Source organism: Rhodococcus sp. NPDC019647, assembly GCF_044389235.1.
Taxonomy (GTDB): domain Bacteria; phylum Actinomycetota; class Actinomycetes; order Mycobacteriales; family Mycobacteriaceae; genus Rhodococcus_F; species Rhodococcus_F oxybenzonivorans.
Genome location: NZ_JBIRXS010000013.1, coordinates 1 through 55,437 on the forward strand (window position 1 = coordinate 1; position 55,437 = coordinate 55,437).

At 65.8% G+C, this 55,437-nt stretch carries 58 protein-coding genes and 1 pseudogene (1 of these 59 only partly in view); 29 read left to right on the forward strand and 30 right to left on the reverse strand.

Annotation, left to right across the window (positions count from 1 at the left end):
- Positions 1–245: 245 nt before the first annotated feature.
- From ACH49N_RS22025 to ACH49N_RS22045, 5 genes are all read right to left on the reverse strand, one after another.
- A complete protein-coding gene (locus tag ACH49N_RS22025; protein ID WP_358274796.1) occupies positions 246–1,271 on the reverse strand; it encodes a zinc-binding dehydrogenase in 1,026 nt (341 codons plus the stop codon).
- On the reverse strand, positions 1,247–2,767 hold the full coding sequence (gene phnE, locus ACH49N_RS22030) for a phosphonate ABC transporter, permease protein PhnE (protein WP_397504774.1): 1,521 nt from the start codon (positions 2,765–2,767) through the stop codon (positions 1,247–1,249). The genes ACH49N_RS22025 and phnE overlap by 25 nt, the downstream gene beginning before the upstream one ends.
- A gap of 68 nt (positions 2,768–2,835) precedes the next feature.
- A complete protein-coding gene (gene phnC / locus ACH49N_RS22035) occupies positions 2,836–3,639 on the reverse strand; it encodes a phosphonate ABC transporter ATP-binding protein (protein ID WP_358274793.1) in 804 nt (267 codons plus the stop codon).
- Positions 3,640–3,641: 2 nt separating this feature from the next.
- Positions 3,642–4,610: a phosphate/phosphite/phosphonate ABC transporter substrate-binding protein gene (locus tag ACH49N_RS22040; RefSeq protein WP_358274792.1), complete on the reverse strand. Its 969-nt coding sequence runs from the start codon at positions 4,608–4,610 to the stop codon at positions 3,642–3,644.
- 64 nt (positions 4,611–4,674) lie between these two features.
- Complete coding sequence (locus tag ACH49N_RS22045) at positions 4,675–5,397, reverse strand: phosphonatase-like hydrolase (RefSeq protein ID WP_358274790.1); 723 nt, start codon at positions 5,395–5,397, stop codon at positions 4,675–4,677.
- A gap of 107 nt (positions 5,398–5,504) precedes the next feature.
- Between ACH49N_RS22045 and ACH49N_RS22050 the strand changes: the two genes are divergently transcribed.
- Both ACH49N_RS22050 and ACH49N_RS22055 read left to right on the forward strand, forming a co-directional pair.
- Positions 5,505–6,218 (forward strand): GntR family transcriptional regulator, encoded by a 714-nt coding sequence (locus ACH49N_RS22050; RefSeq protein ID WP_358274788.1) that lies wholly within the window; start codon positions 5,505–5,507, stop codon positions 6,216–6,218.
- A gap of 74 nt (positions 6,219–6,292) precedes the next feature.
- Entirely contained in the window at positions 6,293–7,420 is a 1,128-nt protein-coding gene (locus ACH49N_RS22055; protein ID WP_358274786.1) for a TIGR03364 family FAD-dependent oxidoreductase, read from the forward strand.
- 32 nt (positions 7,421–7,452) lie between these two features.
- Here ACH49N_RS22055 and ACH49N_RS22060 read toward each other — a convergent pair whose 3' ends face one another.
- From ACH49N_RS22060 to ACH49N_RS22070, 3 genes are all read right to left on the reverse strand, one after another.
- Complete coding sequence (locus ACH49N_RS22060) at positions 7,453–7,656, reverse strand: zinc-ribbon domain-containing protein (protein WP_159926624.1); 204 nt, start codon at positions 7,654–7,656, stop codon at positions 7,453–7,455.
- 93 nt (positions 7,657–7,749) lie between these two features.
- Positions 7,750–8,169, reverse strand: coding sequence for a type II toxin-antitoxin system VapC family toxin (locus ACH49N_RS22065; RefSeq protein ID WP_358274784.1), 420 nt, complete (start codon positions 8,167–8,169; stop codon positions 7,750–7,752).
- Positions 8,166–8,393 carry a FitA-like ribbon-helix-helix domain-containing protein gene (locus ACH49N_RS22070; RefSeq protein WP_358274783.1) on the reverse strand — a complete coding sequence of 76 codons (228 nt, stop codon included), beginning with the start codon at positions 8,391–8,393 and terminating at the stop codon, positions 8,166–8,168. Before ACH49N_RS22070 ends, ACH49N_RS22065 begins: the two co-directional genes overlap by 4 nt.
- 134 nt (positions 8,394–8,527) lie before the next feature.
- Between ACH49N_RS22070 and ACH49N_RS22075 the strand changes: the two genes are divergently transcribed.
- A complete protein-coding gene (locus tag ACH49N_RS22075; RefSeq protein ID WP_358274782.1) occupies positions 8,528–9,064 on the forward strand; it encodes a DUF488 domain-containing protein in 537 nt (178 codons plus the stop codon).
- A 39-nt stretch (positions 9,065–9,103) separates the two neighbouring features.
- On the opposite strand, the gene ACH49N_RS22080 is transcribed toward ACH49N_RS22075, so the two are convergent.
- The 3 genes and pseudogenes from ACH49N_RS22080 to ACH49N_RS22090 all read right to left on the reverse strand — a co-directional run.
- Entirely contained in the window at positions 9,104–10,612 is a 1,509-nt protein-coding gene (locus ACH49N_RS22080) for a protein adenylyltransferase SelO (RefSeq protein WP_358274814.1), read from the reverse strand.
- Between the two features lie 83 nt (positions 10,613–10,695).
- A complete protein-coding gene (locus tag ACH49N_RS22085; protein WP_358274781.1) occupies positions 10,696–10,974 on the reverse strand; it encodes a hypothetical protein in 279 nt (92 codons plus the stop codon).
- A 298-nt stretch (positions 10,975–11,272) separates the two neighbouring features.
- Positions 11,273–11,428: pseudogene (locus ACH49N_RS22090) on the reverse strand (DUF4193 family protein); the annotation flags it as partial.
- 212 nt (positions 11,429–11,640) lie between these two features.
- Here ACH49N_RS22090 and ACH49N_RS22095 point away from each other — a divergent pair.
- Complete coding sequence (locus tag ACH49N_RS22095) at positions 11,641–12,033, forward strand: DUF2267 domain-containing protein (protein ID WP_358274779.1); 393 nt, start codon at positions 11,641–11,643, stop codon at positions 12,031–12,033.
- 11 nt (positions 12,034–12,044) lie between these two features.
- On the opposite strand, the gene ACH49N_RS22100 is transcribed toward ACH49N_RS22095, so the two are convergent.
- Entirely contained in the window at positions 12,045–13,100 is a 1,056-nt protein-coding gene (locus tag ACH49N_RS22100; RefSeq protein WP_358274777.1) for a putative sulfate exporter family transporter, read from the reverse strand.
- Positions 13,101–13,201: 101 nt separating this feature from the next.
- Here ACH49N_RS22100 and ACH49N_RS22105 point away from each other — a divergent pair, with 101 nt between their 5' ends.
- Positions 13,202–14,107: a LysR family transcriptional regulator gene (locus ACH49N_RS22105; RefSeq protein WP_358274776.1), complete on the forward strand. Its 906-nt coding sequence runs from the start codon at positions 13,202–13,204 to the stop codon at positions 14,105–14,107.
- Between the two features lie 10 nt (positions 14,108–14,117).
- Here the strand turns inward: ACH49N_RS22105 and ACH49N_RS22110 are convergent, their stop codons facing one another.
- The 3 genes from ACH49N_RS22110 to ACH49N_RS22120 all read right to left on the reverse strand — a co-directional run bounded on the left by ACH49N_RS22110 (position 14,118) and on the right by ACH49N_RS22120 (position 17,378).
- The gene (locus tag ACH49N_RS22110; protein WP_358274774.1) at positions 14,118–14,849 is read right to left on the reverse strand and encodes a sulfite exporter TauE/SafE family protein; all 732 of its coding nucleotides are present in this window, start codon (positions 14,847–14,849) and stop codon (positions 14,118–14,120) included.
- 40 nt (positions 14,850–14,889) lie between these two features.
- Complete coding sequence (locus ACH49N_RS22115) at positions 14,890–15,918, reverse strand: phosphotransacetylase (protein WP_358274772.1); 1,029 nt, start codon at positions 15,916–15,918, stop codon at positions 14,890–14,892.
- Between the two features lie 89 nt (positions 15,919–16,007).
- Entirely contained in the window at positions 16,008–17,378 is a 1,371-nt protein-coding gene (locus ACH49N_RS22120) for an aspartate aminotransferase family protein (protein WP_358274771.1), read from the reverse strand.
- Between the two features lie 219 nt (positions 17,379–17,597).
- Between ACH49N_RS22120 and ald the strand changes: the two genes are divergently transcribed.
- Positions 17,598–18,719 (forward strand): alanine dehydrogenase, encoded by a 1,122-nt coding sequence (gene ald / locus ACH49N_RS22125; RefSeq protein WP_358274769.1) that lies wholly within the window; start codon positions 17,598–17,600, stop codon positions 18,717–18,719.
- Between the two features lie 105 nt (positions 18,720–18,824).
- Complete coding sequence (locus ACH49N_RS22130; protein WP_358274767.1) at positions 18,825–20,294, forward strand: PLP-dependent aminotransferase family protein; 1,470 nt, start codon at positions 18,825–18,827, stop codon at positions 20,292–20,294.
- 19 nt (positions 20,295–20,313) lie between these two features.
- On the opposite strand, the gene ACH49N_RS22135 is transcribed toward ACH49N_RS22130, so the two are convergent.
- Positions 20,314–21,069, reverse strand: a complete 756-nt coding sequence (locus ACH49N_RS22135; protein ID WP_358274766.1) for a sulfite exporter TauE/SafE family protein — start codon at positions 21,067–21,069, stop codon at positions 20,314–20,316.
- Between the two features lie 157 nt (positions 21,070–21,226).
- The gene (xsc, locus tag ACH49N_RS22140; protein ID WP_358274764.1) at positions 21,227–23,035 is read right to left on the reverse strand and encodes a sulfoacetaldehyde acetyltransferase; all 1,809 of its coding nucleotides are present in this window, start codon (positions 23,033–23,035) and stop codon (positions 21,227–21,229) included.
- Between the two features lie 199 nt (positions 23,036–23,234).
- Here xsc and ACH49N_RS22145 point away from each other — a divergent pair, with 199 nt between their 5' ends.
- From ACH49N_RS22145 to ACH49N_RS22170, 6 genes are all read left to right on the forward strand, one after another.
- Positions 23,235–24,068, forward strand: a complete 834-nt coding sequence (locus ACH49N_RS22145; RefSeq protein WP_109334702.1) for an IclR family transcriptional regulator — start codon at positions 23,235–23,237, stop codon at positions 24,066–24,068.
- A 10-nt stretch (positions 24,069–24,078) separates the two neighbouring features.
- Entirely contained in the window at positions 24,079–25,047 is a 969-nt protein-coding gene (locus ACH49N_RS22150; protein WP_358274762.1) for an AAA family ATPase, read from the forward strand.
- A gap of 10 nt (positions 25,048–25,057) precedes the next feature.
- Positions 25,058–26,764, forward strand: coding sequence for a cobalt chelatase (locus tag ACH49N_RS22155; protein WP_358274761.1), 1,707 nt, complete (start codon positions 25,058–25,060; stop codon positions 26,762–26,764).
- A gap of 42 nt (positions 26,765–26,806) precedes the next feature.
- The gene (locus ACH49N_RS22160) at positions 26,807–27,490 is read left to right on the forward strand and encodes a phosphonatase-like hydrolase (RefSeq protein WP_358274760.1); all 684 of its coding nucleotides are present in this window, start codon (positions 26,807–26,809) and stop codon (positions 27,488–27,490) included.
- Positions 27,491–27,686: 196 nt separating this feature from the next.
- Positions 27,687–28,145: a prevent-host-death protein gene (locus ACH49N_RS22165; protein ID WP_358274759.1), complete on the forward strand. Its 459-nt coding sequence runs from the start codon at positions 27,687–27,689 to the stop codon at positions 28,143–28,145.
- A 2-nt stretch (positions 28,146–28,147) separates the two neighbouring features.
- Positions 28,148–28,498, forward strand: coding sequence for a hypothetical protein (locus tag ACH49N_RS22170; protein WP_358274758.1), 351 nt, complete (start codon positions 28,148–28,150; stop codon positions 28,496–28,498).
- Positions 28,499–28,748: 250 nt separating this feature from the next.
- Here the strand turns inward: ACH49N_RS22170 and pdxS are convergent, their stop codons facing one another.
- Entirely contained in the window at positions 28,749–29,639 is an 891-nt protein-coding gene (gene pdxS / locus ACH49N_RS22175) for a pyridoxal 5'-phosphate synthase lyase subunit PdxS (protein WP_358274756.1), read from the reverse strand.
- A complete protein-coding gene (locus ACH49N_RS22180; RefSeq protein ID WP_358274754.1) occupies positions 29,636–31,183 on the reverse strand; it encodes an amino acid permease in 1,548 nt (515 codons plus the stop codon). The genes pdxS and ACH49N_RS22180 overlap by 4 nt, the downstream gene beginning before the upstream one ends.
- Before the next feature lie 296 nt (positions 31,184–31,479).
- Between ACH49N_RS22180 and ACH49N_RS22185 the strand changes: the two genes are divergently transcribed.
- From ACH49N_RS22185 to ACH49N_RS22195, 3 genes are read left to right on the forward strand one after another with little or no spacing between them, the layout of a single operon-like run.
- Complete coding sequence (locus tag ACH49N_RS22185; RefSeq protein ID WP_358274753.1) at positions 31,480–31,701, forward strand: antitoxin MazE family protein; 222 nt, start codon at positions 31,480–31,482, stop codon at positions 31,699–31,701.
- Complete coding sequence (locus ACH49N_RS22190) at positions 31,698–32,027, forward strand: type II toxin-antitoxin system PemK/MazF family toxin (RefSeq protein ID WP_358274751.1); 330 nt, start codon at positions 31,698–31,700, stop codon at positions 32,025–32,027. The genes ACH49N_RS22185 and ACH49N_RS22190 overlap by 4 nt, the downstream gene beginning before the upstream one ends.
- A gap of 21 nt (positions 32,028–32,048) precedes the next feature.
- Positions 32,049–32,246, forward strand: a complete 198-nt coding sequence (locus ACH49N_RS22195) for a type II toxin-antitoxin system RelE/ParE family toxin (protein ID WP_358274749.1) — start codon at positions 32,049–32,051, stop codon at positions 32,244–32,246.
- A gap of 112 nt (positions 32,247–32,358) precedes the next feature.
- Here the strand turns inward: ACH49N_RS22195 and ACH49N_RS22200 are convergent, their stop codons facing one another.
- Both ACH49N_RS22200 and ACH49N_RS22205 read right to left on the reverse strand, forming a co-directional pair.
- Entirely contained in the window at positions 32,359–33,525 is a 1,167-nt protein-coding gene (locus ACH49N_RS22200; protein ID WP_358274748.1) for a glutamate--cysteine ligase, read from the reverse strand.
- An 88-nt stretch (positions 33,526–33,613) separates the two neighbouring features.
- Entirely contained in the window at positions 33,614–34,867 is a 1,254-nt protein-coding gene (locus ACH49N_RS22205; RefSeq protein ID WP_358274746.1) for a hypothetical protein, read from the reverse strand.
- Between the two features lie 280 nt (positions 34,868–35,147).
- Here ACH49N_RS22205 and ACH49N_RS22210 point away from each other — a divergent pair, with 280 nt between their 5' ends.
- The 5 genes from ACH49N_RS22210 (at position 35,148) to ACH49N_RS22230 (ending at position 42,531) form a co-directional block, all read left to right on the forward strand.
- Positions 35,148–36,074, forward strand: a complete 927-nt coding sequence (locus ACH49N_RS22210) for a hypothetical protein (protein WP_358274744.1) — start codon at positions 35,148–35,150, stop codon at positions 36,072–36,074.
- Between the two features lie 366 nt (positions 36,075–36,440).
- Positions 36,441–37,844 carry an amino acid permease gene (locus tag ACH49N_RS22215; RefSeq protein WP_358274812.1) on the forward strand — a complete coding sequence of 468 codons (1,404 nt, stop codon included), beginning with the start codon at positions 36,441–36,443 and terminating at the stop codon, positions 37,842–37,844.
- Between the two features lie 141 nt (positions 37,845–37,985).
- Positions 37,986–39,317: a hypothetical protein gene (locus ACH49N_RS22220; RefSeq protein ID WP_358274742.1), complete on the forward strand. Its 1,332-nt coding sequence runs from the start codon at positions 37,986–37,988 to the stop codon at positions 39,315–39,317.
- The gene (locus tag ACH49N_RS22225) at positions 39,317–40,339 is read left to right on the forward strand and encodes a glutamate ABC transporter substrate-binding protein (RefSeq protein WP_358274741.1); all 1,023 of its coding nucleotides are present in this window, start codon (positions 39,317–39,319) and stop codon (positions 40,337–40,339) included. Before ACH49N_RS22220 ends, ACH49N_RS22225 begins: the two co-directional genes overlap by 1 nt.
- Before the next feature lie 11 nt (positions 40,340–40,350).
- The gene (locus tag ACH49N_RS22230) at positions 40,351–42,531 is read left to right on the forward strand and encodes a tetratricopeptide repeat protein (protein WP_358274740.1); all 2,181 of its coding nucleotides are present in this window, start codon (positions 40,351–40,353) and stop codon (positions 42,529–42,531) included.
- A gap of 10 nt (positions 42,532–42,541) precedes the next feature.
- Here the strand turns inward: ACH49N_RS22230 and ACH49N_RS22235 are convergent, their stop codons facing one another.
- The gene (locus ACH49N_RS22235) at positions 42,542–42,757 is read right to left on the reverse strand and encodes a hypothetical protein (protein ID WP_358274738.1); all 216 of its coding nucleotides are present in this window, start codon (positions 42,755–42,757) and stop codon (positions 42,542–42,544) included.
- A 199-nt stretch (positions 42,758–42,956) separates the two neighbouring features.
- Here ACH49N_RS22235 and ACH49N_RS22240 point away from each other — a divergent pair, with 199 nt between their 5' ends.
- Positions 42,957–43,757: a thiazole synthase gene (locus ACH49N_RS22240; RefSeq protein WP_397504775.1), complete on the forward strand. Its 801-nt coding sequence runs from the start codon at positions 42,957–42,959 to the stop codon at positions 43,755–43,757.
- On the opposite strand, the gene ACH49N_RS22245 is transcribed toward ACH49N_RS22240, so the two are convergent.
- Together ACH49N_RS22245 and ACH49N_RS22250 are read right to left on the reverse strand one after the other, a co-directional pair.
- Positions 43,708–44,712: a PHP domain-containing protein gene (locus ACH49N_RS22245; RefSeq protein ID WP_358274810.1), complete on the reverse strand. Its 1,005-nt coding sequence runs from the start codon at positions 44,710–44,712 to the stop codon at positions 43,708–43,710. The two genes, ACH49N_RS22240 and ACH49N_RS22245, sit on opposite strands and share 50 nt — an antisense overlap.
- 44 nt (positions 44,713–44,756) lie before the next feature.
- Entirely contained in the window at positions 44,757–45,632 is an 876-nt protein-coding gene (locus ACH49N_RS22250) for a LysR family transcriptional regulator ArgP (RefSeq protein WP_358274735.1), read from the reverse strand.
- A gap of 73 nt (positions 45,633–45,705) precedes the next feature.
- Here ACH49N_RS22250 and ACH49N_RS22255 point away from each other — a divergent pair, with 73 nt between their 5' ends.
- The 4 genes from ACH49N_RS22255 (at position 45,706) to ACH49N_RS22270 (ending at position 48,068) form a co-directional block, all read left to right on the forward strand.
- Positions 45,706–46,326 (forward strand): LysE/ArgO family amino acid transporter, encoded by a 621-nt coding sequence (locus ACH49N_RS22255; protein ID WP_358274733.1) that lies wholly within the window; start codon positions 45,706–45,708, stop codon positions 46,324–46,326.
- Between the two features lie 101 nt (positions 46,327–46,427).
- On the forward strand, positions 46,428–46,841 hold the full coding sequence (locus tag ACH49N_RS22260; protein ID WP_358274732.1) for a TIGR03668 family PPOX class F420-dependent oxidoreductase: 414 nt from the start codon (positions 46,428–46,430) through the stop codon (positions 46,839–46,841).
- Between the two features lie 44 nt (positions 46,842–46,885).
- Complete coding sequence (locus tag ACH49N_RS22265) at positions 46,886–47,554, forward strand: SDR family oxidoreductase (protein WP_358274730.1); 669 nt, start codon at positions 46,886–46,888, stop codon at positions 47,552–47,554.
- 172 nt (positions 47,555–47,726) lie between these two features.
- A complete protein-coding gene (locus ACH49N_RS22270) occupies positions 47,727–48,068 on the forward strand; it encodes a hypothetical protein (RefSeq protein ID WP_213575467.1) in 342 nt (113 codons plus the stop codon).
- 3 nt (positions 48,069–48,071) lie between these two features.
- Here the strand turns inward: ACH49N_RS22270 and ACH49N_RS22275 are convergent, their stop codons facing one another.
- On the reverse strand, positions 48,072–48,722 hold the full coding sequence (locus tag ACH49N_RS22275) for a maleylpyruvate isomerase N-terminal domain-containing protein (RefSeq protein WP_358274728.1): 651 nt from the start codon (positions 48,720–48,722) through the stop codon (positions 48,072–48,074).
- 187 nt (positions 48,723–48,909) lie between these two features.
- Here ACH49N_RS22275 and ACH49N_RS22280 point away from each other — a divergent pair, with 187 nt between their 5' ends.
- A complete protein-coding gene (locus tag ACH49N_RS22280) occupies positions 48,910–49,467 on the forward strand; it encodes a CsbD family protein (RefSeq protein ID WP_159926685.1) in 558 nt (185 codons plus the stop codon).
- A 28-nt stretch (positions 49,468–49,495) separates the two neighbouring features.
- Positions 49,496–50,173, forward strand: coding sequence for an IF2 family translation initiation factor (locus ACH49N_RS22285; RefSeq protein WP_358274727.1), 678 nt, complete (start codon positions 49,496–49,498; stop codon positions 50,171–50,173).
- On the opposite strand, the gene ACH49N_RS22290 is transcribed toward ACH49N_RS22285, so the two are convergent.
- Positions 50,170–50,355, reverse strand: coding sequence for a hypothetical protein (locus tag ACH49N_RS22290; RefSeq protein ID WP_397504771.1), 186 nt, complete (start codon positions 50,353–50,355; stop codon positions 50,170–50,172). The genes ACH49N_RS22285 and ACH49N_RS22290 overlap by 4 nt on opposite strands.
- Before the next feature lie 11 nt (positions 50,356–50,366).
- Positions 50,367–50,969, reverse strand: a complete 603-nt coding sequence (locus tag ACH49N_RS22295; RefSeq protein ID WP_317768327.1) for a TetR/AcrR family transcriptional regulator — start codon at positions 50,967–50,969, stop codon at positions 50,367–50,369.
- Positions 50,970–51,319: 350 nt separating this feature from the next.
- Here ACH49N_RS22295 and ACH49N_RS22300 point away from each other — a divergent pair, with 350 nt between their 5' ends.
- On the forward strand, positions 51,320–52,474 hold the full coding sequence (locus ACH49N_RS22300; protein WP_358274725.1) for a serine hydrolase: 1,155 nt from the start codon (positions 51,320–51,322) through the stop codon (positions 52,472–52,474).
- Between the two features lies 1 nt (position 52,475).
- On the opposite strand, the gene ACH49N_RS22305 is transcribed toward ACH49N_RS22300, so the two are convergent.
- The 3 genes from ACH49N_RS22305 to ACH49N_RS22315 form a co-directional block, all read right to left on the reverse strand.
- On the reverse strand, positions 52,476–53,456 hold the full coding sequence (locus ACH49N_RS22305; protein ID WP_358274724.1) for an alpha/beta hydrolase: 981 nt from the start codon (positions 53,454–53,456) through the stop codon (positions 52,476–52,478).
- Positions 53,456–55,195, reverse strand: coding sequence for a 3-oxosteroid 1-dehydrogenase (gene kstD, locus ACH49N_RS22310; protein ID WP_358274722.1), 1,740 nt, complete (start codon positions 55,193–55,195; stop codon positions 53,456–53,458). Before kstD ends, ACH49N_RS22305 begins: the two co-directional genes overlap by 1 nt.
- A 79-nt stretch (positions 55,196–55,274) precedes the next feature.
- A protein-coding gene (locus ACH49N_RS22315) for a DUF6777 domain-containing protein (protein WP_358274721.1) crosses the window boundary here: on the reverse strand, positions 55,275–55,437 show its final stretch. 908 nt of this gene lie beyond the right edge of the window; 163 of the gene's 1,071 nt are visible here — the last part of the coding sequence; its start codon lies beyond the right edge, outside the window — the gene reads right to left on this strand; the stop codon is at positions 55,275–55,277.

The window sequence follows — 55,437 nt, forward strand, 5'->3', positions numbered from 1 at the left end:
TTACTCATGGCACCACAATCCTTTGCTGACTCAGAAACAGTTCCTATAGATGATCTACAGCAACTGGGTCTTGTGTCAACCATCACTTTCCGCGACCCCCACCCCGGCCCACGGAAACACCTGCTCAACGCCCGGACGGCCGAGACATCTCGTCAGTTGGAAACTCGAGGGGCTGCATGCGCTGCAGTCTCATGTGCGAGAGCCCTTCAGAGGCAGCCCGTCAAGACGCACACCATTGCAGACGGTCAGGCGTTCTGCGGTGCGACAGACGAACGAAGAATGCCCGGCGGCGTCGGCTTCAGGACGCGCCCCAGCTGATCGAGTGGCACTGGTGCGTCGACCAACTTCGCCCACGGGTAGCTCTCGCGGGTGGCGTCGAGAAATGGCACCGCTTGAGCGAGGTGCCGCGGCTCGTAGTTGTGGACGCCTGTGATCGTCAGCCATTGCCGCACTACGGTTTCGGGGTCGATCGCTATCGGTGGCCCGGGCGCAACCGAACCGGTGAGGACGAGTCGACCACCGGTGTCGAGCCGGCTCAGCGCGGCCTGCACCGCGGAGGAGGCGCCGGAGAAGTCGATGGCAACGTCGACGTGATCGCCGTCGTCGTCGACCGCTCCGAAAGCCCGAGCCTGATCTTGGCGTCCGGTGTCGCGATCGATCACCCGGACCGACGCGCCACGTTCGCGGGCAGCCGCGGCCGCGGTGACACCGAGCATGCCGGCGCCGACGATCAACACCCGCCTGTCCTCCAGGGAACCTGCCGCTTCCAAGGTGGCCATCACGGTCGCCGTCGCGCACGCAGCCGGGGCGGCTACCGCGTCCGGCATCGAATCCGGGACGTGAGCGATCGCGGTGCCGAACGGTAGAACGATGTGCTCGGCGTACGACCCGCTCAGCACCCACCGACCCTCCGCACGCTCGTGTCCCACCTTGCGAACGTCGGTGCATTTGGCGGTGAACCCGATCGCGCAACGGGCGCATCGACCGCACGGGACGGTCACCGACCACACGATGCGGTCCCCGACGGATGCCGGGGCGGCACCACCCCCCACGGCGACCACCCGCCCGACTGCTTCGTGCCCGAGTATCGACGGGCAGGGTGCAGAGCGACGACCGGAGACGGTGTGCAGGTCACTGCCGCACACCGTCGCCAGAGTGATCTGCACCAGCAACTCTCCTGGCTCCAGGTTCGGGATTGCCACGTCACGGACGTCGATACCGTCACGGGTCCACACCGCGGCACGCGTCACACCAGCAGTGATCTGATCCATCCGGAGACCCTTTCGACGATGTATACGACTACGAAGATGACCAGCACGATCGCCCCGGCGACCTCGAAGTTCAAAGTCCGGATGGACTCGAAGAGCAGGAAGCCGACACCGCCTGCACCGACGACGCCCAGAATGGTGGAGGTGCGGATGTTCACATCGAGCAGATAGAGGCTCGACCCCACGATCGACGGTATCGCCTGAGGCACCACTGCACTGAACAGCCTCTTCCACCATCCGCCACCGACGGAAGTCACGGCGTCGAGTGGTCCTGGGTCGATTTCTTCGACAGCGTCGGCAACGAGTTTGGCGAGGAATCCGATCGACCCGATCGCCAACGCGCAGGTGCCTGCGACGGGTCCGAGTCCAAGGGCCGCAACGAACACCACAGCGAGGATGAGCTCGGGCACCGCGCGCACGACCAGAATCCACCATCGTGCAACCCAATACACGGCCGGGTGCGGGGTGACGTTGCGTGCGGCCAGGATCCCGACCGGAATCGACAGCACGACGCCGATCGCGGTGGAGACGACACCGATGGCGACGGTCTGAATGGCGGCGTCGAGCAATTCGGTTCCGAGGGAGGAGAAGTCGGGTGGCGCCATGCGGCCGAACACCTCGATCGACGGACCGACCCACGTCACCAGAATTCGCGGGTCGATTTCGAGCACGACGAACGACGCGACAACAGAGAGGCCCAGCGCCATCGACGCACCGATGCGCATGGCTCGATCCCCGTGCGGCCCGGCTTCGGAAGGCACGAGCAACATACGCCGAAGAGCAATCGCCACCAGTTCCATCACCGCGATGATGGCCAGAATGATGAGCACGATCCCGAGCGCCCGCGGATAGATCAGGCCCCGCAATGCGTCCTGCAGCGCGAAACCGATACCTCCCGCGCCGACGAAACCGAGGACGACCGACATGCGCAGGTTGATATCGATGCGATAGATGAAGGCACCGATCCACGCGGGAACCACCTGCGGGAGGACGGCATTGATCATCTCCCGTAGAGGACCGACACCGGTGGCGCGGATGGCCTCGCGCGGCCCGGCATCGGTCTGCTCGATGGCGTCGGCGAACAACTTTCCGAGCATGCCGATCGAGTGCAGCGCCAATGCGAGGACCCCCGGCACGACCCCGATTCCGAGCGCACGCACGAACAACACGGCGAACAGCAGATCGGGCATCGCCCGGCAGAACGTAATCACGGCCCGAGCAACGTTGTACACCAACGGATGCGGGGCGGTGTTCCGCGCGGCGAGGAAGGCCAGCGGAACGGACGCGATCGCCGCGAGGACGGTACCGAGTACGGCCATGAGCAAGGTTTCGAACGCGAGCGAAACGATGCGGCCTGGGTCGTCGACCCGCGGCGGAAGCATGCGCGCAAGCAGACGCTGAACATCTTCGAGACCCTCGACGAGGGTGGTCGGCGCGAAATCGATGTAGCCGGCCGACAGGATCGTCAGGACGAGAGCAGCCACACTCAGCGCGGGCATCAACCACCGTCGACGGGAATCGGCGGCGACAAGAATCGTTTTCGGTGTGGGTGGGCCGAGGGTGGTGGTCATGCCGATGCCGCCGACACGGTGTTCACCTCGGGTGTGATGCGCTGATAGATCGGCATCACCTCCTCGCGCTGCAATCCCGCTGCGGGTCGGTCGAGAACGACTTCACCATCGCGCAAGCCGACAAGGCGGTGCGCCCAGCCGAGCGCGAGATCGACTTGATGCAGCGTGCACACGACAGTCAGTTGTTCTTCGGTGCACACCCGGTGCAACAGGTCCAGGACCACACGCGCGTTCTCGGGATCGAGCGAGGCCACGGGTTCGTCCGCGAGGACGATGCTCGGTCGCTGCATCAGCGTCCGAGCGATGGCGACGCGCTGCTGCTGCCCGCCGGACAGAGTGTCCGCTCGACGCTCGGCGAAATCCGCGAGCCCTACCCGGTCGAGGCACCGCATGGCCTCGGCGCGCATCGCCTTCGGATAGGTCAGCGCACCGTAGCGGGGAAGTGTCAGCCGCCCGAGACCACCCGTGAGTACGTTTTCGAGACAGCTGAGGCGGCCGACGAGATTGAAGTGCTGGAAGATGAAACCGACATTCTTGCGCAGGTCGCGGACCTGCCGACGCGGCGCGGTGTCGACGCGGGTGCCCAGGGCGGTGATGCTGCCGGCAGTGACAGGGTGCAGCCCATTGATGCACCGCAGCAGTGTCGACTTGCCCGAGCCCGACAGGCCCAGCAGTACCAGCATTTCGCTGCGGTGCACGTCGAGGTTGACGTTCCGCAATGCCGTCGTCGAACTGAATCTCTTGGTGACGTCGCGTGCGCTGACGACGACGGTGTCACTGTGATCGATATGCGTGAACATGCTCAGCCCTGGCACTTCTCGGAGCCGGTGACCTCGCATACGTGGCGGACGCCGTCGTAATCGCTGTCCTGCGCCGGTACGACGCCCCAGGCACGCTCGTCGGTGATGCGGCATTCCTCGGAACAGATGCCGTCGGCGATGAACGCGTCGGAGTTCATACCCTCGCTGAACACCTTCTCGAGCGTGTCAATCGCTTCGGTCCCGAGTGCGTTGTTCGCGGCGAACAACGATCCGGCGATCATCTCGGATTCCCACACCGTCTTCAGCTCACCCGGCGCGAGCTCTCCGTTGTCGATCATCGTCTTGTCGACCATCGTGTCGAAGGCGAAGCCGGCGTCGCAGTCTCCCGCCTTGACCGCGAGCGCGGACGCGTCGTGCCCACCGGCGTAGATCGGCGTCACACCGGCGGAGATGTCGGCCTCCGATCCGGACGCCACGACGCCTTCCTCGATGAGGCCGGCCGAGGGGTACAAGAACCCGGACGTCGAACTCGGGTCGACGAAGCACACTTTTTTGCCTGCATAGTCGGCGAGACCTTTGACCGTGGTGTTGTCCGAGCGAGTGATCCCATAGGACTGGTATCCGGGAGGTGTTCCTTCATCCTTGACGACGGCACCGAGCGGGGTCATCTGCGCGCCGTTGAGGCCGGCCACGACGTAGGCGAACGGACCGAAGAATGCAAGGTCGACGTTGCCCGCGATCAGACCTTCGACGACGCCCGCGTAGTCGGATGCCTGTACGAATTCGACGGTGGCTCCGGTCTCACGCTGCAGGCGTTCGATCACCGGGTCGTAGCTGGCTTTCAGGTCGGTCGAGTTCTCAGCGGGAATGGCAGCGAGGGTGAGGGTTTCGGGGAACCCTTGTTCGGTGGTGGCCTCAGCGCCGGAACTGGAGCAGCCGGAGGCGACCAGCGCGGCGACGGAGAGCAGCGCGGCGGTGATACCGGCGCGGCGGGGGGCGATGGCGTTCATGGTTCGTGGTCCGTTCGGTGAATGTGTGCGAATGACGGGGCGTGAAGCGTCAGCGCGGAGAACCTCAGGGCAGTACGAGAGCGGGCAGATCCGCGACACTGTCGAGAACGTGGGTTGCGCCTGCGCCGCGAAGCTCATCCTGCGAATGGGCGCCGGTGAGCACACCGACGAGTACAGAGGCGCCTGCGCGGAGGCCCGACAGAATGTCGCTCGAGGTGTCACCGACGACGATCACGTTCGCGATGTCGCTGACCTGGTTGCGTAGGGCGGCAGTGAGAACGAGGTCGGGGTGCGGGCGTCCGCGGACTCCCGCACCCGGCGCCAGGTAAGCATCTGCGATGCTCTGCCATCCCAGGGCGTCGAGGATGCGGTCTTGTGTGGCTGCGGAGAAACCCGTCGTCAACGCCACTGCGATGCCTGCCTCGCGGAGACAGGTAATGGCCTCGGCGGCACCGGCGATCGGCGTGACACCATCGTCGATGCGTGCGTCGTAGGCGGCTTCGAAGGCGGTGTTGGCGGCCTGGGCGCGGTCTTCGTCGCCGAACAGTGCGCGGAAGACCTCGATCTTGGACTGGCCCATCGTGTCCACTACGTACCGACGGGCGTCGTCTCGCTCGACACCCGTCTCGGCGAGACCGACAGCGGTCGCGGCGGTGTCGAATGCGGCGATGACGAGGCCGTCGTCTGCGACGGTGGTGCCGGCCATGTCGAGGACGACGAGTTCGGTCGCGGCAGTGGACGGAGTGGTCAGTGCGCTGCGCACGGCAGCGGCGGTCGAGTTCGGCATGGCACACACAGTGCCGTTTGGTATAGACCAAAGCGGTGTAGTCGAGTGAAGCTCCGGTGAACGCTCGATGAAGAATTGGTCTAGACCAAAAGTGATAAGGTGATCTCATGGTTGTCGACGCGGAACCTCGGATTCTCAAGCACCAGATCGTGCGCAAGAACCTCGACGCATTGCTCGAGAACCTCGCGCCCGGTGATCCGTTTCCGTCCGAACGCGAACTCGCCGTGCGGTACGACGTCGCTCGGGAGACACTTCGGCAGGCTATTCGCGAACTTCTCGTGGCGGGCCGGATCGAACGGCGCGGACGTGCGACGGTGGTTGCCGATCCAAAAGTAGTGCTTCCCTTGGCCATCGGTTCGTACACCGAAGCCGCACGCGAAAAAGGTCTGTCGGCCACACGTATTCTGGTCGGCTGGAGCGTCGAAGAGGCGGACGACGGGCTCGCCGAACTGCTGCACATCGACACCGGCTCCGCCGTCGTGCAGTTGGAACGCGTCTTCACCACGGGCGACACCCGAGTCGGATTGGAGACCACGCGTATACCGGCTCACCGTGTCCCGGGTCTGATCGAGGAATTCGATCATCGCGCCTCGCTCTATGCTGAACTACGGGCGCGCGGAATCATTTTCGGTCGCGTCGTCGACACCATCGAGACCGTGCTGCCCGATGCGCGAGAGGCTGCGCTGCTGACCGTCGATACCAGGACGCCGATGTTCCTGCTCAATCGTGTGTCCTACGACGACGGCGGCGTACCTATCGAGCAGCGGCGATCGCTCTATCGCGGTGACCGCATGACCTTCACCGCGGTAATGGATGCCTGAAACGACTGCAGTTTTCCGTGCCCCACTCGGCCCGAACCACCGAACCACGTGAGACGAAGAGAGACGAATTCGATATGACAACACCACCGACCTACGACGTCATTGTTGTGGGCGCCGGGATCGTCGGGCTCGCCCACGCGTACCACGCCCGGGAGCGGGGACTGACGGTGGCGGTGGTCGACCAGGCAGACGCTGTCGCGGGGGCCTCCGTCCAGAACTTCGGACATGCCTGCATCACAGCCCAGTCCGGTCCCGCATTTGCCTACGCGGAGGCCGGTCGCCGACACTGGCTCGATCTGTCGAGGAAGGCAGGATTCTGGGCGGCGGAGACGGGAACACACTGCGTTGCCCGCCACGAAGACGAGTTCGCGGTTCTGCGGCAATTCGCAGAGAAGCACGGTCCGGACCGCGCGCAAGAGCTCGACCGCCGCCAGATCCTCGACCGAATACCAATCTCCGGGGAAGACGTCATCGGAGGGATGTACCTGCCGATGGACTTTCAGGTGGATCCACGCCAGGCCGCTCCGTCGATCGCGAAGTGGCTGGAGCAGTCCGGCGTGCGTTTCCACTGGCGCACGGCGGCAACGTCTTTCGACGCCGGTACGGTCTACACCTCCCGCGGGCCGCTCCGGGCGAACACGATCTTCGTGACCGTGAACCACGACATCGACCGGCTTTTCCCCGATCATGCCGAGCGCGGTGGCTTGGTACGGTGCCGGTTGCACATGATTCGCGCCACCCTGCCACTCCGCTTCCCGCTTCCGACGCCGCTGTTCACGGGCTGGTCCCTGCTTCGGTATTCCGGGTTCGACAGCCTCCCGGCGACCGCGCTCGTGGCGGAAAGGCTGCGCACACAGTTTCCCGGCTATGTGGATCTGGACTTGCACCAGATGTACACCCCGCAACCCGACGGCTCGATTCTCATTGGTGATACTCACATTCGTGAGATCACCGCGTCGCCGTTCCAGAGCGAGGCCGGATTCGAGGTTCTGCTCGCCGAAGCCCGGAAGTTGTTCGGAGTGGACGTGATCGACGTCAGCGAGCGATGGCAGGGCGTATACAGTTCCGCGGCCGGTTCGGAGTTCCTTCTCGCGGAACCCATCAGTGGCGTCCACATCGTCACCGTCACCACAGGAATCGGCATGACCACCAGCATGGGTTTGGCCGAATCAAGTGTCACCCGCGTACTCGAACCAGTGTGAGGGCGCGAACTGCGGCTACTCTGCCCGGTGGGTCAGACCTCGACGGCGGTGCCGCAGATGCCACATTCCTCGAATTGCCGGCGATTCCAGCGTGCGACGGGAACGAAAAACAACGTGAACTGCTTGGATTCCCGCATCCGTGCCCACTGTGTGGTGTTGTGACAGCGCGGGCACGTTCGCGTCTGCCCCGAGCCGAGGTGTTGCCGCTTGGTGCCGAAACCGAATAGTAAGAACACCGCACCAGCATAGAGCGGACCTCAGTGACGGTCATCCGCTGGCAGATCAGAAGTTATCGCCCGGTCGACGGATTTTCACACCGAAGTCTGGCCTCAGAATTTCGATTCCCACGGGTTGACGCATCGGACGCCGAGCGGCTCGAAGTCCTTGGTGTTGCGCGTCGCAACGATCATCTCGGCGGCCTGCGCGACGGCGGCGATGAGAGCGTCGTCGAACGGCGCATGCTCGGGCACCCGGTAGGTGGCCAGCACGCGTGCGGCCGGCAGATCGAACGGGAGAACTCGGTCGGCGAAGGCGGGCAGGACCCGCTCGTCGAACCACCGGCGCAGGACCCTTCCTTGCGCCGGGTCGGAACGCTCCTTGGCCACCACGCCCCGCTCGATCTCGGCAATGGTCATGGCCGTCGCGAAAAGGTCGGCCACCGGCACCGATGCCGACCAGGCCTCGACCGACCTGTTGCATCCCCGGACACGCAGCGCGGACACGACATTCGTGTCCAAGACGTACTTCACAACTCTGCAGTTCGGGCGGTCAGACCGAGGCGTCCGGGCTCGAACTCGATCTCGGCACCCTCATCGGTACCCAGCAGGTCGACGAGCGTGACCGGCTCCCGTGCGAGGGCCTCGGCGAGGATCTCGCGTACCTCTGCTTCGACCGACCGGTGATGCTGCTCGGCGCGCGCCCGCAAGGCGGCCTTGGTTCCCGCGGGAAGGTTGCGAATCAGGATCTGTTCCACTGTGACCACCTCCGATATCACACCAACGATATCACCTGAGAGTGTCGGTGGACGGCGACCCGGACCCTGCATTCACCGACTCGTAATATCACCACCAGCGCTCCGAATCCGTTCCCCGCAGAGGAGGCGAGACGATGTTGTTCTCGGTGGGGCACGGCCGACTCGGCCGGGAAGATATGACGACGCTGCTGGAGACGGCAGGCGTGGAAGCGGTAGTCGACATTCGTCGATATCCCGGCAGTCGTCACAACCCCGACGTCAGCAGTGAGGCGCTCACGCAATGGTTACCGCACGCGGGAATCGACTACCGCCACGAACCGCGGCTGGGCGGGCGCCGGCACCTTCCGCCCGGCGAGGAGCGGGAGGACCCCTGGTGGCAGGTCGACCAGTTCGCTGCGTACGCGGCGTATACCCGCACGACCGAGTTCGCTGACGCCTTCGCCGAGTTGGTGGAGCAGGCGAGTCGGCAGCGAACGGCGATGATGTGCAGTGAGAGTGTGTGGTGGCGTTGCCACCGCCGCCTCGTCGCCGACGTCGCCGTCCTCGCCCACGAGGTCGAAGTCGAGCACCTCATGCACGACGGCCGGCTAACTTCTCATCTGCCTGCGGCGGGTGCTCGCGTCCGATCCGACGGACGGGTGGTCTGGGACTGTGCCCGAGCATCGTCGTGAACGACCGCGAACCGCTCGGCGTGGCCATGGGTCCGTAGGTCAGGTGCCGCAGAAGGTTTGGAAGGTATCGCTGAATGCACGCGGTGCGGGCGTGGTGTAGTCGGACCACTCGTCGCGGTGGTCGAACGGATGCGTAACAACCTCGAGCAGCTTCTCGAACGGAGCGAGATCACCGCCGGTCGCGGCGCGCAAAGCAGCATCGACCTGATGGTTGCGCGGGATGTACAGCGGGTTGACGCTGTCCATTGCAGCTGCGGTGTCAGCTGCCCCGAGCCCGTCTGCGGTCAGGACGCCGCGCCAGCGTTCCAACCATGACCCGATGTGCTCGCGCGGTACTTGCTCGCCGAGAGGCGTCGAGTTCCCGCGTAGCTCCTCCGCGAGAGCGCGGAAGGTGCCCGTCCAGTCGGCACCGTGTTCCTCCATCAGCGTCAACAGGTCGTCGATCAACGCACGATCGGTGAGCGTGCCGACTACACCGAGCTTTGCCGCCATACCCGCCGAGTAGTGGCGGTCGTACCGCTCGTCGAAGGTGTCGAGGACCGCCGTGACCGCGGTAATCGCGTCATCCACCGTCGAATCGACAAGCGTCAGCATGGTTTCCGCGAAGCGCGCCAGGTTCCACTTCAGGACGGCGGGCTGGTTGCCGAACGCATAGCGGCCGCCGTGGTCGATCGAACTGAACACTGCAGCCGGATCGAATGCGTCGAGGAAAGCGCACGGACCGTAGTCGATGGTCTCCCCTGAAATGGTCGTGTTGTCGGTGTTCATCACCCCGTGCACGAACCCGGTGAGCATCCACTGCGCCACCAGTGACGCCTGAGCCTCGACCACCGCCTCGAAGAACGCCAGGTAGCGATTGCCGTGACCCGCCTCCGGCAGTTCGGTCAACTCCGGGTAGTGGCGGGCGATCGCGTAGTCGGCGAGGGGCTGCAACACCTCACCCCGCCGCACCGCGAATTCGAAGGTGCCGACCCGCAGGTGACTGGCCGCAACCCGGGCTAGCACGGCACCGGGCTCGGCGCCGTCTCGAAGAACGTGCCGACCGGTCGCCACCACCGACAGCGCGCGCGTCGTCGGGACGCCGATGGCATACATCGCCTCGCTGACCAGGTATTCACGCAGCATCGGGCCCACAACAGCGAAACCGTCGCCGCCCCGCGAGAACGGTGTGCGCCCCGAACCCTTGAGATGTACATCCACGCGGCGGCCGTCACCGTTCTTCACTTCACCGAGCAGTAACGCCCGACCATCCCCCAGGAGGGGTACGTAGCCACCGAACTGATGGCCGGCATACGCCATCGCCACCGGCTTGGCCCCAGCCGGGGCCGTCGACCCGGACAGGACTGCGACCCCTTCCTCGCTTCGCAACGCCTCTATATCCAGCCGCAACGACGCAGCGAGCTGCTCGTTGAGCACGAGCAACTTCGGGTCGGGCGCCGGTGCGCCCTGCCATGGCACCGTCAGGGCGTCCAGCTCGTCGGCAAAGGAGCTCTCGAGGCCGGCCATCGCAGCGGTAGTGCCGACCGTGAAATCCGGGATTGCCATCATTCGAGAATAACCACCGCCCGACTCGGACACCGCTCTTGTCATCGCACCTCCTCATCCACGGCGGTACGGCCGGATCGCGGCGCTCATGTGATCGCGCCGAGTTCAGCCCCGTCGCGGGGCACCAGTTCGAACCAGGCGCTGGTGCCGCCGCGGATATGCGGCTCCGGGTAGCACAGGGCCAGCGACCGCTCCTCGAACGCGGTGAACCACTCGTCCCAGGACAGGCGCTCCAACCCGGTGACGGCCCCGAGGAAGTCGATCCGCAACTGTCCCGCACTGTCCCGCGCAGGAGCCCCGTGATGCGCCTGAACCCACCGGCGAATCTCGTCGTGATCGGTGGTGATGTGCGGTGCGATGGTCATCGCGCTCGTCCTCCTCGCGTCCTGCCTGCGTCTCGCCCCCTGCCTACAGGCGTTGCCGTCGGCGCGGTGAAACGAAACGACGAAGCCGGGAATGTTCCGGGGGCTCGCGCCGCGCCGACGGTGACCGCCGACCGCACCCACGGTGAGGTGGGCTTTTCGCGGCGCCGCCCTCGTCTTCTCGGGGACGGCAGAATCCGATCATAACGACCTTTCATCCCCACTGGCCAGGGCAAAAGGTCACCAGCGCGCACGCCCGGCCGAGGCCGCTGTTCCAGGTCCACTGCGGCGGATAGATCGATCAATCGGCGCAGTCGCGGCAGGTCATCCGTCCCTCGGCACGCTCGGCCAACCGGCTACGGTGATGGACGAGGAAGCAACTGGTGCAGGTGAACTCGTCACTTCGCTTCGGTACCACCTTGACCATGAGCTCTTCACTGGGCAGGTCGGCGCCCGGAGCTCGGCCATGCACGCACCGCAATTCTCGAGGTTTGATGACCAGCTCGGGTGGGTAGGGCGCAAGCATGGCGTCGAAGAGGCTCCCGGCCCGAAACCGCTCCATAGATGAGACTCCACCGGCACGTCCGACCGCTGGTCCCAGGCGAACTCCGGGAACGCCCTTCGAAGACCCACAGAAGAGAAGGCCCACAGAAGAATGGAGGAGCACAGATGAACCAGGAAGAGCTCGTTTCCGCAGTGCGCAGCACCGCAGGAATCGATACCGTCGAGCACGGCGAGGCCGCTATCCGGGCGACATTGCGGGTGCTCGGCCAGCGTCTGTCCGGTGGTGAGACCAAGGATCTCGCCGCACAATTGCCGCCGGCGTTCACCGATACCTTGCCCGCTACCGGGCCCGGCGAGCGGTTCGGAGTCGATGAGTTCTACGGGAAGGTCGCCGAGGACGAAGGCCTGGGGTGCAGTAAAGAACAGGCCCGTCAGCACGCGCGGGCGGTGCTGGCCGCACTGAAGGCGTCCGTGACGGGCGGTGAGTTCGACGACGTGGTGGCCCAGCTTCCCGACGAGTACGCGGATCTCCTCGGTACCGGACCCGTCCAGCACTGATGCCGCGGTAGTCACCCCACCAGAAGAACACCGACCAGCGCGATCGAGGCCACCCAGACGGTGGAGATGCCCGCCAGCACGAAGGGCCGCGCACCGACCTTCTTGATCGTGGCGATCTGGACGCCGGCGCCGAGGGCGAACATCGCGGCGGTGAGCAGGGCGGTCTGCACGATCTTGGCCTCGGCGAGCAGGCCGGCGGGCAGCAGGCCGGACGACCGCAGGCCGACGCAGGCGAGGAACGCGAGGACGAAGAGCGGGACGAGCGGGGGCCGCTTCACGTCGGCGTCGGTGCCGGCGAGTCTGCGCTGGCGCAGGCTGAGAACGGCCATGACCGGGGCGAGCATGAGGACTCGCGCGAGTTTGACCACCGCGGCGACGCCGAGGGCGGCACCGCCGATCGCGCCGCCCGCGGCGACGACCTGCGCAACCTCGTGGATGGAGCCCCCCGCCCACAGGCCGGCGTCGGTGTCGGAGAGTCCCAGCGCCCGCGACAGCAGCGGAATCGCGGGGATCATGAGCGTGCCGAAGATGACGACGAGCGCGACCGCGGTGATCACCTCTTCCTCGTCGGCGTCGACGACTCCGTCGACCGCTGCCACGGCGGCCGCACCGCAGATCGAGAATCCGCAGGCGATGAGCAGACGCTGGGTCCAGCTGAGGCCGAGCAGCTTGCCCACGAACATCGTTCCCACGATGCCGAGACAGACGATCGAGACGACCACGACGATGACGCCCCAACCGAGTCCGAGGATGTCGCTCAGCATCAACTGGAGTCCGAGGAGCGCGATACCCACCCGCAACAATTTCTTGGCGGAGAACTGCAGTCCCGGGCGCAGGCGTCCGGGCAGATGCACGACGTTCGACAGAACGGCGCCGAGAACGATGGCGATGAGCAGCGGGCTCACCGTCGGAAGGAACCGGCCGACACCCATCGCGATGGCGGTCGCGACGGCGCACAGCGCCAGACCCGGCAGGAGAGTGGCCGTAGCGTTGTGCAGTCGCGGCAGCGCGGCGGGGCTCGGGGCGCGCTGTTCCTCGGACTTCGATTCCCTCAGCTGACTACTCATACGTCTACGGTCGATCAGAATCGACATTTGCGGTAGCCGTCAGTTCGGCATGGGCACATATCAGATCGATATGTCTTGCGCGCAGGCCATATACTGAATGCATGTCCCGCAAATGGCCCGACTTCGCCGTGCTCGAGTTACTCGTCGGCGTCGACGACCATGGAAGTCTCGGCGCCGCCAGTAGACTCGCTGGAATGGCCCAGCCGAACGCGAGCCGCGCCGTGAAACAACTCGAGCGCCAGTTCGGCATGACACTGCTGCAGCGCAGTCCGACTGGCTCCACGTTGACCCCTCAAGGCACGGTGATCGCGCACTGGGCTCGCCGGGTTCTCTCCGATACCCGCCGACTGCTCGATGTGGCGGACGGATTGCGCGCCGAACGCACCGCCGAACTGACGGTCGCCGCCAGCATGACGGTGGCAGAGCACCTGATGCCGGCCTGGCTGGGCCAGTTCCGCAGCCAGCACCCGGACGTCACCATCCATCTGCAGGTGCATAATTCGACGCAGGTGTTCGACCGGGTAGCCGGCCGGACGTGCGACGTCGGGTTCGTCGAATCCCCCTCGGTGCCGAGACCCCTGAAAAGCCTCACGGTGGCGCGTGACCGGTTGGTGGTCATCGTTCATCCCACCCATCCGTGGGCGCGCAGGCGTAAAGCACTGTCCGTAGCCGAGTTGGCCATGACGCCCCTACTTGCCCGTGAACCGGGCTCGGGTACTCGCACCACGCTCGATGTGGCCTTACAGGAATACGACAGGGCGGCACCGCTCCTCGAACTCGGCAGCGCCGCCGCCATTCGCACCAGTGTGCTGGCCGGGGTCGGCCCGGCGGTGATGAGCACACTCGCCGTGGCGGAGCAGGTGGAGGCCGGCGAGCTGAAGGTGATCGACGTGGAGGGTCTCGACCTCGACCGCGTACTGCGCGCGGCATGGCGCGGACCCCGTCAACTCGACGATCCCGCAGGGGAACTGGTGCGTCTGGTCCGCCGGGTCGGGATCGATCGCTGAGCCCGCGTGCCTAGCCGACGGTGAGGGTCACCGCGCCTGCGGCGATCACCAACACGATGACGGCAGAGCGGAATACGCCCGGCGGCAATCGCCGGGCAATCGCCAGTCCGATGAGGTTGCCCACCAAGGCAGCGAGCACGAATACCGGAAGGCGTGGCCAGATCATCGACTCCGTCACCTCGTCGCGAAACCAGAGAATTGCCAACGCCATGACATTGGCGACGATGAAGTAGCCCGCGAGATCAGCGATGAAGGACAGTGGCGGCAGCCGCGCCCGCATGAGCAGCAGCACGGGGGGTGGTCCGTTGAGAGATGTGGTGGTTCCGAGATATCCGCCGACGGCCCCGGTGAGCGCCAGCGCCGGGGTCGACGGCGTCCGTGGTGTCTCCGTCCGCACTGGAAGAGCCATGGCGACTCCGCACATCATGACCAACGCTCCCGCAGCCGGTTTCAAAAATTGCTCCGGCAGCATGCTCAGCGTGACGGCACCCAACCACGCCCCTGGCAGGCTGCCGGCTCCCAACAACGCCACTCTGCCCCAATTGATCTGGTTCCGCAGCTGATATGCCGCGCTGAGGCGGGTGACCAGTCCCGCGACGAGGTTCACGAACACCACCTCGGCGACGTCGAATCCGGCCATCAACATGACCGGGGTCGCGATGAGGGCCGTTCCGAATCCGGTGGCGCCACCGATGACCGAGGCAATACCGATACAGAGGGCACCCAGTATCAGCATCGCCATGGTGAATCCCTTCGTTCGGAGGCCTCGGTGACGAGGTCGATCAGGTGGCCAGCGATTGGATCGCACTCACCAGAGACATCAACTCGATGTCGCTGCTGCTGCATCCGCGGGACAGATCGTTCCACGGCGCCGACAGTCCCTGCAGAATCGGTCCCAGCGCTGTTGCGCCACCGAGCCGCTGCGCGATCTTGTATCCGATGTTCCCGGCGTCGAGATTCGGAAAGACCAGGACATTCGCGCGGCCGGCGACCCTCGAATCCGGAGCCTTCGACGCCGCGATCTCGGCGACGAGGGCGGCATCGAACTGAAGATCTCCATCGACGTGCAGGTCCGGGTCACGCAACCGCACCCGCTGCACCGCCTCGCGGACCTTCTCCACCCGCGGGTGGCTGGCACTGCCCTGCGTACTGAACGACAGCATTGCCGCGACGGGCGGCTGCTCGGTGAGCTGGAAGTGGGTGGCGCTTGCGGCCAGGGCTATATCCACCAGTTCATCGACGGTGGGGTCGGGCACAACGGCGCAGTCGGAGAACGTCAGCTGCCTGCCGTCCGGTAGCAGCATCAAGAACGAACTCGACAGGATGCTCGAGCCCGGTGCGAGACCGACGATGCGCAATCCGGCTCGCAGCACGTCGGACGTCGGCCTGCTCGCCCCCGCGACGCAGGCATCGACCATTCCCGCGCGTAAGGCCGCCGCGGCGAGGCACACCGGGTCGGACAGCGCCGACTCGATCCGATCGGGGTATTTGGCGAATCCTGATTCGACGGCGTCGCGGATCATGGGGTCGGCGGCCGCCTCGGCGAGGTCGATGACGAGTTCCTCGGCGAGGGGGATACTCGCAGCCTCGGCGATACGCCGGATGAAATCCCGCCGCCCGAACAACCTGGGGGAGACGACACACTTGTGGTGCAGGTGGTGGGCCGCACGGATTGCGCGTTCGTCTTCTCCGTCCGCGAGACCGACGACGCGATTCGCCCCTCTCAGGGTGGTGATCCAGTGGTCGATCAGCGACGGATCCTGTACTCGTGCAGCGTCAATGAGTGGTACAGCGGTGACGCTCGGGGCCATGGCCTCGCTCTCCCATCACTACGAAGAGGGGTGGCGGTCGTCGAACCCGACGACCGCCACCCGCTGGAACTCGGGGAACGTATCGTTCCCTACGGCTGGATTGCCTTCTCGATGTCGGTGAGCATGCTGTCGATTCCGTGGAGCAGCTCCGAGAGCACCTCGTCGTCGGCGACGAGCGGCGGCGAAATCATCAGCATCGTGGCACCACGGTCGTCGCCGCGGAGAATGACCTTGGTGCGGGCGAACGCCTCCGGCAGCACCTTGCGCAACACCGTCAGCGACTCCTGCTCGGTGAACTCACGGCCGCTGTCGCTGTCGGCCATCAGTTCGATCGCGTAGAAGAAGCCGGTGCCGCGCACGTCCTTGACGCAGCGGTGCGCGTTCATCAGCGAGTCGAGTGCCGACCGCAACTTCGGCCCACGCGCGGTGACGTTGCCCAGCACGTTCTCGTCGCGCATCGCGGTGATGTTGGCGACCGCCACCGCCGTCGACACCGGGTGTCCGCCCCACGTCGCGCCGTGCGTGAATACGCCGCCCTTGGGCGAGTCGTACAGCTCGCGGACCAGCTGCTCGCGGACGATCAGGCCGCCGAGCGGGGCGTATCCGGAGGTGGACCCCTTCGCGAACGTGATCATGTCGGGCACCACACCGGTGAGCCCGTGCCCGAACCAGTGTCCGAGGCGGCCGAACGAGCAGATCACCTCGTCCGAAACGAGCAGGATCCCGTGCCTGTCGCACAGCGCGCGCAGCGCGGGCCAGTACCCGTCCGGCGGAACGAGGGCGCCGCGCCCGTTCTGAACCGGCTCGGCGAACACGGCTGCGATGGTCTCGGCGCCCTCTTCCTCGATGACGGCTTCGATCGCGGCGATGCAGTCGAGCTCGTTCGCCGGGCCGCAGTCGCCGAGGTAACCGAGGGTGTTGGGCACGGAGCGAACCCCGGGCAGCAGCGGTCCGAACGGGTCTTTGATCTTGGGCAGCTGCGTCACCGAGAGCGCGCCGAGAGTGGTTCCGTGATACGCCATCTCGCGACTGATGATCTTGGTTCGCTGGGGGTTGCCCTGGCTGCGGTGGTACTGCCGGGCGAACTTGACGGCCGTTTCCACCGCCTCGGATCCCGAGTTGACGAAGAAGGTCGTCCCGAGATCGCCGGGCGCGAGGTCGGCGATGAGCGCGGACGCCTCGATCGCGGGAATGTGGGCGCTGCCCCAGTTCGAGGCGTACGCCAGCGTCCCGATCTGCTCGCTCGCCGCCTTGGCGATGTCGTCGCGGCCGTGACCGATGTTCACGCAGAACAGGCCTGCCAGACCGTCGAGGAAACGGTCCCCCTCGGTGTCGATCAGATAGCTGCCCTCGCCACGAACGAACACCGGGAAGTCGCTGTCCCAGGTGTCCTTGCGGGTGAAATGAGGTCCGAGGTGCCGGCGGGCCCGTGCTCGCAATTCGGTGACGTCCACGACCATCTCCTTCGTTGTCGAATGGCTGTGATCCACACCATACGGACGGCGCGGACCGCAGGTCAGGGCCAGAAGAGCGGTATTCGATGGGTCCAGACTGGTCCCGATAGCCGACGCAAAACTGGTCCTTCTGGTCCCATGCCAGAGTGATCCAGACTTCGTTATCGCCCCGGCACCACGACTTGTGGACGGAGCAGTGATCAGCCCAGCCAACGGAGGTCTCAGATGAGGATCGGTATCCCCAAGGAAGTCAAGAACCACGAGTACCGGGTAGCGGCCACTCCGGCCGGAGTGCACGAACTCGTCACTCACGGACACGACGTGTTCGTGGAACGTGGTGCGGGAGAGGGATCGTCGATCGGAGACGACGCCTATGGCGCCGCGGGGGCAAAGATCCTCGACACGGCCGACGCCGTCTGGCAGAGCGCCGAACTGGTCCTCAAGGTCAAAGAGCCCATCGCGGAGGAATACCACCGGATGCGTTCGGACCTCACACTGTTCACCTACCTGCACCTCGCTGCGGGTGAAGAGTGCACCCGCGCCCTGCTCTCTGCGCGAACCAATTCCATTGCGTACGAGACCGTTCAACTTCCCGACGGGTCACTGCCCCTGCTGTTCCCGATGAGTGAGGTCGCCGGCCGGCTCGCGCCACTCGTCGGTGCACAGGCACTCATGCGCCCCGAGGGTGGCCGAGGCGTACTCATCGGCGGGGTGTCCGGTGTGCTGCCTGCCCGCGTCGTCGTCATCGGCGCCGGCGTGTCGGGTATGAACGCCGTCGCGGTCGCCGCCGGCACCTGGGCGGACGTCGTCCTGTTCGACAAGAACGTCGACAAGCTCCGCGCCGCCGATCGGATGTACCAGGGCCGGATCCGCACCCTCGCCGCCAACGCGTACTCCATCGAGCAGGAGGTCATGCAGGCCGACCTCGTCATCGGCGCCGTGCTCGTCCCCGGTGCGAAGGCCCCGAAGATCATCTCGAACTCGCTGGTCTCCCGGATGAAGCCAGGCAGCGTTCTCGTCGACATCGCCATCGACCAGGGCGGGTGCTTCGAAGATTCGCGTCCCACCACCCATGCAGACCCCACGTTCCGGGTCCACGACTCGGTGTTCTACTGCGTGGCGAACATGCCCGGAGCGGTGCCGCACACCTCCACGCATGCGCTGACCAACGTCACCCTGCCCTACACGTTGCAGATCGCCGAGAAGGGACTCGCGCGCGCCGCGCGGGAGAACGCCGCTCTCCGCGCGGGCGTCAGCACGGTCGCGGGGCGGCTCACCAACGATGCGGTCGGCGTCGCACTCGGAATCGAGTCGATCGGCGTGGAAGAAGCGCTCGACCTCGTCTGATTCCACCCGCCGGCCCGGCATACTGAGGAGTGCTCACCCGAGAACTTCTCGGCGTGCCGGGCCGGCCTCGTCGTCAGCCCGCCGTTGATGTACAGGAGGCGATGCGTGCCGAGAACACTGATCGAGGTCGACCGCACTTCCACCGAGCCGCTCTACCGTCAGGTTCGGCGGGCGATCGAGCACGGCATCGCCAACGGACTCTTCGATCCACGTCACCGCCTTCCGAGCTCCCGCGAGCTTGCCGTCGACCTGGCGATTTCGCGGAACACGATCAATCTCGCCTATCAGGAGTTGATCGCGGAGGGTCTGGTCCAGAGCCATCAGCGGTCGGGCATGTTCGTGAATCCCGACATGATCGAGACCCTGGCATCCGACGCGCGCGCGACCATCCCACGCATCGACTGGTCCACTCGGATAAGGCGTTACGCCGACGTCGACGTTCCACACATCGAGAAGAATCTCGACTGGCACAGTTATCCCTACCCCTTCCTGGCCGGCCAGATCGACATCCGGAGCTTCCCCGCCCGCGCCTGGGTGCGCTGCCTCCGTGACGCGCTGTATCAACCGCACGCCTACGCGAGCCTTCAGGACAGCGTCGGAGCGGACGACCCGATGCTCATCGACATGATCCGCCAGCACCTGCTGCCGTCCCGCGGAATCGAAGCAAGTGCGGACGAAGTACTCATCACCGTCGGATCACAGCAAGGCCTGGACCTCGTCGGGCGGGTACTGCTCGGCCCGGAACACCGCGTGGCCATCGAGAACCCGGGCTATCTCGATGCCCGGCACATCTTCCTGCGCACCGGCGCCCAGGTGTACGGCATCGACGTCGACGAGCGCGGCCTGCGCCCACCGGACACTCTGCGCGGCACCGATCTGATGTACCTGACGCCCAGTCACCATCATCCGACCAACGCGACCCTCGGAATCGACCGGCGTCAGCACCTGCTACAACTCGCCGCCGAATCCGGCACCGTCATCGTCGAGGACGACTACGACAGCGAATTCCGCTACCACGGCAGTCCCAGCCCGGCACTCAAAGCACTCGACTCCAGCGGCGACGCCGTGTATCTCGGCACCTTCTCGAAATTCCTGGCACCCGGACTGCGCCTCGGTTACCTCGTCGGGCCCGCCGACCTGGTCCGCGAACTGCGCAATGCCCGCCGGTACGTGCTGCGCCACCCACCCGGCCATCAGCAACGCGCCCTGGCCATGCTGATCGACAGCGGCGAGTACCACCGTGCACTGCGACACCACCGCAGCCAGATGAAGCACAAATGGGAACGCCTCTGCGCGGCCGTCGACAAGTACCTTCCCTGGCCGCAGGAGTCGTATCCGCCCGGTGGCGTCAGCCTGTGGATGACCGGGCCCGAGAACCTCGATTGCCGGGTCCTGGTGCGCGAGGCGGAAACCCGCGGAGTCCTCATCGAACGGGGTGACATCTTCTACACACAGCCCGTGCCGCCGCGCAACAACTTTCGAATCGGCTACGGAGCGATTCCCCTACGCTCGATCGAAGAAGGTATCGCGCTCCTCGGCCAGGCGTGCCAGGCGAGTTTCCGCCACTCACGGTAACTGCGCGGCGAAAATCGCCTCAGCGCAACGCCACCTGCACGAGGACGGCGGCGCCGAGGAAGCCGAGTAGCCACAGCACCCGTTGGCGGACCTGCTGGGCGGTGGTGCGGTCGAACAACGATTTTCCCGCGGCGGCGCCGAACATGCAGAGCGGCGTGAACAAGGCGATCTGCGCCAGGACGGGAACCGTGAGGAGACCACCGGCAGCCGAGCCGGCGGCGCCGAACGCGTCGATGACGAGGAAGAACACGACGAGCGAGGCACGCCCGGCCGCCACGTGGGAGGACGCGGAAAAATACATCAGGACGGCGGGTGGACCACCGAGGGCGAAGCCGCCGTTGAGGAGGCCGGACGCCACGCCCGTCACGGTCGTCGCACCGGGGCCGGGCAGTGACTGGCGGTCGGGGGCGGCGGCCATCGCGACGGCGGAGCCGATGATCGCCACACCCAGGAGCACCCGCACCAGGTCACCGGACAGCTGTGTAAGCGCCCACATCCCGAGCGGCATGCCGATCAGGGTGCCGACGAACAACCAGCGCAACGACTTCCAGTGCACTTGCCGCCACACCTGGGGCAGCATCGCGGCGCTCGCGACGACCTCGAGGACGAACACGGTGGGGATCACCGACGTCGGCGGGAGCAGGACGACAAGTCCCGCCACCCACACCATCGCACCACCGAAGCCACCGAAACCGCGGACGACGCCGCCGGCCACCACGATGCCGAGCGCAAGGAGGAGGGCGGGCAGCGACAGATCCCACACCGTTGCCGCCATACCCACACCGCTTCCGTTCGCCGTTGTCTCCGTCCGAAGTGTGGGGGTCGCGGCGGTGAAGCGACAGATCCAGACGGCGCCCGGTCGTCGGTACCAGAAGAGCACGGGACGCAGCCCCCGACATCGGCGCCGGGGGCTACGTGGTGGGAAAAGCGGACTACACGTAATCCTTGTACTTGTCGAGCAGGCGAACCGGCTTCGACAGCGCGTCGCGGCGGAAGGGGTCGCCGAGTTCGCGGGTGCACATGATCTCGATGACCGTCGTCTTGCCCTCGTTCATCTGTGCGGCGACCGCGCGCTGCAGTGCGGGGCCGACCTCTTCGAGCTTGTCGACGACGATGCCTTCGGCGCCCATCGCCTGTGCGATTCCGGCGAAAGATTCGCTCTCGAGTTCACCGGCGACGAAGCGGCGGTTGTAGAAGTCGACCTGGTTCTTCTTCTCCGCACCCCACTGCCGGTTGTGGAATACGACGGCGGTGACCGGGATGTCGTGCCGGACAGCCGTCATGACTTCACCCAGGCTCATCCCCCAGGCGCCGTCGCCCGCGTATGCGATGGCGGGCCGTTCCGGTGCCGCCGCCTTCGCGCCGATGATGGTGGGCAGCGCGTATCCGCAGTTACCGAAGCTCATCGGAGCCAGGAAGCTGCGCGGCTTCTCGAACCGGAGGTAGCTGTTGGCGACGGAGTTGATGTTGCCGATGTCGGTGGAGACCATCACGTCTTCCGGCATCGCCTTCTCCAGCTCACGCAGCACCTGGCGGGGGTGCAGCCAGTTGCCCTCCTCGCCTTCCTGTTCGGCGATCATGTCGAGGCTGAACGGATCGCGCTCATGCGTCCACTCGTCGAGTTCCTTCTCCCACGCGGCTTTCTCGGCGTCGATTTTCTCGCTGCGTGCCGCCCGATTGGCGTCGCACGCGAGGGCTTTGCCCTCGAGGCGTTCGGTGAGTGCGACGGCGGCAGCCTTCGCGTCGCCGCAAATTCCGACCGACACCTTCTTCACCAGGCCGAGCATCTTGTGGTCCGCATCGATCTGGATGATCTTCGCGTTCTTGGGCCAGTAGTCCATGCCGTGCTGCGGCAGCGTGCCGAAGGGGCCGAGACGGGTGCCGAGGGCGAGCACCACGTCGGCCTGGCTGATCAGCTTCATCGCGGCCTTGGAACCCTGGTAGCCCAGCGGTCCGGTCCAGAGCGGGTGGCTGGCGGGGAACGAGTCGTTGTGCAGGTAGCTGTTGACGACGGGGGCGCCGAGACGCTCGGCGAGGGCCTTGCACTCCTCGACGCCGTCGGCCATCACCACACCGCCGCCGGACACGATGACCGGGAATTCGGCCTGGGCGAGCAGTTCTGCAGCCTCGTTCAGGCTCTTTTCGCCGCCGGGACCGCGGTCGAGCCGGGTGGGCTGCGGGATCTCGGTCTCGATCTCGCCGTAGAAGAAGTCGCGCGGGATGTTGAGCTGCGTCGGACCCATCTCGGACATCGCGCGGTCGAAGCACCGGCCGGTGAACTCGGCCATGCGCTTGGGGTTGTTGACGTGGCCCTGGTACTTGGTGAACTCCTGGAACATCGGCAGCTGGTTGGCTTCCTGGAAGCCGCCCAGGCCCGTGCCCATGGTGCCGGCCTCGGGGGTGACGATGACGACGGGGCTGTGCGCCCAGAATGCGGCGGCGATCGCCGTGACACAGTTACTGATTCCCGGCCCGTTCTGGCCGATCACCATGCCGTGCCGCCCGCTGACCCGGGCATATCCATCCGCCATGTGTCCCGCACCCTGCTCGTGCACCACCGGGACGAGCCGGATCCCAGCGGGCGCGAAGATGTCCATCGCATCCATGAAGGCCGAACCCATGATGCCGAACATGTCCGTCACACCGTTCGCGACCATGGTCTCGACGAACGCCTCCGACGGTGTCATCTTCTGTACACCGGAGACAGTGGTGCGATCGGCACCGTTCTTCTTCTTGCTCATGCGTGATCCTCCTTCAGGGGTGCGCCGGAAACGGCAGAGAATGTCAAAAATCGGAACGTTTCGTTCGTGATTTTGTGATGTGTTGGAACAGTAGGCCACGTCACACACTTCGTCAATGAATGTTCCTAAAACTGGAACGGGATGTATGATTTTTCGATACACGACGTGAAGGCGTCGCCGTCTGGGCCTAGGAGGAACCGTGGGTGAGATTCACCGGATCGACGAGTCGAACGGACACCCGACAACGGAGCTACCCGGAGACACGCCGACGCTCCGCCTGTTCGCGCTGCTCGAGATGATCGCGTCCAAGGACCAGCTGTTCACGTTGCAGGGGCTCGTCGAGGAGACGGGCATGGCCAAGCCGACCTTGCACCGGATGCTCCAGCAGCTCGAGGGCGCCGGACTCCTCACCCGGCAGAACAACGGCAGGCATTACGGCACCGGCGTGCGCCTGCGTCGCTTCGCCGAGAATCTGCTGCTCAACGACACCCACCACGGTGCGCGACACGCCATCCTCCGAAACCTGGTCGCGGAACTCGGCGAGAGCTGCAACGTGACCACCCTGTCGGGTAGCGAAGTGGTGTATCTCGACCGAGTGGAAACCTCGGAGCCCCTTCGGTTTACACTCCATGCGGGTTCGCGGGTGCCCGCGCACTGCTCGGCCAGCGGCAAGATGATCCTGTCGCAGCTCAGCCCCGCCCAACGCCGGCGACTCCTCGGGCGGATGCCGCTCGAGCGCTACACCAACAAAACCGTCACCGACATCGAACTGATCGAGACCGAACTCAAGCAGGTCCGCCGCGACGGCTACGCCATCGACGACGAAGAGTTCCTCCCCGGACTCGTCTGCGCCGCAGTGCTCGTCCCCTGCGCCACAGGCAATTCCAATCTCTGCATCGCGGTCCAGGCCCCGGTCATGCGACTCACCCCCGACAAGGCGCTCAAGCTCCTTCCTGCGTTACGGCGGGCAGCCGACGCCATCGGCGAGATCGAGAACGAGGTCACGGAGACCGAAGTGACAGACCTGAACTGAAGGAGGGCACATGCCCGAAATGACCACTGCGGCCCCCAGCCACGTGGTGTCCGCGCGCGAGCTGTTCGGACTCGACACCGACCTGACGGTGCGTGCCTTCCGCGAACCCGTCGACCACGTCCCCGACATCGACCCCGCGTACCGGTTCGATCACGCGGTGACCACGGCCCTGCTCGCCGGGTTCGGCCGCAACCGCCGGGTGATGGTGCAGGGTCTGCACGGTACCGGCAAGTCCACGCACATCGAACAGGTCGCGGCGCGGCTCAACTGGCCGTGCGTGCGGGTCAACCTAGACGGACATCTCAGCCGGCTGGACCTGATAGGCCGGGACGCGGTGGTGCTGCGAGACGGCAAGCAGGTCACCGAATTCCAGGAAGGCATCCTGCCCTGGGCATTGCAGCGACCCGTCGCCCTCATCCTCGACGAATACGACGCCGGCCGCCCCGATGTCATGTTCGTCATCCAGCGTCTCCTCGAACGCGACGGGAAACTCACCCTGCTCGATCAGAACAGGGTCCTGACTCCGCATCCTGCCTTCCGGTTGTTCGCCACCGCCAACACCGTCGGCCTGGGCAATCTGAACGGGTTGTATCACGGTGTGCAGCGGCTCAATCACGCGCAGATCGATCGCTGGAACATCGTCGCGACGCTCGATCACCTGCCCGCGGAACAGGAAATCGAGATCGTGTCCGCACGAGTGCCGTCGCTGAGCCGTGAGCTCATCGGGTCGATGGTCGCCGTGGCCAATCTGACCCGGAGCGGATTTCGCGTCGGCGACCTGTCGACGCTGATGTCGCCGCGCACGGTGATCACCTGGGCCGAGAACATCGAGATCTTCCACGACCCGGCGCTCGCATTCCGGCTGTCGTTCGTCAACAAGTGCGACGAGGCCGAGCGACCCGTCGTCGCCGAGTACTTCCAGCGGTGCTTCGACTCGGAACTGGAGCGGTCGTCGATGCTCGCGGCGAGCACGGCCTGAGCGGGCAGTCATGACAGAACTGTCCGTGCGCCCCACCTCGGTCCGCCGTCAGCAGGAGGTTCACGAACTTTGTGCCGCCGCGATCCGCGCCCTCGCGGGCGAGGGCGAACTGCACTTCCGCGGACCGGAACTCCATCGTGGACATCGGCGGGTGCCGATGCCCGCCCCGCACCTGCACCCGTCGTTCGACGGCGCCGACTTCACGTCCTTCCGCGGCGCGGCGGATGGCATGGCGTCGCGCCTCCTCCACACCGACCCCGTCCTGCATCGCAGCCTGTGCCCGGACGCCACGGCGGGTCGGCTGGTCTTCGAGATCCTGGAACAGTTCCGCGTCGAGTCGCTGGCTGCCGACGCGTGGAGCGGCGTGCGCGCCAACCTCTCCCACCGCTTCACGCAGTGGTCGCAGGACTACGTGACGTCCGGTCTGACCGAGACGGTGCACGGAATGCTGTTGTTCACGGTGACACAGATGTGCCGGGCCCGGATCACCGCCGAGCCGATACCCGAGGCCACCGAGGACCTGATCGAATCGACCCGGTTCGCTCTCGCCTCCGTTCTCGGCGGCCACCTCCCGTGGCTGCGTCGAACCCGGTTCTCGCAAAGCGACTTCGGAATCCACGCGCAGGCCGTCGCCGAGCTGATCGGCCGTCACCTGGAGTCACCCACCGACACGGACGTCTCGGCCGACGACCGGAGCGACGGCCGGACGGCGTTCTCCCTCCTGTTCGACTTCGACCCCGAAGACGACGAGACCTTCCAGGCCGCGGTGTCGGGACGCAGTCGCGCGCTGGGGGAGGGTGGAGACGGATATCGCGTGTTCACCCGCGCCTACGACGAGACCCGGCAGATCGCGTCCCTCGTCCGGCCGGAGTTGCTCCAGGAGTACCGCCGGCGACTCGACCTCGTCATCGACCTGCAGCACCTCAACGTCCGGAAACTCGGACGACAGCTGAAAGCCGTGCTCTCGGAACCGGTCCCCGACGGATGGGACGGCGGCCGGGAAGAGGGATACCTCGACGGTCGGCGGCTCGCCCAGCTCGTCACCTCGCCCACCGAGCGCAGACTCTTCCGGGCCGAACGCACCGAGCCGCACACCGACACGACCGTGACCTTCCTCATCGACTGCTCCGGTTCGATGAAAGAGTTCGGCGAACCGGTCGCGGTCTTGGTCGACGTATTCGCCCGGGCACTCGAACTGGCCGACGCGCGCTGCGAGATCCTGGGTTTCACGACCGCCGCATGGAACGGGGGCCGAGCTCGCCGAGACTGGCTCAGGTCCGGCCGTCCGCGCAACCCGGGACGGCTCAACGAAGTGCGGCAGCTGGTGTTCAAGGACGCCGAAACCTCTTGGCGCCGAGCCCGACCCGAGATCGCGGGGCTGTTGACGAACGATTTGTTCAAAGAGGGCGTCGACGGTGAGGCGGTCGACTGGGCGTGCTCCCGGTTGCGGGGCACCCAGGGCCGGAGGCTCCTGTTCGTGATCTCGGACGGAAGCCCACTGGACGGCGCCACCGCGCTGGCCAACGACGAGTTCTACCTGGATCACCACCTGCAGGACGTGGTCGAGCGACACGAGGACGAGCGGGCGGTGGAGGTGTACGGACTGGGCGTCGGGCTGGACCTGAGCCCGTACTACGACCGTTGCCGGACGCTCGATCTGTCGTGCGGTACCAACAGCGACGTCATTGCCGACGTCCTGTCGATGATCGCCCACTGACAGCCATCACCTGCCGGGGGCGCACAGCGAGGAGTCACACCCATGACCGAACCCGGAGTCTCTCTGGTCACTCTGGACATTGCCGGGACGAGCGTCGACGAAGGCGGCGCCGTGTACGTCGCGCTACGCGACACCGTCGAGAAGCACCTCGGCAAACCGATTCCGGACGATCGGTTCGACCGGTGGAAGGGCACCGGCAAGCGGCAGGCCATCGAGGGACTACTGCGGGAGAGCGGCGTGCCGGCCGAGAAGAAGGTTCTGGACGCCGCCGAATCCGATTTCACCGCAATGCTTCTGGCTACGTACCGCAAGACTTCGCCCACCGCACTGCCCGGGGTTCACGACGCCTTCGATACGTTGCGGCAGCGCGGCATCAAGGTCGTTCTCCAGACCGGCTATTCACGCCAGATCGCGGAACCACTACTGGAGCAGGTCGGGTGGGAGATCGGCCGGGACATCGACGGGGTGATCACGAGCGATCAGGTGCGGATGAGCAGGCCGTCGCCGTATCTCATCTTCCACGCCATGGAACTCGCCGGCGTGCAGAGCGTGGACGAGGTGCTGGTGGGTGGGGACACTCCGAACGATCTCCGGGCCGGGACGAACGTCGGGGCACGATACGTGGTGGGTGTCCTGACCGGCGCGCACGACGCGGCGACTCTGAGCCTGGAGCCCCACACCCACATCCTGGACAGCGCAGCGGACATCCCCGGACTGCTGGGCTGAACGACGACTGCGGGTTCGGTACGTCACCAGCCGCGCTCGGCGAGGCGGTGCGGGACCGGGATGTCGACTCAGAAGCCTGTCGCCGACGGTTGCAGAGTCATGGATGCGCCGACCGGCTGCTCCAAGGAGTCCATCACTTCCTCACTGCGATCGCTCATGCTGGACTTCCGAACACGTTCCGAATAAGATGGACCCCATGCCCATCGCAGCAGGCCTCCCCGCCCGGACCCGGCGCTCCTCGGACTTGAGCAAGCACTCCGCCGAGGTCTTCGCCGAAGCCGAGGACCACCCCGTGACGGTGACCCGGCGCGACGGCGAGTCGCTGGTGCTGATGTCGCAGCGCGAGGCCGAGGGACGTTCGCGGCTGCTGAAGTTCGCCGCACAGCTCATCACCGTCACCCTCGATGACACCGGCTCGCTCGCCGAGCGCATGTCCAAGGCATTCCCCTGGATGCTCGCGCTGTCGCCGGCGGACCGAGAAGCCTGCGCGCAGGACCTTGTGGACGCCGCCCGCGCCTCGTTCTCCACCGACCAGCCCCACCTCGCGATCGCGGAGCTGACGTCCTGGAAGGAGACGGCGACCGCCATTGCTGCCGGGCTCGGCAGCGCCGACCTCGAGTGGCTCGACGACGACGAGACCGTGGAGCGTCCGTAGCCGTGGCGGCCGCCAAGAAGGGCGAGCTGGTCCCCCGCCCTCCGAGAAAGATCGAGTACGAGATCCGCTTCGCCACCGCAGATGCCCAGAAGGGCTGGCGGGACCTCGTCGCGACGATCCGCAACTCCATGACGGAGACGTGGGACTTCCTCACGCGGACGCCCCTGTCCACAACGCCGACGAACTATCCCCTCCGAGGCGAGCTCGGCATGATCTCACGCGGTGGAACGACGCACGAGCGCTGGCAGCACAAGCCGACGGCGAAGGGCACCGCGCGCATCTGGTTCTACGTCCATGAGCGCACGGTCTTCCTGGAGCAGGTCCACACCAGCCACCCGAACGAGACGAAGTAGCCGATCGCCGTGAACATCGAAGTGCGAGCGTCGGCAGCAGTGCTGCCTTTCCGGAGGAGGGCTTCGCTCCGGCTAGCGGCGCAACACGCACTTCGGATCCTCGAGGTTCCGTCTCGCAAGGTGGCACTCCCTGTCTGACGTCGGGCTGGCTCCGCGTCCACGTACCTACACACAAAAGGCGAGTCAAGACATGGCACTGAGTGCCCCACATCGATGGCTTCACAGACGGTGTGACCCCGAATCGCCTCGTTCACCAACCGCGTTCGGCGAGGCGGTGCGGAACCGGGATGTCGTCGACGTTGATCCCGACCATCGCCTCACCCAGCCCACGAGAGACCTTCGCGAGCACGTCCGGGTCGTCGAAGAAGGTGGTGGCCTTCACGATCGCCGCGGCCCGCTCCGCCGGGTTACCAGACTTGAAGATCCCCGACCCGACGAACACACCCTCCGCGCCGAGCTGCATCATCATCGCCGCATCCGCCGGGGTCGCGATGCCACCGGCAGTGAACACGGTGACCGGCAACTTCCCGGCCTTCGCCACCTCGACCACCAGGTCGTACGGCGCCTGCAACTCCTTCGCCGCCACATACAACTCGTCCTCGCTCAGCGACGTCAACCGGCGAATCTCCCCACCGATGGTCCGCATATGCGTGGTGGCATTCGACACGTCCCCGGTACCGGCCTCACCCTTCGACCGAATCATCGCCGCCCCCTCGGTGATCCGGCGCAACGCCTCACCCAGATTCGTCGCACCACACACGAACGGGACGGTGAACTTCCACTTGTCGATGTGGTTCGCGTAGTTGGCCGGGGTCAGGACCTCGGACTCGTCGACATAATCGACCCCCAGGGACTGCAGGATCTGCGCCTCGACGAAGTGCCCGATCCGGGCCTTGGCCATCACCGGGATCGAGACCGCGGAGATGATGCCGTCGATCATGTCCGGATCACTCATCCGCGACACCCCACCCTGCGCGCGGATGTCCGCGGGCACCCGCTCGAGCGCCATCACCGCGACCGCGCCGGCGTCCTCGGCGATCTTCGCCTGCTCGGGGGTGACGACGTCCATGATGACCCCACCCTTGAGCATCTCGGCCATGCCCCGCTTGACGCGCGCAGTGCCGGTGGTGGATGCGCTCATGACTCTCTCCTCTGATGACGGTCGGTGTGTGGATCCTGTTGTGCCGCGGCCAGCAGTTCGAGGTCCGAGCCACCCAACGTTTCGATCGCCTCGATGCGCTTTTCGGCCTCCGCGACCGACTCGTCCTGCGAACCGATAGGAGGAGCACCGGACAGCGCGTCGTCGTCGGTTCCGCCCTTGCCGAGCCACCGCCGCACTTCATAGGTGACCAGGATGGCGATGAGCGTCAGTCCGCTCATGAGGAACTGGGAGCGGGTTGTCGGCAGGAATGCCATCGCGAGGATGACGGTGGCCATCAGGGCGATGGTCGCGTAACTCAGCCACGGGAACAACCACATCCGAAGTTGCAGTGCAGCAGGGTCTTCGCGCTCGAGTCTGCGCCGGAGCACCACCTGGGAGATGGCGATCAGGAGGTACACGAAGAGCGCGACGGCGCCGTACGAGTTGACGAGGAAGCTGAAGACGATGTCACCCCACACATAGGTGCAGGCAACCGACACGTATCCGACGGTGGTGCCGAGCAGGATCGCCCGACGAGGCACACCGTTGTGGGAGAGCTTGGTGAAGAACTTCGGTGCATCGCCGTTTCTGGTCAGCGCGAACAACATTCGCGACGTCGTGTACAGCGCGGAGTTCAGGCAGGAGAGCACCGCGGTGAGGACGATGAAGTTCATGATCGTGGCGACGCCGGGAATGCCGAGCACCTCGAGCACCGCGGCGTACGGGCTCACACCGACGCTTTCGGTGTTCCACGGCTGGATCGCGACGACGACGAGAATGGAGCCGACGTAGAACGTCACGATGCGCACCACGATCGACCGCATGGCATGGGCCACTGCCCGCTTCGGCTCCTCCGACTCCGCGGCCGCAATCGTCACGATCTCGGCACCGGTGTAGAAGGCGACGCACGGGACGACCGCGGCGAGTACTGCGCCCCAGCCGAGCGGGGTGAATCCGCCGTGGTCGACGAGGTTGCCGAGCCCCGGCGTCGAATCGGGCCACAGCCCGGTGATCCACAGGGCACCCATTCCGAGGAAGAGGACGATCGCTACGACCTTGATCGACGAGAACCAGTATTCGAACTCACCGTAGGAGCGGGCGGAGACCATGTTGGTGGCCGTCAGCAGCAGCATCAGTCCGAGGCTCAGCAACCACAGCGGGATCATCGGCAGCCAGAGCTGCAGAATCCGGCCGCCGGCGACGGCCTCGACAGCCACAACGATGACGAAGAAGTACCAGTACATCCACCCCGTCGCGAACCCGGCGCGACGTCCGAGCGCCTGCCGGGCATAGACGTAGAACGACCCGACCACCGGCCTGGCTACCGCCATCTCCGCCAGCATCCGCATGATCAGCAACGTGATGATGCCGGCAATGAGGAAGGAGATGATCGCGGCCGGGCCCGCACCGCCGATGACGACACCGCTGCCGACGAAAAGGCCGGCGCCGATCACGCCACCGAGGGCGATCAGGTTCATGTGCCGGCGTTTGAGCCCCTTGCCCAAACCGGAGTCGTCGGTGTGTTCAGGAACGGTACTGTCCACGTTTCCTCCAAATAGCGGCGGCGAAGTCAGCGCCACCCTGCCTGTCCTGCCGGTGAGCGGCGCGGATCGAACACCCTGGTATGTGTGACTCACATCACCTTTGTGGGAGTCAACTCACCCTACGACTCGGAGATACGGACCGCCCAGAACCAGATCTGAGGGAAGGAGAGGGACCAGGGGCGCTGGTGTAGATCTCGCTGCCAGTGGCATTTTGAGACGTTCGCGATCCCGTAAGCGGATCGGTTAGCGGGCGCGCGACCGTTGTCGCCGGACCTCGTTACATGTAACATTGCCGCATGGCAAGCACACGAGAGCGGGTACGCGAGCACCGCCAGCGTTTGCGCGAGCAGGGTCTGCGGCCTGTTCAGATCTGGGTGCCCGACGTACGGGCTCCGGAGTTTGTCGCGGAAGCTCACCGCCAGTCGGCTGCCATCGCGGCGAGCGAGCATGAAGCCGATGACCAGGCATTCGTTGATGCAATCTCAGTCGATTGGGACGAGGCGGAGCCCGACGGGTGAGGCGGGGCGACATCTATATCGCAGCTGCGCGTGGTGCCTACACCGGCAAGCCGAGACCCGTGGTCATCGTCCAGGACGATCGGTTTGACGCAACCGCTTCGGTCACGGTGTGCCCGCTAACGACCAATCCGGTCGAGGCGCCACTTGTCCGGATCGCTGTGGAGCCGACCGACAGCACCGGGATCGAGAAGCCGAGTCAGATCATGGTCGACAAGGTCACGACGATGCCGCGGGTGAATATGCACGAACGCCTCGGCCAACTCGCCGCTGCCGATCTGGTTCGGCTGGACCGTGCGCTTTTGGTATTTCTCGGACTTGCCGATTGAGCCGACTCTCTCGACGGCGTGATGTCGCAAGTGCAAGCGGCCATCGAACTGCTTGCCACCGAGCCACGGCCGCCGGCAGCGACGCGCCTGGTCGGCGGCAATGGGGAGTGGCGAGTCCGAACTGGTGACTACCGAATCGTCTACGAAATCGTGGACGAGCAGCTCTTGGTGCTCGTCTTGACAGTCGGGCATCGCCGTGAGAACTACCAGCGATACTGAACGACTACGATCCCACCGCGTAGGCAGCGGATCCGCTTCCGGCACGGTCCGATGACCGAGACCCAACAGCTGGGGCGCGGGGAAGCAAGTCTGCTCCCTCGGGCGCGCGGTTTCACAGCGGCAGCGCATTGCCCGGTTCGGGGAGACAACCTTCGAAGGTGCGGCGTGCGCATTCGGAGATCACCTCGGCAACACTGCCCCGGTGGGCAAGGGTCTGGCGTTGCCGGATAGCCCCGTTGCCCTGATCGAGCACCGACGCCAGCGACGTATTCACCTGCCAGTACTCACCGAGCTCCGCCAGAGCCGGCTTGACGTGTGCCAGAAGTTGGTACACCAGGCGGTGGGCGGGCATCCGGTGCGCGGTCACCGGATCGAGACCGTACCCGGCGAGCCCGTCGCGGGCCGCCAACCAGCACGCCCCGCGCAGCACCTGCTGATCGATCGCCGGGGCCGATTCGCCGCGGTGAATCGCCCTGATCGCGGTCATGACCAGAGCGTGCACCAGGGTGGTCAGGGTCATCGTCTCCTTGATGGTGGCGGGGACGTCACTGATCCGGATCTCCACAGTGGGGAGATGATTCGACACCCGCACATCCCAATAGACCATTCCGGTGTCGAGGATGGCGCCGGTCTCGAGCATCAACTGCACCGCGTCGTCGTAGTGCTGCGCGGACTGGAAGTACGGTGGCGGTCCCGCACTGGGCCACCGGCCGAACAGGACGTACCGCCAGCTCGCATAACCGGTGTCGAGGCCGCCGGCGATGGGGGAATTGGCGGTCAGCGCCAGCAGCGCCGGCAACCAGGGCCGCAGATGGTTGCTCACCTGCACCGCTTGCTCGCGGTCCTCGATGCCGACGTGCACGTGACAGCCACACATCACGCCCGTGAAGAGGGCGCCGAATCGCTCGGCCATCTGCTGATACCGCGGTGTGTCGGTAATCGAATTCGAATTCGGTGGCGGGTCGTACATCGGCGTTCCGACTGCCAGGAGCTGGCATCCGGTGCGGGCAGCGGCGTCGGCGGTCACCGCGCGCGATTCACACAACTGATCGCGCAGATCGCGGATGTGGGTGCCGACCGACGTCGACGTTTCGATCTGGCAGCGACAGAACTCGCGCTGAAGGTCGATGCCCAGCTCGTGCCCGGCCTCGCAGACCTCGGTGTTGTACAGACTGGGTCGTCCCGTGTTCGGGTCGACGAGGACGAACTCCTCCTCCACCCCCAGAGTCGGACCCGCCGGGAGAAACGAGCTACTCGACGGCACGGTGGTGGTTGCCATTTTCGTACCTCCAACCCACGAATACCACCAACTTTACGAGCATCCAGGCTGTTCCTGCGCGGGCCCGCTCAGTGCGCAGCGATCAGCCTCAGCACGCGGAATTTCCGGGGAATGCCGGTACACCGAATCGGCATCCGACCTCGGTGACGGCGTGCAGGCGCTCGACCGGCTGCCGGACTTCCAACGCAGGCAGAAGGCCGTCGTGCAGGAGTGCCTTCTTCGTCTCAGGTGCCGTGGCCCGGGCATTCAGAGTTCCGCGGATTCGTGCGAAGTCGACGAGTTCGTCGTAGACCATCGACAGCGCCGCCTCTGTGGTCTGGTCCTCGGGCGCGAGCCCGGTGAAATCCACACCGGTCTCGTACTCGTGACGGACTGCGTGCGGACCCTGGTCACACGTGGGTTTGTTCAGATCGATCCGGAACTCCGGCCGATCCGGCGATGGTGGAGTGATCGTCCCGGCGTCAGTGCAGACATGATGCGAAATGCGGTCACCGAGTGCGTGCAGGTAGATGCCGATCCTCGCGTTCGAAGATTCGCTACCGATCCAGGAATCGAATTGCGACGATCGGATTTCCCCCGAAATGACCTGCTGGCCGGTCACATTGGTGAATGGAATTGCGACCGGGGTCTCGAGGCTGTACACACCGTTGATCTGCACAGGCCGATCGTCTCCGTAACACTCTGTGCCGGTGGCATAGTCACCGTCTGCGGACTGATTGGTGAAGCCTGCCGTGCACAGGGGAGTGCTACTACCCGGGCCTGCCATCGCCCAGCGCCGCACGTGCGTGAGCATGACCTCGTGTCGGGAATCGCCGATATCGGGTCGCGAGCCGTCGGGTTCGGGATCGAGCGGTCCACGCATCGTCGGCAGGAAGTGGAAGAGAAACCCACCGGTGGCGAAGTGAGTGCGCACGAGGCCGCCGATGTCCTTGGTGGTCCACGCGTCCGCGTCGGGAACGAGTCGGCCGTTGATGTCGCGCGGCGCGAAGGTGCCGAGGTCGGTCGCTTCGTCGTATGCCGCGATCCAATAGGCGTCGCGCGCCGAGAAGCCGACGGTGCGGGCGATGATGTACGTGGAGTCGGCGTGCACGAGGCTGCGTCCACCGAGCGGTTGACGCAGGGTGTACCCGTAACGCGCGAAGGCCTCGAGGCCGCAGATCGGTCCGTTGGGGTCGTCGAGCGGACAGCTGGGTGGAAGCGGCGCGCAGTTGTGTGGTGGCGCACCGTCCGGGCTGTAGCAGATGTCTTCGGCGAAGCCATACGCCGACGGTGGGGAGACGATGAACGCGGCAGCGACCAGCGTCAGCGCCACGGTGGCCAATCTCCGAATGGAACCAGTCATCGACAAGCACCTCTCCGGTCGCCCTGTGCGTCCACGTTAACACCGGAGCAGTGACCAGAACTCGAATATCCGCGGAGTCATGTATGCGGCGGTCTCTGGGAGCCGGGACGTATATGACTGTGGCAAAACGGTTTACGACTTCGGCAATCCAAAGGCGTTCAGGGTGACGATTACTAACCCTCAGGTGACTGTTCACACCCGGCCATTTGCCGGACGCTGAGAACGTCAGAACGGAACCCTCAGAGGAAGAAGTACCCTCGATCGAAAGGAACTCACCCCTGTGTCGCACAACCTCGGCACCACTGCACCCGCCGCGCACGATCACGAGTTGGCGCGAACCGCCGTGCCCACCGTCGAATCCGGCCCGAAGCGAGTCCGCCACCACTGGACCCTCACCCGGACAGGCCTCTACCTTCTGCTCGCCGCCCTACCGCTACTGGCGATCTCGGCGCAGGTGTTCGGTGTCGTGCCGATGAACACCACCGGCGCGCTGGTGATCATTCCACTCGCGGCCGCTCTCGCGGTGTTGTGCGTATTCGCTCCGCACCCGATCGACCGCATCGTCGGCCATGGCCTCGGCTGGGGGATGTTCGCGTGTCTGGTATACGACATCTTCCGCCTCGACACCGTGTACTTGCTCGACCTGTGGGGCGACTTCATTCCGAAAATGGGTACCTGGCTCCACTCGGGATCCGACACCCGGACCGGCGCGATCGTCGGCTATCTCTGGCGTTACATCGGTGACGGAGGCGGAATCGGAATCGGTTTCTTCCTCATCGCCCTCGCCTTGGGCCTTCAGCACTTGTCACGCCGCACGGTCGTCCTCACCTCCGTCGCCTTTGCGGTGTTCCCGGTGTGGGCCGGCCTCATCGCCACGGTCGCCCTGTCGCCGGACGGGCAGCAAGCCATGTTTCCGCTCACGCCGACGACGCTCGCACTCTCGTTGATCGGGCACCTGATCTTCGGGCTCGTACTCGGCCTCGGCTTCCTGCGGGCTCGGCACACCGTCGGCCGGCACTGGCCCTGGTCGCCGCTCCTCCCGGCGGCGCGGAGGGCGGGTCGCCGTACCCATCCGTCCTCTGGCCGACCTGCCTCACGCTTCCGGTCCGCGGTTCGGTTGCCGGCCCGTGCCGGGCGCCCGCGCAGTGCGGCGCTGATGCAGGCATGCGGTGAGTGCGGTGGAACTGCCCGGAACACCGACGGCTAGGACTTTCGATGCGCCTGCGCGTAGGTCACGCGGGCGCATCGAACGGTCCCCGCCCTCTCGCGTACCTCCCAATTCCTCGTTACCTGGATCTGGACCCCAGAGGCGTGCCCGAACTGGCACTGTGCTCCCCTCCACACCCTCCATACAGTGTTGTGAATCACACCAACAGTTCAGTTCGCGGTAGATCGTCTCCCGTATCTCCCGCCGGCACTGTTCTCCGTTCCGAACCGCCGACGGTCCGCCCCCGGACCGCGATGGCGACCTGACGATCCCGGTCAGCGCACAGTGGAGGAAGACGTGACCTCAACACCACCCCCGGTCCAAGCTCAGGACTCCGGCCTCGGAAAAGGCCTGAAGAAACGGCACATGAACCTCATCGCCCTCGGTGGCGTGATCGGTGCCGGATTGTTCGTCGGCAGCGGCGTCGTCATCGAGAACGCCGGCCCGGCAGCGATCGTGTCGTTCCTGATCGCGGGGGTCATCACCCTCCTGATCATGCGGATGCTCGCGGAAATGGCGGTGGCTCGGCCCGTCGTCGGATCGTTCTACGTCTACGCCCGGGAAGCACTCGGTAATCGCGCCGGCTTCTCCGTCGGATGGATGTACTGGTACTTCTTCGTCATCGTCGTCGCCGTCGAGGCCATTGCGGGCGGGCGCATCCTGCAGCTGTATCTACCGTCCGCACCGCTGTGGATCCTCAGCCTCGGCCTCCTCGTCATCCTGACCTGTACCAATCTTGTCTCTGCGCGTTCATTCGGCGAGTTCGAGTACTGGTTCTCCTCGATCAAGGTGATCGCGATCGTCCTCTTCCTAGGGTTGGGCGCACTCTGGATCACCGGACTGTGGCCCGACTCGACTCCCGGAGTCGCGAACCTCGTCAGCCACGGCGGGTTCGCCCCGCTCGGTTGGGGCGCGGTGCTCGCGGCGGTCGTCCCCTGTGTCGCCTTCTTCACCGGCGCCGAGATCGTGACCATCGCGGCGGCCGAATCGGCGGAGCCGAAGAAGGCGGTTGCCCGGGCGATGCGCTCCATCGTGGTCCGGATCATCACGTTCTACGTCGGCTCCATCTTCGTCGTCGTCGCGGTGGTGCCGTGGAGCACCGAGGCCGTCGGAGTCAGCCCCTATGCAGCAGCCCTCTCGGCCCTGCACATTCCCGGCGTCGCCACGATCATGAACATCGTCATCCTGACCGCGGTGCTGTCCTGCCTGAACTCGGCGCTCTACACCTCCTCCCGAATGCTGTTCGCCCTCACTCGGAACGGCGACGCCCCCCGAATGTTCACGCACCTGTCCCGCGGCGGGGTGCCACGGCGCGCGATCCTGGCCGGCACAGTGATCGGGTATGCATCCGTGGTCGCGGCCTTCGTCTCCCCGGACCTGGTGTTCTCGTTCCTGGTGAACTCCTACGGCGCCGTCGCGCTCTTCGTCTACCTCATGATCGCCCTCTCCCAGGTCGCCCTGCGGAAGAAGCTCGAAGCGCAGGACCCCTCGGCCCTCAGCCTGAAGATGTGGCTGTTCCCGTGGCTGAGCTACGCGACCATCGGATTGATGGGTGCCGTGATTGCCGCGATGGCGGTTCTGCCCACCACCCGTTCGCAGTTCTGGCTCAGTGTGGTGACCCTGGTCTTCATCCTGATCGGCTATGAGTTCCGCCGCCGCAGCCGGGCCGGCACGGAACCGCAGGGCACCGTCCCTGCGGCGGAAGAAGCATCGGCACCCGAGCCCGAAGCGGAGCAACTCGTCGGAGTTTCAGCCCGCGAGCAACTCTGACGAACCCCCATCGAATCCGAGGACAGGGACCGAACCGGGTCCCTGTCCTCGTTTCTGTGTCCGGCCCCCGACATCGACTTTTCGGCACGATACGGCGAAAATCGGGCACACTGGCAGAACACCTCGGCGGAGGAGGACACCGTGTTCCACCGCGGAGACAACGCCGTCACCGAAGAGCACTCGCTGGACGAGTCACTGCTCGTCGAGCCCGAATCCCGACGGCAGCCCTGGCGCGAATTTCTTGCCTCCACGCCGGGTCGACTCTCCGTGCTGGGTATCGCGCTGGTGACTGCAGCACTCGCGACCGGGGCCATCGCGTCGGCCGCGATCGGTGCCCGTCAACAGCGGATCGACGTGCTACGGACGCATACCGAACCGCTCGCGTACGCCGCGGAAGCCCTGTACAGCTCTCTGTCGATCGCCGATGCCGCAGCCACGACCTCCTTCATCTCCGGTGGAATCGAACCCCGCGAGGTACGCAACCGGTACAACCAGGCGATCGGCGATGCATCGAACGCCCTGGTAACTGCGTCGAATGGAGTGTCGTCGACGGACGCCGGGGCGCTGCGCCTGCTGTCGGAGGTGTCGAGGCACATGTCCGTGTACATCACGCTCGTCGCGACCGCCCGCGCCAACAACCGGTCGGGCAATCCGGTGGGCGTCGCCTATCTGGGTGACGCGTCGGCCCTGATGCAGGACACCATCCTGCCTGCAGCCGAGCGTCTGTACATCGAACAGTCGCGGTCCGTCGCCGACACGCAGGCTCACGGTGCCCGACTGCCGCGCGCCGCATTCGTCGTCACGGCGGGACTGCTGTTCGCACTCGTCCTCGCCCAGGTCTACCTGGCGCGCAAGAGTAAGCGTCGCGTCAACCCCGGTCTCGTCGTTGCCTCACTTCTCACCGCAACCCTCCTGGTGTGGCTGGCCGCGGCCGCACTGGTCTCCACATCGGCGATCGATCGGGCGAGAAGCGAAGGGGCACAACCACTCGCCACCATCACCCAATCGCGCATTCTCGCCCAGCAGGCACGGGCGGACGAGACACTGGCATTGTTGCAGCGCGGCTCCGACGAGCAGTCCGAGATCGATTACGCGGCGCACTCCGCCGCGCTGGCCGACACCCTCGGACGGTTGCAGAGCGACGCGCGACCCGAGGTTGCCGACGCGCTTGCCGCGCTGGACGGGTGGCGGACCGCTCACGAGATGTTGCAGCAAAGGCTCGCGGCCGGCGACTACTCGGGTGCGAGCGCCCTCGCCATCGGTTCGGGCGAGCTCGCGTCGACCGCTCGGTTCGCCGCCCTGGACGAATCTCTCCGGACCGGCATCGAGCGATTTCGCACCGAGGAACTGGACGGAATGGCCGCAGCGTATCGGTCGTTGTCGCTGCTCGCGGTGGGTAGCATGGTGATCGGCGTCCTCTGCGGGTTCGCCGTCGGTGGGGGGATCTGGCCCAGACTGAACGAGTACCACTGATGATTCCGGTGGATCGACCGAGACGGACGAGACGGCGCGCCTTCCGCCCGCACCTCCTGGTGTGCGCGTGCGCCACCGTCCTCTTCGCCGGCTGCGCCACCCCGCAACCGCTCTCACCGATCCCCGGCGGCGACTACGCCGAGTTTCCGTTGTCCGACGGGGCGCAGATTCTGCCGCCGTCGGGCGTCGCGCCGGCGGAACCGCCCACACCGGACACGTGCGGTGCGCTCGCCAGCCTGCGGCCCGGCCCGGCTGTCCCACCAGGAACTCGACCCCCTGGTTCTGCGGTGGCCGACATTCTGGCCCGTGGACGCCTGATCGTGGGCCTCGACCAGAACACCAACCTCTTCAGCTTCCGCGACCCGACCACCGGCACCCTGATGGGATTCGACGTCGACGTCGCGAAGGAGGTTGCCCGTGATCTGTTCGGCGATCCGTCCAAGGTCGAGTACCGGCTGCTCACCTTCGGTAGCCGCTTCGACGCGCTGGAGAACGACGAGGTGGATCTCGTCGTCAAGGGCACCACGATCACATGTGAACGTGCCGAGCGCGTCGCCTTCTCGACGGTCTACTTCCAGGCCTACCAGCGACTGCTGGTACCGAAGGGTTCCGGCATCGAGGGTCCGGCGGACCTTGCGGGCAAGAGAGTGTGCACCGCCATCGAGACCACGTCGCTCGCCACCGTTCAGCGAGTGCAACCCGAGGCGACGATTGTCGCGGTTCCCGACTGGGACGACTGCCTCGTGGTCCTTCAGCAACGGCACGCCGACGCCGCCAGCACCGACGACTCAATTCTCGCCGGGCTGGCCGCCCAGGATCCGAATCTCGAGATCGTCGGCCCACCATTGGAATCGGAGCCGTACGGCATCGGCGTCAACAAGAGCCACGAGGATCTGGTGCGCTTCGTGAACGGCACCCTCGACAGGATGCGGGCCGACGGGACGTGGATGGCGCTCTACGACAGGTGGCTGACCGTACTCGGCCCGGTTCCGGGCCCGCCCGCACCGACCTATCGGGATTGAGGTGTCGGGCCGTGAGCGACGAAACTCAACGAACACCCCCGGTTGAGCTGCAATCCACCCGCGGTGTGCGGTTCGACCCGTTCGCCGACGATACCGACTCGGCGCCGACGACTGTGGACCGCCCTGGAACGCAAGAACTTTCGATGCTCCTCACCAACCCCGTGGTGGCGGAGAACAAACGGTTCTGCGACCGGTGCCGTCGCCCGGTCGGGCGTTCGACAAGCGGGAAACCCGGGCCCACGGAGGGCGTCTGCGAGCACTGCGGCACCGTGTTCACCTTCTCGCCGCAACTGGAGACAGGCGAGCTCGTCGCCGGGCAGTACGAGGTGCTGGGCTGCCTGGCGCACGGCGGGGTGGGCTGGATCTACCTCGCGCTGGACCACAACGTGAACGATCGCTGGGTGGTGCTCAAGGGACTGCTGCACTCGGGCGATCCCGAGGCGCAAGAGGTCGCGCTGGCCGAGCGGCGGTTCCTCGCAGAAGTCACGCATCCCAGCATCGTCAAGATCTTCAATTTCGTCGAACACCCGGGGCTGGACGGCAATCCCGTCGGGTACATCGTCATGGAGTACATCCGGGGGCGGACACTCCGGGACGTCCTGGCGGAGGTCGAGGCGGACACACGCGACGGTGCGCCGCGGCCGAAGCTTCCGGTGGAACGGGCAATCGGCTACATCCTCCAGGTGACACCCGCAATGGCATATCTGCACTCCATGGGACTGGTGTACAACGACCTCAAACCCGAGAACATCATGATCGGCGGCGACCACGATCAGCTCAAGCTCATCGATTTGGGCGCGGTCGCGCGTATCCGCGACCACGGCTACATCTACGGCACCCCGGGTTATCAGGCGCCGGAGATCGCCACTACCGGTCCGACGGTGGCTTCGGACATCTACACCGTCGGCCGCACGCTCGCCGCGCTCACCATCGATCTGCCGTCGGAGTCGGGGCGCTACGTCGACGGTCTCCCCACACCGGAGCAGGCACCGCTACTGGCCGAGCACGAGTTCTACCATCGGCTGTTGCTCAGAGCCACAGATGCCGATCCGGACCGTCGGTTCGTCTCCGCCGAGGAGATGTCGACACAGTTGGAGGGCGTGCTCCGAGAGATCGTCGCGCAGAAGACCGGGCGTCCGAATCCCGGTCTCTCCCGACTGTTCAGCCCACAGCGCACCACATTCGGCACGGACCTCGCCATCAGCCGCACCGATGTGTATGTGGACGGGCATCGCCGCAACGAACGCGTCGGTGCGATAGGAGTTGCTCGGGCGCTTCCCGTCCCACTCGTCAACCCCGACGATCCGGCGGCACCGTACCTCACGGTGGTGCACAGCAGGCCGAAGGAACTCCTGGATTCGCTGAGCAGGGCGCGGGAAGCAGTGCGGGGCGGGGCGGAGCCCAGCATCGAGATTCCGCTCGCCGAAGCGCGCGCGCACCTCGACCTCGGACATCCCCGGGAGGCAGGGCAGATCCTCTCTTCTCTGCCACTCGAGCGCGCAGACGCGTGGCGCATCGACTGGTACAGCGGGATATGTGCGCTTCTCGAGGGCGACTTCGAGGCGGCGCTGGGCCGTTTCGACGCCGTGTTGACTGCGCTGCCCGGCGAGGATGCTCCGAAGCTCGCGCTGGCGGCGACGGCGGAGATGCGCTGTGAGTACCGGGAAGGGGAGGACTGCGAGTTGTGGCGGCGAGAGGCCGAGAAGTTCTACCGCACAGTGTGGCGGACGGATCACGGCGTCATCAGCGCGGCGTTCGGCCTCGCCAGGCAACTCGATCACCGTGGTGACCGGGACGGCGCCGTCCGGGCACTCGACGAGGTGCCGCCCACCTCGCGACACTACGCAGAAGCGCGGTTGACGAGCGTGCTCGTGCTGGTCCACGACCGCCCCGTCGCGGACGTGTGCGAACGGGACCTACAAGAAGCCGCCCAACGCGTCGAGCTCCTCGCCCACGACGAACGGCGTGCACTGCAGACCCGCGTTCTCGTGCTCGGTGTGGCGGTGGACTGGTTGCGGTCGGGTCGAATACCCACGACTGCAACCCTTCTCGGTGTCCCGTTCACCGAACACGGTCTGCGGACCGGGGCCGAGTCGGCACTGCGGGCGCTCGCCCGTAAAGCGCCCGAGCGTCGGCATCGATACACCCTGGTGGATCTCGCCAATCTCATCCGCCCGACCACCTGGCTGTAGCGCAACCGAATCACAGCACGCCGAACCCGATCTGTTCGCGTCCCCAACGGGCATTCCACGCCATCGCCTGCATCCGGTCGCGCAAATCGTCCCGGCTACGCGCTGTTTCGTCCAGCTGGCCCATCAGTTCGATGATGCGGCGACGGGCGGTTTCCAGTTCCGCCGCGAGACACTCCGCCTCCCTCGTTCTGCGGGTGCGGTTCCTGTGCCCGGTGATCGTGGTCATCTCGGCTCCCATCGTGTGCTCTCGCACCCCATTCTGGGCAGCCTGGTACGGGTCCAGAAGATCCAGATAGTTGCGGTCCCGTGGGTCCAATCTGGACCTATGACCCAGCCCACATGTGGCTCTCACCTCCGCGTTCTTTCGCCCGTAGGGTGCGGTACACGAAGAAAGTTCCGGCCGGAGGAGGTGCAGGGTGGCGGAAATCCGGGTCGACCCGCTCACGATCGCAGACCGCACATTTTCTTCGCGGCTGATCATGGGAACCGGTGGTGCAACGAACCTTTCCGTACTCGAGGAGTCACTCCTCGCATCGGGCACCGAACTGACCACTGTCGCGATGCGCCGCGTCGACTCGGCGGGGAAGACGGGGATGCTCGAACTGCTGAACAGACTCGGCATCGCACTGTTGCCCAACACCGCCGGCTGCCGGGGCGCCGCGGAGGCCGTGCTGACTGCTCGGCTCGCAAGCGAGGCACTGGGCACCGAATGGGTGAAGCTCGAAGTCGTGGCGGACGAGCGGACCCTTCTTCCCGATGCCGTCGAACTCGTCTCGGCTGCAGAGCAACTCGTCGACGACGGCTTCGTCGTGCTGCCCTACACCAATGACGACCCCGTGCTGGCGATGCGGCTCGAGGACGCCGGTTGCGCCGCCGTCATGCCACTCGGTTCACCGATCGGCACCGGACTCGGCATCTCCAACCCCCGCAACATCGAGATGATCGTCGCCCGCGCCGGTGTCCCGGTGATCCTCGACGCCGGGATAGGCACCGCAAGTGATGCTGCCCTGGCCATGGAACTGGGGTGCGACGCCGTGCTGCTCGCGTCCGCCGTCACCCGCTCGTTCGATCCGCCGCTCATGGCCGCGGCCATGGCGGACGCGGTTCGAGCCGGACGCCGCGCACGGAATGCCGGTCGTATCCCGAAGCGCTTCTGGGCGCAGGCATCCTCCCCCCTTACCGGGAACCTGCCCACTCCAGCAGGTCGTCGGCCGGCCACGTATTGATCACCTGTTCGGGTTCGACGCCGCACCGCATCGCCCGCTCACACCCGTACCCTTGCCACGCAAGCTGTCCGGGCGCGTGCGCGTCGGTGTCGATCGAGAACAGACACCCGAGATCCATGGCCAGGTCGATCAGCCTGCTCGGGGGGTCGCGGCGTTCGGGACGGCTGTTGATCTCGACGGCGGTGCCGTGGTCACGGCAGGCGGTAAATACCTTCTCGGCGTCGAATGTGGACTCCGGCCGAGTGCCGCGGCCGCCCGTGACGAGGCGACCCGTGCAATGCCCCAGCACATCGACTCGCGGATTCTCCACGGCTTTGAGCATCCGCCGCGTCATCGCACCACTCTCGGCCCGAAGCTTCGAATGCACACTCGCGACCACGAGGTCGAGTTCGTCGAGGAGGTCCGGATCCTGATCGAGCGAACCGTCTTCGAGAATGTCGACCTCGATTCCGGTGAGAATACGGAAGGGCGCCAGCTCTTCGTTGAGGCGGGCGATCACCTCGAGTTGGGCACGCAGCCGATCGGCGGACAATCCGTTGGCCACGGTAAGTCTGGGAGAATGATCTGTGAGAGCGCAGTATTCGTGGCCGAGCGAAGCCGCACTCCGCATCATCTCGTCGATCGGGCTGCCACCGTCGGACCAGTCCGAATGAGTGTGCAGATCACCCTTCAGCGCTTCGCGGAGTGCACCGCCACCGAGGGGCTCCGCCTTTTCCCGCAGTTCCGTGAGGTAGGCAGGAACACCGTCGAGTGCCTCACGGATCACCGTCGCCGTCTTCGGTCCGATGCCCGGCAAGTCCTTCCAGCTGTCGGTGCGCTGACGGATGTCCCGCTGCTCCTCCGACAAACCCGCCACCACGTCGGCGGCGCGCCGATACGCCTTCACCCGGTGCGTCTCCGCCCTGGATCGCTCGAGCCAGAACGCTGTCTCGCGGAGGGCCTGCACCGGGTCCATCGAGCTGTCGGCGTCCATGCCACCAGTGTTGCGCCCACCCCACGTCACCGCAACGCTTCGCGTGCCCCCTCCCGGACGGCACTGGTGAGGGCCGTGAGTAGCGGCGATTCCAACTTCCACCGCTGCCAGTACAACGGCACATCGATCGGTCGCGCCGGATCGAGCTCGACCAGTCCGTGGTCGCTGCCCGTGTGCAGTTCGGGGAGCAGTCCCCAGCCGAGCCCGTAGTGGACCGCGTCCGAGAATGCCGAGGAGCCGGGAACGAAGTGCCGCGGTGGATGCACTCGTCGTCGTGTGAACCCCCGCAGGAATCTGGCCTGCAGTTCATCCTTGCGGTCGAAGTCGAGCATGGGGGCGACTGCCAGGGCCTCGGCGGTCGGCCCGTCCGGGAACCAGTGGTCGGCGAACTCACGGCTGCACAGTGCGCGGTACCGCATCGATCCGAGTGTCTCCACCGTGCATCCCTGCACCGGCTCCGAAACGGACGTCACCGCCGCCATCACCGTTCCCTCCCGCAGCAAGGCCGTGGAGTGGTACTCGTCTTCGCGGTGCAGGTCGAACAGCACACGATGTTCCGGTGCCAACCGGGCCAGGGCCGGGATCATCCAGGTCGACAGCGAATCCGCGTTCACGACGAGGGGCAGCGTGCTCGTCTGCGCAGTATTCGGATTGAGCGAGGCCATCGTCTCCTGCTCGAGGTGGGCCACTTGCCGTGCGAGGGTGAGCACCACGCGCCCCGAGTCCGTGGCCCGCGCCGGTTTTACCCGCTGCACCAGCACGCGTCCCACCTGTTGCTCGAGCGCCTTGATGCGCTGGCTCACGGCGGACGGTGTGATGTGCAGCGTTCGGGCCGCCGCCTCGAAGGTGCCTTCGTCGATGACGGCGGCAAATGTGCGTAGCGCAGCAAGGTCCAGCTCCATGTGAAGCGATGCTAATGGCAATGAAGGATAATTAGCTGGCCTGATGCAGGGGCGGCTTCGTAGCGTGGTGTCCATGGACTTCACACCCAGTGTGCTCACGGCAGCAGCGGGCTTCGGCACCGGTCTGTCGCTGATCGTCGCGATCGGCGCCCAGAACGCTTTCGTCCTGAGGCAGGGCATCGTCCGCCGACACGTCCTTCCCGTCGTCGCTCTCTGCGCGATCTCCGACGTCATCCTCATCGGACTCGGGATCAGCGGAATTGCCACGATCCTCGCCCACGCGCCCGGCGCAATCACCGTCATCCGCTGGGCCGGAGCCGCGTTCCTGCTGGCCTACGCGGCGTTCGCGGCCCGTCGAGCCCTACGCCCCGGCACGCTCGACACTCCACAGGAAGTCGGGTCCGCGACACTCGCCACCGCGGTCTTCACCTGCCTCGCACTGACCTGGCTGAACCCGCACGTCTACCTCGACACGGTGCTGATGCTCGGATCGGTCGCCAACAATCAAGGGGATCCCGGTCGTTGGCTGTTCGGCCTCGGAGCGGCCGTCGCGAGCGTCAGCTGGTTCCTCGCCCTCGGCTACGGCGCCCGATTCCTGCACCGAGTATTCGCCCGTCCCGGCGCCTGGCGGGCACTCGACGCCGGTATCGCCGCCCTGATGCTCACGCTCGGCATCACATTGGTGGTTTCATAGTCAACTCGAGGTTGACGTGCCTCGCCGGGTCGACCAATACTTGGCAGCGTGCCCCCGCGATCGAATCAGCTGCTGTCGGACGCGAACGTCAGGGAGTCGTAATGGATGCCGTGCAGCGATTCTCCGCTGCCCGCGTCGCCCGGCTCGCTACCGCCGGACCCGACGGAGCACCGCATCTCGTACCGTTGGTCTTCGCCCTCACCGAGGACACGATCTACTCGTGCGTCGACTTCAAACCCAAGCGCACCACGGCATTACGACGACTGAAGAACATCGCCGCGAATCCGTCCGTCAGCATCCTCGTCGATCACTACGCCGACGACTGGGACCAGCTGTGGTGGGTGCGGGTAGACGGCGTGGCCGAGGTGCTCGACGCGACCACCGCGGAGGGAACCGCCGCCATCGACGTCCTCGCCGCCAAATACACGCAGTACTCCGCGCGCCGTCCGCAGGGACCGGTGATTGCCGTCCGCTCCCTGCGCTGGCATCACTGGTCCGCTGTGAGTACTTCTTAACACCGGAGCGTTGAGAAGTGCTCACGGGCGCTAGCCTCGGGTCCGTGCCCACAGCCCTGATCACCGGAGCCAGCCGCGGCCTCGGAGCCGCCATCGCCCGCGAACTCGCACCGAGTCACGACCTCCTTCTCGGAGCCCGCACAGCAGCGTCGCTGACCGCCATCCTCGGCGAACTCCCCGCCGCGACTCCCTGGCCCGTGGAACTCACCGACTACGACGCGGTGGCCGACGCCTGCGCGCCGATCGAGCACCTCGACGTGCTGGTGCACAACGCCGGGGTCGCCGACCTGTCGACCGTCGCCGAGTCCAGCGTCGAGCAATGGCGCCACACCCTCGAAGCGAACGTGATCGCCGTGGCCGAGCTGACGCGCCTCCTCCTACCTGCCCTACGCGCCGCCGGAGGACACGTCGTGCTCATCAATTCCGGTGCGGGAATCCGGGCAAATGCCGGGTGGGGATCCTATGCGGCGAGCAAATTCGCCCTTCGCGCCTTTGCGGACTCGCTGCGGCTCGAGGAGCCGGACCTGCGGGTCACCTCCCTTCACCCGGGACGGATCGACACGGACATGCAGCGCGCCATCGTCGCAGGCGAGGGCGGCGAATACCGTCCCGAGAACTATCTTCGAGCCTCGACGGTCGCCGCTGCCGTACGTCAGGCCGTCGAGACGCCTGCTGACGCACATCCCACCGAAGTCGTGCTGCGCGTCCGGTGACAGCGAGACTTTCGCGGCGTCCCGGCAAAAAACCGGCGTGAGATACATCACTGTTTGGTCCTTCAGAAAACCCTTAAGCTGCTCACAATCAACCGCCCTACAGTTCTTCACGTCAGCACAGTTCGCCAGCACGAGTCGGGTCTTTCACGTCGGCTCAGGAGGTAACGCCACGATGAACACCGAACAGCGCAAGCCGAACGATTCCGTCATCGACGTGAGCGGCGATCTCTTCGCTTCGATGTTCTCCCTCGATCTCGGCGACGGCGACGTGGACTACGACGCCGTCGAGCGGATCCACGATGGCGAGTTCGGCGAGTGGACCCTCGCGGCCGCCCGCTCCGGGCTGTTCCCGCCCCACGCTGTGGAAGCCCTGCAGCAGTCGTGGCAGAAGACCCCCCGCTCCCTGCTCGACGCCCTGCTCACCGACGCCGACGAAATGACCCGCAAGCGCTGCAACATCATCTGGGCCGGCCTCGACGAGGCCAGTTCCTTCGACACCGCCGAATACGCCTGACGGTCAGAACGGCCAGGCGGGAACCGACGGCAGCCCGGTACGGGTGGGACGCCCGATCAACCACGCAAGCAGCTCGTGATGCGGCAGTCCCGGAATGGTGACGTCGGGATGAAGTGCCTTCAACTCGGGTAGCTCCGTCGCCAACGTGCTGTCGACGAAAGCCTCCGGCCAGTCACCGACCGCATGGTCCAGGCGGAGGTCGACGTGGTGGATCTCCAGTTCACGCCACCGCAGTACCGGCACATCCCAGGCCGTCACCGGCTTACGCCAGTTCACCGGCGTCTCGTACCGGTCCGCGGTGATCTCCCGAAGCGAATCGATCACGCGGCGGCCGGCGAATCGGAAGTCGGCGGCGAGGAGCTCGACGGGCCGGGCCGCCCCCTCCTCTATCGCGGCTGCCCGGGCAGCAGGCCCGCCGGGATACATCTCCGGAGCGGGCTCCCCCGTAATCACGCCGACGGCGAACCGGTTGAGAGCATCCGCGTTCCTCGCCAGATGCGTCACCACATGACCACGACTCCACCCCGGTAACCGGGAGGGTTCACGGGCCTGCTGGTCGGTCAAGGTCTCGAGCGTCGACTCGAGCGCCCGCTGCGACGCGGCCACCTCCTCGAGCAGTGCGGTATACGACTGATCGGTGTGCGGCGCGGTCATGGCCCCGATGCTAGGTGATCGCACCGGAGAACCCACGGAATTAACGACTGCGGCAGAACTCCCGCGATTCGCGGTCGCCCATTCTGGTTACTCGTCAGTTCGGGACGGCAAAGCCAGCCTTTCAGCGCACGACCGCCTTTTCAGCACCCGACAGCCCGTTGAGCCCACGACAATAGGAGAACCATCCATGAGTGATCGCGACACGTCCGGGGAAGCCCGCGAAGGTTTGCTGGACTCCGTCAAGGGCAAGGCGAAAGAGGTCGCCGGAGCGGTGACCGGGAACGACTCGCTGACCGCCGAGGGACAATTGCAGCAAGCCGAGGCTCAGCAGCGCAAAGAGGCGAACACCGCCGAAGCCATCGCCCGGGCGGAGACCGAGCAGGCGGCCGAGGAACTCCAGGAAGTGCGTGCCGAAGGGGCCGCAGAACGCGCCGAGGTCCGGGACGAGGCGGATGTTGCACGGCAAGCCGCCGAAGAGCAGCGCCGAGCACAGCGCCGGGCGGCCGAAGAGGCGCAGCACCGTGAGGTGGTCACGGAGCAGGCCAGGGCCGGAGTCGACGCCCGGATCGAAACCAGTCGGGCCGAAGAGAATGCGCGCACCGAGGTCACTGCCGCGGCGGAGAGCGCCGGAGAGGCCGTCGAGGAGCATCGCCAGTCGATACGCGAAGCGGACGCCGCGCGGGCCGAAGCCGAGCGTGCACGTCGCGAAGCCGAGGCCCTGCGCGACGACGCCGAACAGTCCTGATCACCACCCACGTATCGAGGGAGATTCGATGAATATCGTCAGTGTGCCGTTAGCGGTCCTGCGCCTGCAGTACAAGATCGTGCGGTTCCCGTTGCAACTGATCGAGGACCAGTTCATGTCCCGGCTGGGTACCGAGGCGCCGGCGCGGGTGATGTACGAACGCACTCTCGGCGTCATCGACGGCGCCGTCGGCAGTGTTCTGGGCGATCAGGAGGTCGAGCAGCGCGGCGCGGCGCTCACCAAACGCAGCGAGGCGCTACTGCGGGCAGCGGAACTCGATGCCGAGGCGAGCCGCAAAGAGGCGGAGGCCGACGCCGAGTTGGAAGCCGAGCGACAGCGCGCCAACGAGCAGCAGGTTGCAGCGCAGGAGGCGAAGCAGCGCGAGGTCGAGCAGGCCCGTAAGCGTGAAGAAGAACACAAGCGTGAGGCCGCGCAGGAGGCCGAACAGCGCAAGCAAGCCGCGGCGAAGCAGGCCGACGAGCAGGCGGCTCAGCGCAAACAGGCCGCGGAGGCCGCCGCACGCAACGAGCGGGAGAAGATCAAGGCCGCCGAGGAGAAGGCCGCTACCCCTGCCAAGGAGCAACTGCAGGAAGCCGCCGACAAGCAGAGCGAGGCAGCAGACAAACGGGCGCGGGCCGACCGCGTGGAGGATTTGGCCGAGTCCGAGGCCGCCAACCGTAAGAACGAGAAGGCCGCCGGCAACTAGGGTTCGGCGGGTGCCACGGTCGCCACCGACGCCTTGCCGTCGGCGGTGGCCCGCATCCGGCTGAACTCGTCGACTCGTCGTTGGGCCTGTTCGGCTGTGACGTCGTCGGAACGGTGCGCCACCAGCGCCCCCGCGGCACATCTGTACGCGTAGCTTCGGTGGAATCGCCCTGCAGACGTCATCAACCTGACTGCTACCGAACTGTCGGCCTACTGACCATCTCGATAGTGGGGCCGAAAGCGCGATCGATTCGAGCGCGATCGCCGGTCATAATGAGATCGAGTTGCAGACCACGGACCTGCGCCAGCACAAGTGTCGCCAACGCGGATGCTTCGTCGGGTGGCCACCCTTCCCGGACCAAGCGTTGTTCGATGGGAACGAGCCAATCATTGATTATCGACTGGACAAGTCTTCCGCCGCGCTCGGGTCCTCGTGCTGTGCGTCCGACCAACTCGAACAGCAACACGAACTGGCGTTGCTCTCGGGGTTCATACAACCGGCGCCACGCGGCCTGCACGAACTCCGCCGCCGATTCTGCGGCGCCGAGTTCTCCGTTGCCCTGTAGGTCCGCCAGAAAGTCGCCGTGAATCTTCACTAAGACTTGCAGGAGCAACTCCTCCTTGGACGAGAAGTGTCGCAGGAGAGTCGCATGGGTGACGCCGAGCGCCTGCGCGATCGTACGGAGCGAGACATCGCTGATCCCGTGGTCGAGCACATACTCGGTCGCCGCCGCCAGCAACTCCGGCCGCCGATGCTGATACCTCAGCGTGCGTCCGTCGACCCCGCCTGTGCCCATCGCTGAATCCTATCCCTCCAACTAGCCCGAAAATTAGACGTACCAAGTGGTTGTGATAACCAAACGGTACTGCTACTTTCAGTGTACTGCTCGTACACGGCAGGAAGTCGAACCCACGTCCCAGGCTTCTGGGGCAGACAAGTGATCAGCCGCACCGTTCGCATGCGGCGGTGGCGGCCGTCAGCGCCAACAGCCGCCGCTCGGCGCCTGGCCCGGATCATCTTCAGCAACTGTGACATTCGTGCCGCCGCTGCTATACCGGGGCCGGTCCCGTGATCTGCCGAGACTGGAAATCGACTTGGCGCACATCCGAAGATCACCGCGCCACCACCAACGAACTGAGGACGACCATGACCGATCAAACCAGCACCCTGGCGGAGTTGGGCCTGTTCACCGGCGCCCCGCAGCACGACAACTTCTGCCGACTGGGAAGCTTGCTGCCGACCCGCGAGCTCACCCCATCATCGACGCCACACCAGTGGCGCACCGGCGACACGATCGACCTTCCGGACACCTACGAGTTCGCCGGCGAGACGAAGTCGTTCGAAGACTTCTTCGTCGAAACTGACACCGCAGCGCTGCTCGTCCTCGAGGACGGCGTCATTCGCCACGAGCGATACGCGCTCACCGGTGGCCCCGAGGTGCCGTGGATCTCGATGTCTGTGGCGAAGAGCTTCGTGTCCGCGCTGGTCGGTATCGCCGTTGCCGAGGGCCACATCAAGAGCATCGACGATCCCATCAGTGACTACGTTCCGGTCAATCCGGGGTCCGCGTACGACGGCGTCTCGATCAGAAACGTCCTGCAGATGTCCTCCGGGGCGCGGTGGAACGAAGACTACAGCGACCCCACCTCAGATGTCTTCCAGCTCAACGCCGCGATGGCTGGCGTAGGCACCCTCGACGACTTCGTCGCCGGCGTGATTCGCGAAAACGAACCGGGAACGGTGTGCCGCTACAACTCCGGTGACACCCAAGCACTCGCCTCGTTGGTGGTCCGCGCGACCAACCGCTCGCTCACCGACTACATGCAGGAAAAACTGTACGAACCCCTTGGTATGACCTCTCCCGGCGCATGGCTGCTCGACGCCGCCGGAATGGAGGTCGCGTTCGCGGGGCTGAACATGACCGCCCGGGATTTCGCCAAGCTCGGCGAGCTGTACCGCAACGGCGGCGAATGGCACGGCAACCAAGTCGTCCCGGAGCAGTGGGTGCGCGACTCCGTGGTTCCGGACGCCCCCTACCTTCAGCCGGGGCAGCCAATCGTCGGCACACACCGATTCGAGTTCGGATACGGCTACCAGTGGTGGATTCCGGCCGGAGATCACGGCGAGTTCAGCGCGATCGGTGTCTACAACCAATTCGTCTACGTCGACCCGACAGCGAATGCAACGGTCGTGAAGCTGTCATCCAACCGGACCTACGGGACAACCGACAGCGAATCCACCAACCACGATCACGAAACGGGCGCCTTTATTCGAGCCGTCATCAATGCTCTACGCAACTAGTCTAGTGGCCCGCCGACCCGGTGACGTCCAGGTCGGTCACGAAATCCAGCAGAAGCTTGTTCACCTCGGTGGGCCGCACCTGCTGAACGAAATGCCCGGCGCCCTCCAGTAAATGCACGCCCCGCAGGTCGGGAACGGCCTCCCGCATGCGGTCGAGTGCCGCCGAACCGCTCATCGCGAGGACGGGATCACGGGCGCCGGCGATGAACAGCGTCGGGACCTCGATGGGGGCGCCATCGAGGTCCACGCTGTGTTCCCAGTTCGCGTCATACGCCCGGTACCAGTTGAGGCCACCGGTGAATCCGGTAGCGCTGAATACGTCTGCGTAACGGTCGAATTCGGCCTGCGACAACCACGACCACGGCAGCGGCGGCGCGTGTGGCAACACGTCGAGGTAGCCGTTCCCCTCGGACGGGTGCTGCCAGATATCGAGGTAGTGATAGTCGCCCGAGAGCGCGTAGAACAGCCTGTGCAGGAATCGGCGAGGGTCGGTGTCGAGTTCCCGATCTGCGACACCGGGTTCCTGAAAGTAGTGGATGTGCAGAAAGTGCTTGCGCGCCACCGCCGCATACAACTCGGATGGTCGGGCGGGAAAGCGGTCGGGCGCATAGGGCACCGCCAGGAGCACCAGCCCCGACACCCGCTCGGGGTGGCGGAGAGCGAGCGTCCACGCGACCGGGGCGCCGAAGTCGTGGCCGACGAATACCGCTCGATCCTCACCGAGCGTGTCGAGGAGGCCGACGAGTTGGTCGGCCACGCGATCGTTCGTGTAATCGCCGATGGTGACGGGAGTGTCCGTGCGACCGTACCCGGGCATGTCCGGTGCGAGGGCCCGGAACCCCGACTCGGCGAGCGCGCGACTCTGATGGCGATAACTGAACCCGAGTCCCGGGAATCCGTGGCACATCACCACCGGCGGTCCTGCGCCCAGATCGCTGAAACTCCACCGAAATCCGTCGACCACAACCTCGCGTTCGGACATCACTCTCCGGACGTGCCGGCCATCGACCGCGCCCTCTCCGCGATGTCGAGTGCCGCGAGATAGCCGAAAACCAGCGCAGGCCCGATCGTGGCTCCCGGTCCCGCATAGGTGTGTCCCATCACCGGCGCGCTGGTGTTTCCCGCCGCATAGAGTCCCTCGATGACGGTTCCGTCTTCGCGAAGTGCTCGCCCCGCCGTGTCGGTGTTGATGCCGCCCTTCGTACCCAGATCGCCCGGGACCATCTTGGCCGCGTAGAACGGGCCCTTGGTCAACTCGCCCAGGCTCGGGTTGGGTTTGTTGCTGATGTCGCCGTAGTAGTGGTCGTATTTGCTCTCACCACGGTGGAAGTCCTCGTCCACACCCCGGCGGGCGAACCCGTTGAACCGTTCGACGGTGGCGGTGAAACGGTCCACGGGGACACCGATCTTCTCGGCAAGACCCTCGAGAGTGGACGCCTTGACGATCGCCCCGCTGTCGAGCCATTTCCTGGGAAGCGGGGCACGCGCCGTGACACTGGCGAAGAGGTACCGGTCCCGGTAGGTCTGGTCGAAGATCAACCAGGCGGGGATGTTCTCACCCGGGCCGTCGCCCTGCCCGTACTCACCGCCATACATGCGGTGTACCGCCTCGACATACGGCAGCGACTCGTTCATGAACCGCTCGCCGCGGTCGTTGACCATGATGCTGCGCGGCAGCGACCGCTCGGCCAGGGCGAACCATGGTCCCTTGGGCAGCGGAATGCTCGGACCCCACCACGCGTCGCTCATGAAGCTCACCCCGGCACCGAGTTTCAGCGCCGCATTGATCCCGTCGCCCGTATTCGACGGTGCCCCGGTGGTCCAGTCGGAACCGATCGGCTCGCGCTGGTACTTCCGTCGCATCTCCGCATTGTTGTCGAATCCGCCGCACGCCAGGACGACACCGTGCCCCGCGCGCAGCGTCGTGGTCTGCTCGTTCGACTTCACGACTACCGCGACCACGCGGCCGTTCTCGGTGACCAGATCGGTCAGCTCGGTGTTCAGCCGCAGGGGGATACCCGCTTGGCGGACCCCGAGCAGGAGTTCCGCCATCAGGGCCGCACCCATGCCGATCAGGTGCTGTCGCCGCGCCTTCGCGACCATACTGCGCAGCCCGACCCTCACCATCCGAACCGGTCCGCGCCAGGTCCGGAATCCCGTACTCAGCCAGCGATAATCCGACTGCTTCACGACGACGTTCAGCGGGGTCTTGCTGTACGGCGGATGCAGGGTGTCGAGGTCGTCGCCGAGTGCGCGCGCATCGAACGGAACGGGCTCACACGAGCGCCCGGTAGCCAGCCCACCCGGTGCCTCCGGGTAGTAGTCGGAGTAGTTCTTCACCCATTCCAACTTCAGCGGACTGTGGTCGATCAGGAACTGGAGGGCTTCCGGCCCTCTGTCGATGTAGGTGTCGATCCGCTCGGGATCGACGACCGGTCCGACGATGCTGCGCACGTACGTGCGGGCAGCCTCGAGATCGTCAGGGGGAGCATCACGTTGGAGCACCGTGTTTCCCGGAATCCACACTCCGCCACCGGATCGGGACGTGGAGCCGCCCCAATACGGCGACTTCTCGACGATCACTACTTTCAGTCCGCGCGCGGCCGCGGTGATCGCCGCACTCATTCCGGCAGCGCCCGATCCGACCACGACCACGTCGAAGCTCTGGTCCACCGATTCCTTCGCGGGGAGGATGGCGTGGTTGTCCCCTGATGTGGTCATACGGCTCCCTATCGGTACGTGAAGTACCAAAACTAGAACACGTTCCACCATAGATCAAGGGTGGCGTCACTTCCGATCCCTAGGGAATGGGAATGACCAGGAGAGGCATGCCGGGAATCTGCACCCGGATCTGCGGCTGCGGCAACGGCGCGGGGGCCGGAGGCGGTGGCAATTCGACCTGCGGCGGTGGTGGGGGAGGCGGCGGTGGTGGCGGCGGGGGAGGAGGCGGTGGCGGCGGCGGC

What these genes read in the sequence shown, in the direction of transcription:
- ACH49N_RS22025 (WP_358274796.1), bottom strand. Translation starts at nt 1,271, where the DNA reads ATGGATCAGATCACTGCTGGTGTGACGCGTGCCGCGGTGTGGACCCGT.
- phnE (WP_397504774.1), bottom strand. Translation starts at nt 2,767, where the DNA reads ATGCCCGCGCTGAGTGTGGCTGCTCTCGTCCTGACGATCCTGTCGGCC.
- phnC (WP_358274793.1), bottom strand. Translation starts at nt 3,639, where the DNA reads ATGTTCACGCATATCGATCACAGTGACACCGTCGTCGTCAGCGCACGC.
- ACH49N_RS22040 (WP_358274792.1), bottom strand. Translation starts at nt 4,610, where the DNA reads ATGAACGCCATCGCCCCCCGCCGCGCCGGTATCACCGCCGCGCTGCTC.
- ACH49N_RS22045 (WP_358274790.1), bottom strand. Translation starts at nt 5,397, where the DNA reads ATGCCGAACTCGACCGCCGCTGCCGTGCGCAGCGCACTGACCACTCCG.
- ACH49N_RS22050 (WP_358274788.1), top strand. Translation starts at nt 5,505, where the DNA reads ATGGTTGTCGACGCGGAACCTCGGATTCTCAAGCACCAGATCGTGCGC.
- ACH49N_RS22055 (WP_358274786.1), top strand. Translation starts at nt 6,293, where the DNA reads ATGACAACACCACCGACCTACGACGTCATTGTTGTGGGCGCCGGGATC.
- ACH49N_RS22075 (WP_358274782.1), top strand. Translation starts at nt 8,528, where the DNA reads ATGTTGTTCTCGGTGGGGCACGGCCGACTCGGCCGGGAAGATATGACG.
- ACH49N_RS22080 (WP_358274814.1), bottom strand. Translation starts at nt 10,612, where the DNA reads ATGATGGCAATCCCGGATTTCACGGTCGGCACTACCGCTGCGATGGCC.
- ACH49N_RS22085 (WP_358274781.1), bottom strand. Translation starts at nt 10,974, where the DNA reads ATGACCATCGCACCGCACATCACCACCGATCACGACGAGATTCGCCGG.
- ACH49N_RS22095 (WP_358274779.1), top strand. Translation starts at nt 11,641, where the DNA reads ATGAACCAGGAAGAGCTCGTTTCCGCAGTGCGCAGCACCGCAGGAATC.
- ACH49N_RS22100 (WP_358274777.1), bottom strand. Translation starts at nt 13,100, where the DNA reads ATGAGTAGTCAGCTGAGGGAATCGAAGTCCGAGGAACAGCGCGCCCCG.
- ACH49N_RS22105 (WP_358274776.1), top strand. Translation starts at nt 13,202, where the DNA reads ATGTCCCGCAAATGGCCCGACTTCGCCGTGCTCGAGTTACTCGTCGGC.
- ACH49N_RS22110 (WP_358274774.1), bottom strand. Translation starts at nt 14,849, where the DNA reads ATGGCGATGCTGATACTGGGTGCCCTCTGTATCGGTATTGCCTCGGTC.
- ACH49N_RS22115 (WP_358274772.1), bottom strand. Translation starts at nt 15,918, where the DNA reads ATGGCCCCGAGCGTCACCGCTGTACCACTCATTGACGCTGCACGAGTA.
- ACH49N_RS22120 (WP_358274771.1), bottom strand. Translation starts at nt 17,378, where the DNA reads ATGGTCGTGGACGTCACCGAATTGCGAGCACGGGCCCGCCGGCACCTC.
- ald (WP_358274769.1), top strand. Translation starts at nt 17,598, where the DNA reads ATGAGGATCGGTATCCCCAAGGAAGTCAAGAACCACGAGTACCGGGTA.
- ACH49N_RS22135 (WP_358274766.1), bottom strand. Translation starts at nt 21,069, where the DNA reads ATGGCGGCAACGGTGTGGGATCTGTCGCTGCCCGCCCTCCTCCTTGCG.
- xsc (WP_358274764.1), bottom strand. Translation starts at nt 23,035, where the DNA reads ATGAGCAAGAAGAAGAACGGTGCCGATCGCACCACTGTCTCCGGTGTA.
- ACH49N_RS22150 (WP_358274762.1), top strand. Translation starts at nt 24,079, where the DNA reads ATGCCCGAAATGACCACTGCGGCCCCCAGCCACGTGGTGTCCGCGCGC.
- ACH49N_RS22155 (WP_358274761.1), top strand. Translation starts at nt 25,058, where the DNA reads ATGACAGAACTGTCCGTGCGCCCCACCTCGGTCCGCCGTCAGCAGGAG.
- ACH49N_RS22160 (WP_358274760.1), top strand. Translation starts at nt 26,807, where the DNA reads ATGACCGAACCCGGAGTCTCTCTGGTCACTCTGGACATTGCCGGGACG.
- ACH49N_RS22165 (WP_358274759.1), top strand. Translation starts at nt 27,687, where the DNA reads ATGCCCATCGCAGCAGGCCTCCCCGCCCGGACCCGGCGCTCCTCGGAC.
- pdxS (WP_358274756.1), bottom strand. Translation starts at nt 29,639, where the DNA reads ATGAGCGCATCCACCACCGGCACTGCGCGCGTCAAGCGGGGCATGGCC.
- ACH49N_RS22185 (WP_358274753.1), top strand. Translation starts at nt 31,480, where the DNA reads ATGGCAAGCACACGAGAGCGGGTACGCGAGCACCGCCAGCGTTTGCGC.
- ACH49N_RS22195 (WP_358274749.1), top strand. Translation starts at nt 32,049, where the DNA reads ATGTCGCAAGTGCAAGCGGCCATCGAACTGCTTGCCACCGAGCCACGG.
- ACH49N_RS22200 (WP_358274748.1), bottom strand. Translation starts at nt 33,525, where the DNA reads ATGGCAACCACCACCGTGCCGTCGAGTAGCTCGTTTCTCCCGGCGGGT.
- ACH49N_RS22205 (WP_358274746.1), bottom strand. Translation starts at nt 34,867, where the DNA reads ATGACTGGTTCCATTCGGAGATTGGCCACCGTGGCGCTGACGCTGGTC.
- ACH49N_RS22215 (WP_358274812.1), top strand. Translation starts at nt 36,441, where the DNA reads ATGAACCTCATCGCCCTCGGTGGCGTGATCGGTGCCGGATTGTTCGTC.
- ACH49N_RS22225 (WP_358274741.1), top strand. Translation starts at nt 39,317, where the DNA reads ATGATTCCGGTGGATCGACCGAGACGGACGAGACGGCGCGCCTTCCGC.
- ACH49N_RS22235 (WP_358274738.1), bottom strand. Translation starts at nt 42,757, where the DNA reads ATGACCACGATCACCGGGCACAGGAACCGCACCCGCAGAACGAGGGAG.
- ACH49N_RS22245 (WP_358274810.1), bottom strand. Translation starts at nt 44,712, where the DNA reads ATGGACCCGGTGCAGGCCCTCCGCGAGACAGCGTTCTGGCTCGAGCGA.
- ACH49N_RS22250 (WP_358274735.1), bottom strand. Translation starts at nt 45,632, where the DNA reads ATGGAGCTGGACCTTGCTGCGCTACGCACATTTGCCGCCGTCATCGAC.
- ACH49N_RS22255 (WP_358274733.1), top strand. Translation starts at nt 45,706, where the DNA reads ATGGACTTCACACCCAGTGTGCTCACGGCAGCAGCGGGCTTCGGCACC.
- ACH49N_RS22260 (WP_358274732.1), top strand. Translation starts at nt 46,428, where the DNA reads ATGGATGCCGTGCAGCGATTCTCCGCTGCCCGCGTCGCCCGGCTCGCT.
- ACH49N_RS22270 (WP_213575467.1), top strand. Translation starts at nt 47,727, where the DNA reads ATGAACACCGAACAGCGCAAGCCGAACGATTCCGTCATCGACGTGAGC.
- ACH49N_RS22275 (WP_358274728.1), bottom strand. Translation starts at nt 48,722, where the DNA reads ATGACCGCGCCGCACACCGATCAGTCGTATACCGCACTGCTCGAGGAG.
- ACH49N_RS22280 (WP_159926685.1), top strand. Translation starts at nt 48,910, where the DNA reads ATGAGTGATCGCGACACGTCCGGGGAAGCCCGCGAAGGTTTGCTGGAC.
- ACH49N_RS22285 (WP_358274727.1), top strand. Translation starts at nt 49,496, where the DNA reads ATGAATATCGTCAGTGTGCCGTTAGCGGTCCTGCGCCTGCAGTACAAG.
- ACH49N_RS22290 (WP_397504771.1), bottom strand. Translation starts at nt 50,355, where the DNA reads ATGACGTCTGCAGGGCGATTCCACCGAAGCTACGCGTACAGATGTGCC.
- ACH49N_RS22295 (WP_317768327.1), bottom strand. Translation starts at nt 50,969, where the DNA reads ATGGGCACAGGCGGGGTCGACGGACGCACGCTGAGGTATCAGCATCGG.
- ACH49N_RS22300 (WP_358274725.1), top strand. Translation starts at nt 51,320, where the DNA reads ATGACCGATCAAACCAGCACCCTGGCGGAGTTGGGCCTGTTCACCGGC.
- ACH49N_RS22305 (WP_358274724.1), bottom strand. Translation starts at nt 53,456, where the DNA reads ATGTCCGAACGCGAGGTTGTGGTCGACGGATTTCGGTGGAGTTTCAGC.
- kstD (WP_358274722.1), bottom strand. Translation starts at nt 55,195, where the DNA reads ATGACCACATCAGGGGACAACCACGCCATCCTCCCCGCGAAGGAATCG.